Genomic DNA, 57671 nt, shown 5'->3' on the forward strand with positions numbered 1-57671 from the left:
GCACTGCGCGTTTTTACGCCCGTTTATGACGATCGGCACGACCAGATCGGCGTGGTCGTGGTGGGTATTTCGCTGAATAAAGTTGAAGATCAGATTGCCCGCGGTCGGCTCAATGCCGTGTGGACCATCTTATTCAGCGTTCTGATGAGCTCAGTGGCGATATGGGGTCTGGTCCGGGTTCTGAAACGTATTCTCTTCGGGCTGGAGCCTTACGAGATCTCCGCCCTCTTTGAGCAGCGCCAGGCCATGTTGCAGTCCCTGCGCGAAGGCGTGATGGCTGTTGATATGCACGGGCGCGTGACGATGATTAACCACACCGCCAGAGAAATTTTGCTCATGAGCTCGGGTGAGCACTCCGAGAGCAGCGGCGAACCATTGCTGGTCAGCCTGCGGGAAGTGGCGAAAACCGGCATTGCTCGCCAGGATCAAGAGATCGGCTGTAACGGACGGCTACTGCTGTGCAACATGGTCCCCGTGAAAAGCCAGAATCAGGTCATCGGGGCAATCAGCACCTTCCGCGATAAGACCGAAATCAGCCAGTTAATGCAGCGTATCGATGGTATGGTCAACTATGTTGATGCCCTGCGCTCACATACGCATGAGTTTATGAACAAGCTGCACGTGATCCTCGGCCTGCTGCACATGAAGCGCTACGATAAGCTGGAAGAGTACATCATCCAGACCGCACAGAATTATCAGACGGATATCGGCGCGATACAGCGCAAGGTTAAATCGCCGGTCATTGCGGGTTTCCTGCTGGGTAAAATCAACCGCGCCAAAGAGGCGGGAGTGACCCTGACGCTGGCCGAGGAGAGTCAGCTTCCTGACACCAGCAATGAAGAGCAGGTTGCGGTTCTGATCACCGTGCTGGGCAATTTAATCGAAAATGCCCTGGATGCGATGGAAGGTCAGCCGGAAGGCGAGATCGGCCTGCTGCTGCATTATCAGAACGGCTGGCTGAGCGGTGAGGTCAGCGATGACGGTCCCGGCATTGATCCCGAGCGGCTGGAGGCTATTTTTACAAAGGGCTACTCAACAAAAGGTGAAAACCGTGGCGTTGGGCTGTTCCTTGCACGTCAGCAGATCCAGAACCTGGGCGGAGATATTACCGTCGAGTCGGAGCCTGGCGTATTTACCCAATTTTTTGTTCAGATCCCCTGGGATAGCGAGAGGAATATCGCGTGATAAATGTATTAATTGTCGATGATGACGCCATGGTAGCCGACCTCAACCGTCTGTATGTTAACCGCGTTGAGGGTTTTAACTGCTGCGGCGTCGCTTCCACGCTCAACCAGGCCGAAGCATTGATCGCAAACCCAGGCCAGCCGATCGATCTGGTGCTGCTGGATGTCTATATGCAGCAGGATAACGGGCTGGATCTATTGCCCATCATCCGGGCATCGGGCCGCCCGATTGACGTTATCATGATTTCGTCAGCCTCCGACGCCGCAACGATCCAGACGTCGATGCACTATGGCGTGGTGGATTACCTGATTAAACCGTTCCAGTTCCCGCGTTTTGAAGAGGCGCTGAACGGCTGGAAGGCAAAGCGCAGTCTGATGGGCTCGCATCAGTATTATGAACAGGCCGACGTCGACAGGCTGATCCACGGCGGCGCGCCGGAGCTGGCCGACAGCAAAAAATTACCGAAAGGCTTAACGCCGCAGACGCTGCGCACCATTTGCCAGTGGATCGACAGCCATCCGGAGATAGAATTTTCCACCGACGATCTGGCGAATGCGGTCAACATTTCCCGCGTCTCCTGCCGCAAATACCTGATCTGGCTGGCGCAAATCAATATCCTGTTCACCAGCATTCACTACGGCGCCACCGGTCGACCGGTATATCGCTACCGTTTGCAGCCGGAACAGGTCGGCCTGCTCAAACAGTACTGCCAGTAATTCGGTAGCTGTCGTCCAGAAGGGTAAAACGGAAGTGGTGCATCGAGGAGATCACCACTTCTTTTGTTTTGGTGACAAAAATGGCTTCAATATCGGGGCGCGAACGCAGCGCGGCGCAGCCCTGCTCCACGCCCATGCCGTAGATCAGCGTGGTCCAGATATCGCCGTCGAGGGAGTCTTGCGAAATAATCGTCACGCTGTCCAGTTCGTTATCCAGCGGGTAGCCGGTACGCGGGTCAAGTATGTGATGATAACGTTTGCCGTTCTGCTCGAAGTAGCGCTCATAGGTGCCTGACGTCACAACCGACCGGTTTTCTACCGTTATGGCGCCAATCAGCGCATCACCGGCGAACGGTTTTTTCAGCCCGACGCGCCAGCCACCCTCCGGCGAGCCTAACGTCTGGACGTTGCCACCAAGGTTGATCAACCCGAGTTCGGCGCCCTCTTTATGCAGGTAATCCCGCACCCTGTCGGCGATATAACCTTTGGCGATAGCCCCCAGATCGATCTCCATTCCCTGGCGTGTAAGAAACACGCTGCTGTTGGCGTCATCCAGTACCACGTTCGCAGGATCCGTGATACTCAGCAAGGCGGCGATCTCGTCCGCGGGCGGTACAGTGTCCCCCTTAAAGCCAATTTTCCAGCGTTTGACCAGCGGACCTATCGCCAGGTTGAACGCACTGTCTGTAGGCAGGCTGGCCGCTTTCGCGCAGCGGATCAGGTCAAACACCGGGCGACTGACGACAACCGGATGCTGACCGGCAGCATGGTTGACATCCATCACCTGCGAATCCGCACGGTTGACGGTGAGGAGATCTTCGTACTGTTTGATCAGGCGAAACACGCGGGACGCGAGGGCTTCGTCATGGGAGAAGAGTTTCAGGAGGATGGGCGAGCCCATCAGAACGGCGTTGTAGCTGTAAACGCGATGGCTATCAGGCATTGCATAAGTCCTCAGATGTAGCCCCGGCAAGCACCGCGCCGCCGGGGAAACAGGAGCCTTACCGTGTTTTCGAACGCATAGCCGCCTGATGTCCGGCAAGCGTACCAAAAATAATGATATCTGCCACCGCATTACCACCGATGCGGTTACCGCCGTGGATACCCCCGACAACCTCACCCGCAGCAAACGCTCCCGGCAATACGTTGTGGTTGCTGTCCAGCACGCAGGTTTCTGTATTGATGGTCACACCGCCCATGGTGTGGTGCACGCCCGGCGCAATCTGAATGGCATAGAACGGCCCTTCGTTGATAGGCGCACGCAGCGCGGTGGTGCGGCCAAAATCATCGTCATGCTGTTTTTCCACAAAGCCGTTGTAGCGTTCCAGCGTTGCCAGGAACTGGTGGTGATCCATCCCCAGCGCTTCCGCCAGGGCTTTTGGCGAGCTGGCGCTGGTGACAAACCCTTTCGCGATGTACTCATCCGCGGCTTTGTTTTTGGCGCGAACATGCTCGTCAAAGACGATGTAAGCGTATTTCTCCGGCAGCGCGATGATTTGCGCCGAGACTTTGTCGCGGGTCGACATTTCGTTATAGAAGCGGTTGCCCTGCTGGTTTACCAGAATCGCCCCGCCGCCGCGGATGGATTCGGAAATCAGGTACGACGTTTTCTGCTCAACGGTTGGGTGGATCTGGATTTCGCCCATATCGACGGTGCCTGCGCCAATACGCTCCAGCAGCGCGATACCGCCGCCGGTTGCGCCTTTGTGGTTAGTCGTCACGAACCCTTCCAGGTCCGGACGGTATTTCACCACCATCTGGCTGTTGGCGCTGAAGCCGCCCGTCGCGACAATTACGCTTTTAGTTGCCACGGTGAGGGTTTCGTTCTCTTCGGTGGTCAGACGCACGCCGGTCACTTCGCCGTTTTCGAAGATGATGTCGCTCACGGAGGTATCCAGCATCACCTCGATGTTGCGTTTGTTGACATTGCGCACCAGGCCGCTAATCAGATATCCGCCCACCGCGGAACCGTCTTTCGGACGGTGCGTACGGTCGATGCTCATCCCGCCGGTGGTGGTGATGTCGTTCAGCATAATGCCGCGCGTTGCCAGCCATTCGATGGCCTGCGGCGCGTTCTCGACAAAGCGACGCAGCAGTTCAGGGTTGTTCTTATTGCCACCGCCTTTCAGGCTTTCCTGGTAGAACAGCTCTTTGCTGTCCTGAATGCCCTTCACGCGCTGGAAGCGGGTCTCCGCCGCGTTCATCCCGGCAGAGGCTTTAATGGTGTTCCCGCCAATAGTCGGCATTTTCTCAACGATCAGCACGCTCGCGCCTTCGTCGTGAGCCTGAATCGCCGCCGCCAGACCGGCGCCGCCGCTGCCGACCACCACCACGTCCACGCTTTTAGTCTCATTCGGGTCAGCGCCCTCTTCTGCCGCCAGCGCTTTGCTGGATTTCAGCATCGCCTTCGAGACCGCTTTTTTCACCGCCTCGCTCTGGCTGGTTGCGCCGGTGATAGCATCCACGTGCGGGGTATTGGCATCCAGAATTCGGGTACGGATCTCTTCGAAGCTGGTGACAAACTCGACGTCTTCACTCGGGCCGGAGGCCAATTCGATATCGGCAATACGATCGGTTTCGAGGCTGACGTTAATCACCAGTTCGTTAGCATCGTCCTGCACTTTTTCAATAAAGGTGCCCGGTTTGAATTTAGATTCGCCCATGCTCATGTCGCGGATCATCGCTTCCACCAGCGAGAAGCGCCACAGCGGTTCCGGGATGCTCAGTTCTTCGCGTCGGGTACTGTCCATAAACAGCTCCAGGCTTTCGCCCGCCGCGATGCGATCGGTCCAGTCCGGATAGGCGATGGTGGCGCGGCCAACGGCAATCAGGTCGTAACCGTGATCCAGCGCTTCATTCACATCCGTGGCATTCACCACGCCGCCAACGCCCATCACCGGTACCTGCGCCAGCGTGTCAGAGCGCATGGCGCAGTATTTTTCGATAAGTGGCGTCGGGTCCTGAGTATCGACGATAGAAGGACGCAGGGCGGCGCCAAGGGAGAAGTGCAGATAATCCACCCCACGAGCGGCCAGTTTTTCCAGCAGATACAGGGTGTCTTCGAAGCGAATGCCGGGGACTTCCAGCTCTTCCGGTGAGAAACGGTAGCCAATGATAAACGCGTCGTCCGCGTACTGGCGCACCATCTTATGGGTAATGTCCAGCACCGCCAGCGGGAATTTCGCACGGTTATCGCGGCTGCCACCCCACTCGTCGTCGCGCTGATTAGAGTTCGGGGAGTAGAACTGCTGGATCAGATAGGTATTCGCCCCGTGGATTTCGACGCCATCGAAGCCGGCCTGAATTGCGCGGCGTACGGCTTCGCCGAACTTGCCGATCATGCCTTCCACTTCTTCTGAAGTCAGAGCAACCGGCGTCGCGGCACCGTCACGCGGCGCGGCAACCGCGCTTGGGCCAACCGGCGTGCGGCCGCCGATCAGTTTTGGGTCGACCATACGGCCGCCGTGGTAAATTTGCAGAAGGGCTTTGGAACCTTTGGACTTAATGGCGTCAGCGATTTTTGCCAGTCCGGCGATTTTTTCGTCGTTATCAATACCAATTGCGCCCGGGAACGCAAGGCCGAGATCGTCAACAAAACAGCATTCAACGATAATGGTGCCGATGCTGCCAGCGCGGGCACGGTAGTACTCCACCAGCTCGCTGCTCACGGTGCCATCGTAATACCCCGTACAGGTTGTCATCGGGGCCATTAACAAACGGTTTTTCAGTTCAGTACCATTCGGTAATGTGAAGGGGCTTAAAATACGTTCGTTAGTGCTCATAATAGAAACTCCAAACTTTAAAAATTAAGAATTCGTTATCGGTATGGATTTTTTATTTCGTGTTTTTGCCGATGTCATGACATTAATATAAAGCTTTTTTAGTTTCTAAAGTCATTACGTTAGTTAATAAACTATTTAATCCCTGCGATAACATTAATAACACATTGGTGTTAGCTCGAATGTTTTATACGTTCACATTAATTTAAAAAAAGTTAAATCAACAATGGTAAAGCCAATACACCAATCACATCAAAAACCCTTTAAAATCAAAACTTAAAACACAGTCCAAATTAATAATGTTATAGAATTGATAAATAAAATGCTTAAAAATAGCGAATAACCACACTACTCAGAGTGGTTATTATAAAAAGTATAAAATTACGTCCTCAATTCTGTTTTTTTGATCGCGATCAATAGTAATGGCATCCAAAGGCGCAATATAAAAACATCATCATTTTTTATTTAGCGCAAACAATAATGCGTTAAATCGCTATTACTGAAAACACAAAAACGCACCTTAAATAACTAAAAAAAGCAAAACGAATAAAGCAATCGAATTTGTGTTTTCGCTGTACGACGAATTTTTGACAACTTAAGACGTGAAACTATGAAAACAAAAACTGCTGTAACGCCTCCTGCGGCGAATCTGGCATCAAATGGAACAGCAAAACGCCTGCTGATGATGGCCCTGCCCGTCATTGTCGCCGTCCTGCTGTTGTTTGTCCCCGTTCCGGAAGGTCTGCCGCCTTATGCGTGGCACTACTTCGCCATCTTTGTTGGCGTCATCGTCGGGTTGATTTTCGAACCTCTGCCGGGCGCCGTAATCGGCCTCACCGGCGTGGTGGCGATTGCGCTGTGCAGCCAGTGGGTGCTCTTTAGCCCCGAACAGCTGGCTGACCCGAAATTCAAGCTGGCGGGCGCCTCCTTTAAATGGGCGGTGAGCGGGTTTGGTAACTCCACCGTCTGGCTGATCTTCGGTGCCTTTATGTTCGCCGCAGGCTACGACAAAACCCGCTTCGGCCGCCGTCTGGCGCTGATTCTGGTGAAGTACCTGGGCCGTCGCAGCCTGACGCTCGGTTACGCCATTACCTTCGCGGACCTGCTGCTGGCCCCGTTCACCCCGTCCAATACCGCGCGCAGCGGTGGGACCATCTACCCGATTATCGCTAACCTGCCGCCGTTGTACGGTTCACAACCCAACGACCCAAGCGCGCGCAAAATCGGTTCCTATCTGATGTGGGTGGCAATCACCGCGGCTTGTATCACCAGCTCGATGTTCCTTTCCGCTCTGGCACCTAACCTGCTGGCACTGGCGCTGGTGAAAAGCACCGTTGGAATTGATATCTCCTGGGGGACCTGGTTCCTCGCCTTCCTGCCGCTGGGTATCCTGCTGATCCTGACCATGCCGCTGCTGGCCTACTGGTTCTACCCGCCAGAAGTGAAGGTAAACAATGAAGTACCACTGTGGGCGACCCGCGAACTGGAAAAACTGGGCAAACTGTCGCGCAATGAGATCCTGCTGCTGGTGTTCGTGTGCTGCGCGCTTCTGATGTGGATCTTCGCCGCGGCGTGGATTGAACCGGCCATGGCTGCCCTGCTGATCGTTGGCCTGATGCTGTGGACCGGCGTGCTGGAGTGGAACGACATCACCGGCAACAAAGCCGCGTGGAATACCTTCGTCTGGTTCGCCACCCTGGTGGCACTGGCGGATGGTCTCTCCTCCACCGGCTTTATCAGCTGGCTGGGTAAAGAAGGCGGCATGCTGATGAGCGGTATCTCTCCGGGTGTCGCCACCATCGTCCTGCTGCTGGCGTTCTACCTGCTGCACTACCTGTTCGCCAGCACCACCGCGCACACCACGGCGCTGCTGCCTGCGATGCTGACCATCGCCTCCACCATTCCGGGCATGAATATGGAAGTGTTCGTCCTGCTGATGGTGACCTCGCTGGGCGTGATGGGGATCATCACCCCGTACGGTACTGGCCCAAGCCCGATTTACTACGGTAGCGGCTACCTGCCAACCAAAGACTACTGGCGCCTCGGCACTATCTTCGGCGCCATCTTCCTGGCAGCACTGCTGCTGATTGGTTACCCGTGGATGTCCATGATGTTCTGATTTCTGACCGCCGGACATTTCCTCCGGCGGTTAAATTTTTGTGGAGCAAGCTATGTCAAACAAACCCTTTATCTACCAGAACCCCTTCCCACTCGCGCATGACGACACCGAATATTATCTGCTGACCAAAGAGCACGTTTCCGTTGCCGAGTTCGACGGTCAGGAAGTGCTGAAAGTCGAGCCAGAGGCGTTGACCCTGCTGGCCCAGCAGGCCTTCCACGACGCGGCGTTTATGCTGCGCACCTCTCACCAGAAGCAGGTTGCGGCTATTCTGAGCGACCCGGAAGCCAGCGAGAACGATAAGTACGTCGCCCTGCAATTCCTGCGCAATTCCGAGATTGCGGCGAAAGGCGTGCTGCCGACCTGCCAGGATACCGGCACCGCGATTATTATGGGTAAGAAAGGCCAGCGCGTCTGGACCGGCGGCGGTGACGAAGCAGCGCTGAGCCAGGGCGTGTATAACACCTATATTGAAGACAACCTGCGCTACTCGCAGAATGCGGCGCTGGATATGTATAAAGAGGTGAATACTGGCACCAACCTGCCCGCGCAGATCGACCTCTACAGCGTGAATGGTGACGAGTACAAATTCCTCTGCATGGCGAAAGGCGGCGGTTCCGCCAACAAAACTTATCTGTATCAGGAAACCAAAGCGCTGATCACCCCGGCGAAGCTGAAAAATTATCTGGTTGAGAAGATGCGGACCCTCGGCACCGCGGCCTGCCCGCCTTACCATATCGCCTTCGTTATCGGCGGCACCTCCGCGGAAGCTACGCTGAAAACCGTCAAGCTCGCCTCTGCGCGCTACTACGATAGCCTGCCAACCGAAGGCAATGCGCACGGCCAGGCGTTCCGCGACGTCCAGCTCGAGCAGGAACTGCTTCAGGAAGCGCAAAACCTCGGCCTTGGCGCGCAGTTTGGCGGGAAATACTTCGCCCACGATATTCGCGTGCTCCGTCTGCCGCGCCACGGTGCCTCCTGCCCGATCGGCATGGGCGTCTCCTGCTCCGCTGACCGTAATATCAAAGCGAAAATCAACCGCAACGGGATCTGGATTGAGAAGCTGGAGCACAATCCGGGCCAGTATATTCCTGAATCCCTGCGCCAGCAGGGAGAAGGCGACGTGGTAAGCATTGATCTGAACAAGCCGATGCCCGATATTCTGGCGCAGCTTTCCGCGCACCCGGTCTCCACCCGCCTGTCGTTGAATGGCACCATTATTGTGGCACGCGACATCGCCCATGCGAAGCTGAAAGAACTGCTCGATAACGGCGAAGCCCTGCCGCAGTACGTCAAAGATCACCCGATTTACTATGCAGGCCCGGCCAAAACGCCAGAAGGTTACGCGTCTGGCTCCTTAGGTCCAACCACCGCCGGGCGTATGGACTCCTACGTGGACTTATTGCAATCCCACGGTGCGAGCATGATCATGCTGGCGAAAGGTAACCGCAGCCAGCAGGTGACGGACGCCTGCCATAAGCACGGCGGCTTCTACCTCGGCAGCATTGGCGGCCCGGCGGCGGTGCTGGCGCAAAACAGCATCAAGAGTCTGGAGTGCGTGGCGTATCCGGAACTGGGAATGGAAGCGATCTGGAAAATTGAAGTGGAGAACTTCCCGGCGTTTATCCTGGTGGATGACAAAGGCAACGATTTCTTCCAGCAGATCCAGAACAAGCAGTGCAAAGGCTGTTCACAGCGCTGAGTCTTTCCACAATGACGGCAGCAGCGACAGCGTTTCATTAATTAACCCGCGCTTGTCGCTGCCCGGTTTCCAGATCGTCACCATCGTTTGACCGATCCCCTGGCTGCCCACTTCGGTGTGCAGCCTTTTTACGTTTTGCCATCGCGCCGCCTGAAGATGCGTCGGCAAAAATCCCCAGCCGCACCCTTTCTCCAGCAGGCCGCGCAGCATCTCCAGTTCGTTAGTGAAAAGCGTGTGCCCTGAAATTTGCAGGCGACGGGCAACCGGCTCGTCTGACGCGGCATGCATAATCACCTGCGGAACCAGAGAGAGATCGAGCAGCGACACCGGCGACTCAACCTCCGCAAAAAGCGCCGTTGCGGCGTAAAAATCCATTTCGATCGCCCCTAGCGCCCGCCACTCCATCTCATTGCCCACGCTGCGGTTGCGCGCCTGGCAGATCCCCAGATCGGCCTGACCGTCCGCCAGCATGGCTTCCGCCTCATCGCGCGATGCGCTGGTCAGGCTCAGGCGGATCTTTTTCGCCGCCAGTGTGGCAATCAGCGCCTGTAAAAAAGCTCTGGGGGTGAACGGATCGTAAACGAGGGCAATGTCCTGCGTGGCGCTGTCCGGCACCGATCGGGCAAACGCCTCAAATGCTTTGACCTGCCGCATCAGCAGGTGCGCCTGCCGCTGAAGCTGCTCCCCCTCCGGCGTCAGGCGCAGGCTGCGCCCCTCCCGCAGGAACAGAGCGTAGCCCAGCCCATCCTCAAGAAAATCGATCAGATCCCGCAAGGTTGTACGATCTTTGCCGAGTTTACTGGCCGCCTTCATCAGGCTGCCGTGCTCAGCGACGGCGGTGAACGCTTCAAGTTGGGCAAAGGAATAGATCAGTGATGCCACGTCATTCTCCACGCGATTTTTCCGGGGGATTTTCCCCCATAACGCGTTTTTTATTATAGGCCGCAGGTTCTTAAACTGAAGTCCTTCCTGAGCCAAACGAGATAAATATGAAAATCAAAACAAACCGCAAGCTGCTCGCGGCGCTGGTTGTCAGCAGCCTGCTCTCGCCCGCCGTCATGGCGGCCTGCAACGGTACCGACCTCACGACCTGTCCGGCGCCTTTCGATGCCAGACTCCCGGACGCACATACCATGCTCACCTGGAGCCAGGCCGATCGCGTGGTGGGCTTTCGCAATGACTACCGCAACTACGCGGGCGATGTGTTCCGCCACGGCAACGCAACGCCGCTGCTGCCCGCAGAAAAACCGCTCACCGATGCCCGCTATCAGGTGAAGGGTAAGATTTACAATCTTCAGGATTACCTGAAACGCCAGAACGTCAGCGGCATGCTGGTGCTGAAAAATGGCAAAGTGGCCTATAAATACCTGGGAGAAGGCAATACCAACTCAACGCTCTGGACGTCGCGTTCCGTGGGCAAATCGGTGGTTTCCGCGCTGGTGGGCGTTGCGATAAAAGAGGGTAAAATCCACTCACTGGACGACCTCATCACCCAGTACGAACCGGATTTAAAAGGCACCGCCTGGGAGGGCGTAACGCTGAAACAGCTCATCACCCACACCTCGGGCGTGGCGTGGAACGAAGATTACACTAACCCGCAGTCAGACTTCGCCCGGCTTACCGAATGCGAAGCGAAACCGGGCACCTACGACTGCGTGCGCACCCTGGTGAAAGGATTACACCGTGAACACCCGGCGGGTGAAAACTGGTCCTATTCCTCGGGTGGCGCCTGGCTGTTAGGCGATGTGCTTGAGCGCGCCACCGGCATGACGCTCGCGGCGTATCTGGAGAAAAGCATCTGGCAGCCGTACGGCATGGCGAGCGACGGCGTGTGGCATGCCTACAGCAAAGGCCAGCACGACGTGGGTGCGCATGGATTTAACGCCACGCTGGAAGACTGGGGGCGTTTCGGGGAGTTTATCCTGCATAACGGTACACTGCCGGACGGAAAGCAGATCCTCCCCGAGGGCTGGGTGAAGCAGTCCTCAGCCTGGACACAGGCCAAAGGATCGGTGTCCGCCGCGCATCCGAAGGGGTTGTACGGCTACCAGTGGTGGAACAACGAAGTGCCGGCCACCGCCACAAACGTGGAGCCGAAAGTCGAAAATTCGCTGAAGGATTCCCTGTGGGCGCTGGGTATTTTTGGTCAGATGATCGTGGTTAATCAGAAAGAAAAACTGGTTATCGTCCAGTGGTCCACCTGGCCGCAGGCAGAGCCGTCATTCAGCGCCCAGCCGCTGGAAGCGTCGCTGATGTTTAGCGCGATTGCCAACGCGCTGCGCTGATAATCCCAAGCCAGGCCCCGCCTGGCTTCTCACCTGCGCGGTGTCACAAAACTGATATATCAGCAACTTAGCGAAATGTGGTAAATAAAAGATCACCGAAATGTTAAGTTATTGTTGAATATGTAAATACTGGTCAACGCTTTGTCATTAATGCACCACACGCATCAGTCCATGCGCGATTTGCGCTTATCAATTTCCACTTCCTGATCCAGTTTTCAGAAACAGACGAGCATAACGTCACTATAAAACTGGAGATAATCATGGTTTCCTCAACCTCACCTGCAACGGTTCGTTCGAAAGCGGGCGCAATTTTCCGCGTCACGTCGGGCAACTTTCTTGAGCAATTCGACTTCTTTCTGTTCGGCTTTTATGCCACCTACATCGCCCACACGTTCTTCCCGGCAAGCAGTGAATTTGCGTCGCTGATGATGACCTTCGCCGTCTTTGGCGCGGGCTTTCTGATGCGTCCGATCGGGGCCATTGTGCTGGGGGCTTACATTGATAAAGTGGGCCGCCGTAAAGGGCTGATCGTCACCCTGTCGATTATGGCCGCCGGAACCTTTCTGATTGTGCTGATCCCTTCTTATCAGAGCATTGGGCTGTGGGCGCCGCTACTGGTGCTGACCGGCCGCCTGTTGCAGGGCTTTTCGGCAGGCGCCGAGCTGGGCGGGGTTTCGGTTTATCTGGCGGAGATCGCAACGCCGGGCCGCAAGGGTTTCTACACCAGCTGGCAGTCGGGTAGCCAGCAGGTCGCCATTATGATCGCGGCGGCGATGGGCTTTGCGCTGAATATGGTGCTGGAAGAGAGTGCCATTCGCGAATGGGGGTGGCGTATTCCGTTCCTGTTTGGCTGTCTGATTGTGCCGTTCATCTTTTTCCTGCGCCGCAAGCTCGAAGAGACCGAGGAATTCAGCGCCCGTCGCCACCATCTGGCGATGCGTCAGGTCTTCACAACGCTGCTCGCCAACTGGCCAGTAGTCATCGCGGGCATGCTGATGGTGGCGATGACCACCACCGCGTTTTACCTGATCACCGTTTATGCGCCGACCTTCGGTAAAAAAGTCCTGATGCTCAGCGCCTCGGACAGTCTTTTGGTCACGCTACTGGTAGCCATTTCTAACTTCATCTGGCTACCGATAGGCGGTGCGTTGTCGGACCGCTTCGGACGCAAACCGGTGCTGATCGCCATGACGCTGCTGGCGCTGGCGACCAGCTATCCGGCACTGACGATGCTGGCGGCAGCCCCGAGTTTCTCCATGATGCTGACCGTGCTGCTGTGGCTCTCTTTCCTCTACGGCCTGTATAACGGCGCGATGATCCCGGCCCTGACGGAGATCATGCCAGCAGAGGTGCGCGTGGCGGGCTTCTCGCTGGCTTATAGCCTCGCAACGGCGGTCTTTGGCGGTTTCACGCCGGTGATTTCTACCGCCTTAATTGAGTACACCGGCGATAAAGCCTCCCCGGGGTACTGGATGAGCTTTGCCGCCGTTTGCGCCCTGCTGGCAACGCTTTATCTCTATCGTCGTCGCACGTTAATTCTGCAAACCACCGTTAAGGAGTGATCCCTCATGCTTACATTCAGAACGGTGATTGCCGCCCTGACCTTCACCACCCTCAGCGCGGGCGCGCTTGCGCAGGAGGTGACGGTGATGATTTCTGGCGGCTTCAAAGCGGCGCTGGAGAAGCTGACGCCGCAGTACGAAGCGCAAAGCGGCGACAGGCTCATTGTGGTCTCCGGCCCGTCGATGGGCAAAACACCGCAGGCCATTCCGGCCCGGCTCGCCCGGGGCGAAAAAGCGGACGTGGTGATTATGGTGGGCGATGCGCTGGCGAAACTGGAACAGGATCGCAGGACGGCGGCGGGCTCCCGCGTGGAGCTGGCGGATTCGCCCGTCGGGATGGTCGTCAAAGCGGGCGCGCCGGTGCCGGATATCAGTACGGTACCCGCCCTGCGGCAAACGCTGCTGAAGGCGCATTCCATGGCTTATTCCGACAGCGCCAGCGGCCGGTATGTTGAGAGCCAGTTGTTCCGTAAGCTGGGCATCGACGGCCAGGTCCAAAATAAAGCGCACCGGGTTGAGCGCATCCCGGTGGCGTCTGAAGTGGCAAAAGGGAAATACGAACTCGGCTTTCAGCAGGTGAGCGAGCTTCTGCCGGTCCCGGGCGTGACGTTTTTGGGTAAGTTGCCTGACGACATGCAGTACATTACCCGTTTCGCCGGAGCCGTAACGCAGAAGGCCGACCATCCTGAGCAGGGAAAAGCGCTGCTGGCCTTTCTCTCCTCGCCACAGGCGGCCAGCGTCATTACGGCAACGGGCTTAACGCCCGTCAGTGCACCTCGCGATACTGCTCGGTGATCAGCGTTTCGAGTTCGGCAGCAATGTAGGACTGGATCCGCCCGCGGCGGCGAATCAACCCCACGGTTCGCCTGACCTCTGGCTCGGTTAAAGGCACCGACGTCAGCAGCGAATGCTCTGCGCGGGGCATTGACATGGCGGGAACGGCCGCAATGCCGATCCCGGCTTCAACCATCCCGAGCATAGTCGTCACGTGACGCGTTTCGCAGATGCTGGGGCGCTCAGGCCGAATATGTCCGACCCGCTGGTCGAGAAGATTGCGGTTGCCGGAGGTCTTATCCAGACCGATATAATCCTGCTGATAAAAAGCCTGCCACGTCAGGCTTTTTCTTTTTGCTAGCGGGCTGTCTCGTCGGCAGGCGGCCACGTAGACGTCCTCCACCAGCGGGACAAACTCGATGTCGGGCTGTAAACTCCGGGCAAAGCAGATACCAAAATCCGCCTGTCCGCGGGTGACGGCCTCGATAACATTTCCGGCGCTGCTGTCGATAAGTTTAATGCGCACGCGGGGGTAACGGGACTGAAAGCGGCGGATCACATCCGGCATAAAGTAACAGGCGGCAGACGGCACCGTCGCCACGGTGATTAATCCCGTGCGCTCCTCGCTGGCCTTATCGATATCCGAAAGCATGGACTCCACGTCGACAAGCAGTTGCCCGCACCGGTCGGCAAAGGTCTGTCCATACAGGGTCAGCGTGACGCGCCGGGTGGTTCTGTCGAACAGTTTTGTCCCCAGTGCCGCCTCCAGCTTTTCAATTCTGCGACTCAACGCCGACTGGGAAAGGCAAATAGATTCTGCCGCAAGACGGAAATTGCCGTATTCCAGTAAAGCGCGGAAGGCATAGAGATCGTTGAGGTCAAAATTGACGGGCATACTGACGGGATCCTTAAGCACGGTAGGGTAAGAAGAGATTTATCATAGCCGCGTACGACATACTTCACAAAATGAAGGGGATACCCCTAAAGCGCTATCAACCTTACGGCACATAGTGATAGTTTATGCGGGCTGGATTCCTCTTAAACAGACTGCCAGTCTGCATGCCGCCGAAGAGGAGTGTCATACTGCTTAACAGAGTATGTTGGCATGCTTACAGCCCCTGACCTTTCCATTTTGTTCACGTGCGAGTAACGAGCAAAGCGATGATTAAGTGGCCCTGGAAAACGAACGAAGCTGGTCGAAATATGGCGCTGCCCTGGGATGAGGCTCTGGCGATCCCCGTGCTGGCGAATCTCTTGCCTGAAGAGCAATCAAAGCTGATTCAGCTGGCCGAGCGTTTTTTACAGCAAAAACGGCTGGTGCCGCTACAGGGCTTCGAACTGGATCCGCTTAAAAATTCGCGCATCGCCCTGCTCTTCTGCTTGCCGGTACTGGAGCTGGGTATCGAATGGCTGGATGGCTTCCACGAAGTGCTGATCTACCCGGCGCCGTTTATCGTCGATGATGAGTGGGAGGATGACATCGGGCTGGTGCACAACCAGCGTATGGTGCAGTCCGGGCAGAGCTGGCAGCAAGGGCCGATCATCCTCAACTGGCTGGATATTCAGGACTCGTTCGATGCCTCGGGCTTCAACCTGATCATTCACGAAGTAGCGCATAAGCTGGATACCCGCAACGGCGATCGCGCCAGCGGCGTGCCGCTGATCCCGCTGCGTGAAGTCGCGGGATGGGAGCACGACCTGCACGCGGCGATGGAAAACATTCAGGATGAGATAGACCTGGTGGGTGAAAGCGCGGCCAGCATTGATGCCTATGCCGCGACCGATCCCGCCGAGTGCTTTGCGGTGCTGTCCGAGTATTTCTTTAGCGCACCTGAGCTTTTTGCCCCACGCTTCCCGGCGCTGTGGCAGCGTTTCTGCCAGTTTTACCAGCAGGATCCGCTCCAGCGTCTGCGGCAAAGTGAGGACGCAGCCAGCACCTCCTCTCATCCGTTCCACTAATGTTCAGCAGGGGTACGATCGGTCGATCGTACCCATACGCTCACCGCAAGAAACAGCAGCGCCATTCCCCATGCGGCAGTAATCAAAAACTGCTCACCGTAAAAGAGCGTCACCACGGGTACCAGCAGCGCACTGGCCCCGTACCCCAGCGTATGGCTGGTGGCGATCACCCCTGCCCCTTTGCCCGTCGTCAGCCGATCGTTGAGCAAAAGCTGGTATCCCGGCGTGGCCATGGCGGCACCCAGCGAGGTGATGACAATGCCCACGTAGAACAGGGCTAAACTGGCGAGACACATCAGCCCAAGCCCCGCCACCATCAAGACCGCGGCAATCAAGAGTAAAACCCTCGGGCTAAAATGCTGCGGGCGGACCACCAGAAACTGCGCCGCCAGGGTCGCCAGCGCGGCCAGGCTCAGCAGCAGGGCGACATGATGGCTGATTTGCACGGCATCGCCATTAAATAACGGATGAAGATGCGGCGATAAACCAAGCTGCATCAGGCTGACCAGCGCCGCCAGCAGCAGCGCCAGCAGCAGGAAAGGCATCATAGAGGCCTGTAACCGCGTCGTCTGGTGCGCCACCGGCGGCAGCGGGGGATCGGCGGCTTCGCGCAGCACCAGAAGCAGCGCGATAAACGGCGCCAGCGCCATCAGCCAGAGCGGTGCGACCGGGCTGACGCTGAGCATCAGCGCGGCCAGAGGCGGTCCCAGCAGACGCCCGCAGCTAAGGCCAGAGCTTATCGTTGCCAGCGCCGCCATTCTTTTATCCAGCCCCGCGCGTTGAATGGCCCACGTCTGGGCCGCAGGCACCAGCCCCGATACCGTCAGGCCGTACAGCATGCGCGACAGAACCAGGCCCGCCATTCCCCAGAGGGCATTCAGCGCGCCGTTGGCCATCGCCCAGACCACCAGCGCCATCACGACGAAGCTCGCCAGATAGCCGCCTAACGAGGCCAGCATCACGACCTTACAGCCGTGCCGCTCGCTCTGGCGTCCCCACCAGGGCGATGCGGGTAAAAAGAGCATCGAGCCGAACATCAGCAGCCCGGCCCAGACGGAGAGCGACAGTCCGGTCAGGGAGACCAGCTGCGGCAGCATGACCAGCAAACCGTTTTGTCCGATACCCAATAAACCGGCGCCCAGTGCAAGGGGCCAGTTTGCCTTCGGGGCCATATTGTCAGTGATGTTCTCAGTACGGGTGCGCATAGAATTGTGAAGATAATGTCAATAAATGTGTGGAAATTATGAAGTTTATGAAAACAAATATTGCAAAAATAGTTGCGACTGTAAACAGAATGAATATCATAACGAGAATTATTATCAGTCATGGAATGAGGTACATCTATGCGTGCTCTGCCCCGCTCCGCCGGTACAGATGTTGCGGCCCAGTGTTTTTTGAACGCGCTGCTGCGCGAAACGAAGGACTGGCACTATCTTCCCGCAACCCGTGCGGATGAGTTATCGCAGATACATATCCCGCTCTCACCAACCCAGGCCATCCGGGTTCCGGTACGCTATTTCTCCCCCACGCAGCATCACCAGTATTGTTTCCCGGCCACGCTGATTCAGGCCGACAGCGACGGCGGTGACACGGTCACATTCCATCAACTGATTGATTTCATACTTGAAAAAGAGACAGTAAAAGGCGCTCTGGACGCCGATACGCTGGCGCGCTTTAAGCAGCGCGTCCTGGAGAGCCATACGCACACCTGGCAGGCCATTGATTTACGCAACAACTGGGCAAACCTGCGCGATAAGCCGCTGACCTTTGCCGAAGCGGAACAGGCGCTGCTGGTCGGCCATGCTTTTCATCCTGCCCCAAAGTCGCACGAGCCGTTTAACGAGGCCGAGGCGCGCCGCTATCTGCCGGATTTCGCCTCGCGCTTCCCGCTGCGCTGGTTTGCGGTTGAGCATGAACTGATAGCCGGGGACAGCCTGAACGTCTCCCTGCGTGAACGTCTGCTGCGCTTCGCGGCCCAGAGTGCGCCGGATCTTCTCGGCCACTTCACCGACACCCGCTGGCTGCTGCCGATGCATCCGTGGCAGGCTGCCTATTTGCTGGAGCAGCCGTGGTGCCAGCGTCTGGTTGAAAAAGGCGCCCTGCGGGATCTTGGCGAGGCGGGCGCACAGTGGCTGCCTACCAGCTCTTCCCGCTCGCTGTACAGCGAAACCAATAGCGACATGATTAAGTTTTCCCTCAGCGTGCGGCTGACCAACTCCGTGCGCACGCTGTCGGTCAAAGAAGTTAAGCGCGGCATGCGCCTGGCGCGGCTGGCGAAAACGGCACGCTGGCAGGAACTCCAGGCGCGCTACCCGACCATGCGCGTGATGCAGGAAGACGGCTGGGCCGGGCTGCGCGATGAAAGCGGCGTCATTCAGGAAGAGAGCCTGATGGCCCTGCGCGTCAACCTGCTGTTTGATACGCCAGATACCCAAACCAACGTGCTGGTGAGCCTGACCCAGGCGGCACCGGACGGCGGCGACAGCCTGCTGGCGGCGGCGGTGCGCCGTCTGAGCCAGCGTCTGGATCTCCCGCTCGCCCAGGCCGCACGCTGCTGGCTGGACGCCTACTGCGACCGCGTATTGCTTCCGCTGTTCAGCGCCGAGGCGGACTACGGTCTGGTCCTGCTGGCGCACCAGCAAAATATCCTCGTTGAGATGCAGCAGGATTTCCCCGTTGGGCTGATCTACCGCGATTGTCAGGGCAGCGCCTGGACCGAAGGGGCCGACGCGTGGCTGAAAGAGGCAGGCGAAACCGAGGTGGAAAACCGCTTCGGTGAGAGCCAGCTGCTGCGCTACTTCCCTTATTACCTGCTGCTGAACTCTACCCTTGCCGTCACCGCCGCGCTCGCCGCTGCCGGCTTCGACAGCGAAGAGAACCTGATGCCCCGCGTGCGTGACGCGCTGGCCAAACTGCGCATGACGGCGAAGCAGACCCGCTGCCTTGATTATGTGCTCGACAGCCCGACCTGGAACTGCAAAGGCAACTTCTTCTGCTACCTGCACGATCGCAACGAAAACACCATCGTCGATCCGACGGTGATCTATTTCGACTTTAGCAACCCGTTTTATAAGGAGAAGGCGTGATGGCAAACGCGAATATCGTCCATTCCGGCTACGGCTTTCGCTGTACGGCCACGGAACAAAACCTGCCGCTGACGCTGGGTCTTGACGGCAGCGCGGTCCTTGCGCGTCTGGCCGGGCTCCCGGACGGCTGGCTGGTGGACGCCCTCGACCAGCTGTTTGTTGCCGCCCCCGCCCTGACCGGCATTACCCTGCCGTGGGCCGCCTGGCAGGATGAACCTCAGGCGCAGGCGCTGTTTAGCCTCGCAAACGGGGATTATCTGGCGCGCGAAATATTCTGGCAGCTGCCGCTGTGGCTGAAAGGCGAACGTCCGCAGGCGAGCGGCGGAATGCAGTTTGATGAAAGCCGTCAGCTGTACTTCCCGCTGCGCCCTCATCGTCCGCAGGGCGAAGTGTATCGCCGTTACGATCCGCAGATTAAGCGCACCCTGAGCTTCCGCGTAGCGGACGTGGCGCTGGACGGCGAGCGTTTTACCCGCTGGATGAACACCCCACGCGTGAACGCCTTCTGGGAGATGGCGGGCCCGCAGGCCGAGCAGGAAAACTACCTGCGCCGTCAGCTCGACTCGACCTATTGTTACCCGGTGATCGGCTGTTTTGACGACCAGCCGTTCGGCTATTTTGAACTCTACTGGGCGGCGGAAGACCGCATTGGCCGCCACTACCGCTGGCAGCCGTTTGACCGCGGGCTACATATGCTGGTGGGCGAAGAGAACTGGCGCGGGGCGCAGTATATCCGCAGCTGGCTGCGTGGCCTCAGCCACTATCTGTATCTCGATGAACCGCGTACGGCGCGCATTGTGGCGGAACCGCGCTTCGACAACCAGCGTCTGTTCCGCCATCTGGCGCCCGCCGGTTTTGACACCGTGAAAGAGTTCGACTTCCCGCACAAACGCTCCCGTCTCATCATGAGCGAGCGGCACCGCTTCTTCCATGAGGTGGAACTGTGAACGCGCTCTGGCAGAAAGTGAACCGCGAGATGGTGGCGAAGATCCTCGCTGAACTGGAATATGAACGCACCCTGCGCGCCGAGCCGGTTTCGGCGGACTACTGGCGCATCAGTATGGGCAACGCGACCTGGCAGTTTAGCGCCACGCGTGGGATCTGGGGCTGGCTGCATATTGACCCTGATACCCTGACCACCGCCAGTGGCGCGGCGGTCGAAGCGGAAAACGCGCTGCTGCAACTGGCCACCGTGCTGGAGATGAGCGACGCGCAAACGGCGGAGCACATGGAAGATCTCTACGCCACGCTGCGGGGCGACATGCAGCTGTTGCAGGCGCGCGAAACGCTGGATGCCGATGCGCTGATCCACCTTGACCCGGACGAGCTACAGTGCCTGATGCGCGGTCACCCGAAGTTTATTTTCAATAAAGGACGCCGCGGCTGGGGGCTGGATGCCCTGCGCCTGTACGCGCCGGAATATCGCGGGCGTTTTCGCCTGCACTGGGTCGCCGTGCAGCGCGATCGTCTGGTCTGGAGCAGCGACGCCGATTGCGATATTAACGCCCTGCTCTCCAGCGCCATGGACGATGCCGAGCGCGAGCGGTTCGACGCCCGCTGGCAGGAACTGGATCTGGATGATAGCTGGCTGCCGGTGCCGCTGCACCCGTGGCAGTGGCAGCAAAAAATTGCCATTCATTTCCTGGCACAGCTCGCGCGCGGTGAGATGGTGGAGCTGGGAGAGTTCGGCGATGAGTATCTGGCGCAGCAGTCCCTGCGCACGCTGACCAACGCCAGCCGTCGCGCGCCGTATGACATCAAGCTGCCGCTGACCATCTACAACACTTCCTGCTACCGCGGTATTCCGGGCAAGTATATTGCCGCCGGTCCGCTGGCCTCGCGCTGGCTACAGCAGCAGTTCGCCAGCGATGCCACGCTGATTCACTCCGGGGCGCAGGTGCTTGGCGAACCCGCAGCCGGATATCTGTCGCATCCGGGTTATGCCGCATTGCCTGAGGCGCCGTACCGCTATCAGGAGATGCTGGGGGTGATCTGGCGCGAGAACCCATCCTGCTATTTACAGGATGGCGAACAGGCGGTGCTGATGGCCGCGCTGATGGAAACCGATAACGACGGGCGCCCGCTGATTGACGCATGGATCAAACGCTCGGGGTTAACCGCAGACGCATGGCTGGAAAAGCTGTTTGAGGCGACGGTGATCCCCTTCTATCACCTGCTCTGCCGCTACGGGGTGGCGCTCATCGCCCACGGCCAGAACGTCACGCTGGTGATGAAAGATTACGTCCCACAGCGCATTCTGCTGAAGGATTTCCAGGGCGACATGCGCCTGGTGGACGAGGATTTCCCGCAGGCGCAGAGCCTGCCGGAGCAGGTAAAAGCCGTCACCGCACGCCTCAGTGCGGATTACATCATCCACGACCTGCAAACCGGCAACTTTGTCACGGTGCTGCGCTTTATTTCCCGTCTCACCCTGCAATGCGGCGTGAGCGAAACCCGCTTCTATCAGATCCTGGCGCAGGTGTTACGTCGCTATATGGCCGCCCATCCGGATCTTGCGGCGCGCTTCGCGAAGTTCGACCTGTTTAAGCCGCAGATTATTCGCGTGATCCTCAACCCGGTCAAACTGACCTTCTCTGAACACGATGGCGGCAACCGCATGCTGCCGAACTACGTCTGCGATCTTGATAACCCTCTTTTTCTGGTCTCCCAGGAGTCAGCGCAATGAAAACCTATGATTTCATCGGCATTGGTATCGGTCCGTTCAACCTCAGTATTGCCGCGCTGGCAGAGGGGCTGGACGGTTTTAGCTCGCTGTTTCTTGAACGCAAGCCGCACTTCTCCTGGCACCCGGGAATGATGGTACCGGACTGCCACATGCAGACCAGCTTCCTGAAGGATCTGGTCAGCGCCGTGGAGCCAACCAACCGCCACAGCTTCCTGAACTACCTGGTACAGCGCAAAAAGTTCTACCGTTTCCTCACTACCGAGCAGCGCACCGTCTCGCGCGAGGAGTTTGCCGACTACCTGTGCTGGGCGGCGGATAACCTGACTAATCTGGCCTTCAGCCAGCAGGTGCAGCAGGTCAGCTTTGATGAGCAAAACGGTCTGTTTGAGGTCGTGACCCAGCGGGATCGCTTCCTGGCGCGCCACGTCTGCGTGGGGATTGGGAAGCAGATCAATCTGCCAGACTGCGTCACCGCGCAGGACGACACCTGCTTCCATGCCAGCGAAATGATGCTGCGCACGCCGGATTTAGCGGGCAAGCGCGTCACCGTCGTCGGCGGCGGCCAGAGCGGTGCGGATCTGTTTTTGAATATCTTCCGTGGGGAATGGGGCCAGCCGCTGAGCCTCAACTGGATCTCGCGTCGCAACAACTACAACGCGCTGGATGAAGCCGCGTTTGCTAACGAATATTTCACGCCGGAGTATGTGGACAGCTTCTCCACCCTCGGTGACGACGCCCGTCGCCAGATGTTGCAGGAGCAGAAGATGACCTCCGACGGGATCACCACGGAGTCGCTGCTGGCCATCTATCGTGCCATGTATCACCGCTTCGAAGTGCTGCGGGAAAAACCCTGGGCGCACCTGATGCCGTCCCGCTCGGTGACGGCGCTGACGCGCCAGGAGAACGGGCAGCGCCTCAGCATCCAGCATCACCTGGACGGCGGGCGCGAACAGCTTGAAAGCGATGTGGTGATTTTCGCCACCGGCTACCGCGCCGTGCAGCCCGCGTTTCTCGCCCCGCTCTCTTCCCGACTGCGTCTGGATGAGGATGAAGCCTTCTGCATCAACAACGATTTTACCCTTGAATGGGACGGCCCGCAGAGCAACCGCCTGTTTGCCGTCAATGCCGGGATGCACCGTCTCGGTATTGCCGAACCCCAGCTCAGCCTGATGGCCTGGCGCGCGGCGCGAATTCTGAATCGCGCTCACGATGACGAGCCGTTTGAACTGGCAACCACCCCCGGCGTTATCCACTGGCGGAGCACCACCAGCCCGGAGAGCAGCCAGGTTTTTAAATCATTAATGAAGACCACCGAGTACTGACACACACATTCAGGATCAACATAACAATGAAACGTTCTCATCTTTGGGTTTTAAATCCATGCTTGCTTGCCATGCTTTCTACCTCTGCGTGGGCGGAAGAACAAAAGGAAGAAGATATTGTGGTTTCTGCCAGCCGGGCACATCGCAGCGTGGCAGAGATGGCGCAAACCACCTGGGTTATAGAGCGGGCGGAAATTGAGCAGCAGGTTCAGGGCGGGAAAGAGATTAAAGAGGTGCTGGCCCAGCTGATCCCCGGCATGGACGTCAGCAGCCAGGGACGTACCAACTACGGCATGAACCTGCGCGGTCGCTCCATGATGGTGATGGTGGACGGCGTGCGCCTGAACTCGTCCCGCAGCGACAGCCGCCAGCTCGACTCTATCGATCCGTTCAACATTGACCGTATCGAAGTCATTTCCGGCGCCACCTCGCTGTACGGCGGCGGCAGTACCGGCGGTCTGGTGAACATCGTCACCAAAAAAGGCCAGCCGGAGACCGAAGTGGAGTTCCAGACCGGGGCAAAAAGCGGGTTTAACAGCCATAACGACCATGATGAGAACGTCTCAGCAGCCGTGAGCGGCGGCAACGACAACGCCTCTGGACGTCTGTCGGTCTCCTATCAGCGCTACGGCGGCTGGTATGACGGCAACGGCGACGAGGTGATTATCGATAACACCCAGACCGGCTTGCAGTATTCCGACCGTATCGACGTGATGGGAACGGGCACCATCAACATCGACGATCATCAGCAGCTCCAGTTAACCACCCAGTACTACAAGAGCGAATCCGACGGCAAACACGGGCTGTTCCTCGGAGAGAATTTCGCTGCGGTCACGGGCGATGCCAAAGCCTATAACAAAGACAACCTGGACTCTGACCGTATCCCGGGCACAGAGCGTCACCTGATCAACCTGCAGTACTCGAACACCGACTTCTGGGGGCAGGATCTGGTTGCGCAGATTTACTACCGTGATGAGAGCCTTACCTACTACCCGTTCCCGACGCTGAGCAAAGGCGCGGTGACCAGCATTGGCGCGTCCCAGCAGAAAACCGATTTTTACGGCGGCAAGCTGACGCTGAACAGCAAGCCGATGGATGACCTGACCCTCACCTGGGGTGTGGATGCCGATCACGAAACGTTCGACGCCAACCAGCAGTTCTTCGACTTAAGCAAAGCGGCGGCGAGCGGCGGCATGGAGCTGGACAACGCCTACAACGTGGGCCGTTACCCGGGATACAGCATTACCAACCTCGCGCCGTTCCTGCAAGCCAGCTATGACATTGACGCTATCACCCTGAGCGGCGGCGTGCGCTACCAGTACACCGAAAACAAGGTGGACGATTTTGTCGGTTACGCCCAGCAGCAGGCAATCGCCACGGGCAAAGCCACCTCCGCTGACGCGGTGCCGGGCGGGAAAACCGACTACAACAACTTCCTGTTTAACGCCGGGATCCTTGGACGTCTGACCGAACAGCAACAGCTGTGGTTTAACTTCTCCCAGGGCTTCGAAATTCCGGACCTGGCGAAGTACTACGGCTCCGGCACCTATCAGCTGGTCGATGGTCACTATCGCCTGCAAAACAGCGTGAACGTGAACGACTCAACGCTGGACGGTATTAAGGTCAATGCTTACGAGCTGGGCTGGCGCTTCACCGGCGATAACCTGCGTACCCAGGTGGCGGCCTACTACTCGCTCTCGGATAAAACCATCACCATCAACAAGAGCGACATGACCATCAACCTGGAAGACGACAAACGTCGTATCTACGGGATTGAAGGCCAGGTGGATTATTTCTTCACCGACAGCGACTGGAGCACCGGGGCGAACTTTAACGCCATCAAGTCCGAAACGCGTGAAAACGGGAAATGGGAGAAGCTGACGGTCGACAGCGCCAGCCCGTCGAAAGCCAGCGCATGGGTGAACTGGGCGCCGGGCGACTGGGCCCTGCGCGTGCAGAGCACACAAACCTTCGACGTGTCTGACGCCGACGGTAAGAAGATCGATGGCTATAACACCGTTGATTTCCTGGGCAGCTACGCCCTGCCGGTGGGCAAAGTCAGCTTCAGCGTGGAGAACCTGCTGGACAAAGACTACACCACCGCCTGGGGCCAGCGCGCACCGGGGCTGTATAGTCCAACCTACGGTGCACCGGGTCTTTATACTTATAAAGGCCGTGGCCGTACGTTTGGTCTGAACTACTCCGTTCTGTTCTGATCCTGCGCGCCGCCTGTCTGCGGGCGGCGCGATTTGCTGTGCAATTTGAAAGCAAATTTGCTATTAAATCATCGGTTTGCTGAAATTGTCGGCAAACGAACAAAAACGGTGTTTTCCCCTTTGACAAGGCGCACTGAGGTCGATAATATGCGCCTCGTTCACACGATTCCTCTGTAGTTCAGTCGGTAGAACGGCGGACTGTTAATCCGTATGTCACTGGTTCGAGTCCAGTCAGAGGAGCCAAATTTGAAAAGCCTGCTTTTAAAGCAGGCTTTTTGCTTTTGTGGGTTCGGTAAATTTGCCGGGTGGCGGCTGCGCCTTACCCGACCTACTGATTAGCGACTAAATCTGATAATCAATCGCCACCTCTTCCGGCTCCATCACCTGGCGTTTGATCTCATCCACGGACAGCCCTGCATTGCACAACTCGATAAATCGCCACACGTAGTTGCGCTGAAGCTGCCCGCGCTTTAGCCCCAGCCAGACGGTATTCGCGTCGAAAAGATGACGCGTATCCAGGCGCACCAGATTTCCGGCTTCATATTCTCCGCCAGACTGCTCGGCCACCAGGCCAATCCCCAGCCCTAACTCGACGTAGGTTTTGATCACGTCGGAATCCTGCGCGCTCAGCACCACGTCCGGTGTGAGCCCTTTACGCTTGAACGCTTCATCAATGCGCGAGCGTCCGGTAATGCCCTGCCGGTAGGTAATCAGCGGCCATTTGACGATCTCTTCCAGCGTCAACGGCGAAACCTGATTCAGGGGGTGATCGGCGGGTAACAGCAGGCTGTGATGCCAGCGGAACCACGGGAACGCCACCAGCAGCGGGTCGTTGCTCAGCCGTTCACTGGCGATACCAATATCTGCCCCACCGTTATGCAGCAGCACTTCGATTTCCTGCGGCGTGCCCTGGATCAGTTCCAGACGTACGTCCGGGAAGATCTCACGAAATGCTTTGATAACGGTCGGAAGACTGTAGCGCGCCTGCGTATGGGTGGTGGCGATTGTCAGCACACCTGACGCGTCGTTGGTAAAGAGATCTGCCAGCCGACGAACGTTGCTGGCCTCATTGAGAATGCGCTCAGCGATGGTCAGCAATGCCTTGCCTGGCTCCGTCATGCCCAGCAGGCGCTTGCCGCGACGGATAAAAATCTCAATGCCTAACTCCTCCTCAAGCTCGCGGATATGTCGGCTGACACCCGACTGGGAGGTGTAAAGCATGTTAGCGACCTCGGTCAGGTTGTAATCCCGCCTGGCCGCCTCACGAATAATTTTAAGTTGCTGGAAATTCACGATTCACTCCGGCGCATCTGACATAAGGCTATTGTTAGAGTCAGCCGGGCTGGAGAACAAATAATAAAAACCAGCATCTTATGCTTATTTGGAATATCAGCTGACCAGTTGCAGCTCGCGATTTTCCAGCGACGGCTTACTGACCAGAGACATCAGGATCTCTTTCACCGCCTGCGCCTGCGGTGACAGGGAGCCGCGCGCGGACATATTCAACGACAGCGGTAAGCTCATGGATGGCGTGGTGATGCGGGCCATCCAGCCATTCGCCGCGCTGCACAGTGAACGTGCGGCAGACTCGGGCAGTACCGTTACCCCCATGCCGCTGGCAATGGCGGCAGTCAGCGTGGAGATGGAATCAATCTCCCCGATAATCTTCGCCGTCAGACGGCGCAGCGAGAACGCTTCGTCAACGCGAACGCGCACGGCGCTGTAGTCGCGCGGCAGGAACAGGTTCATCTCTGCCACGGCGGTTAAATCAATGCTCTGGCCGGGGCAATCACGGGTCCCGACCAGATAAAGATCTTCCTTCAGCAGCGGCTGGCTGGTGATCCCGGCAACCGGTGAGCGATCGTACAGCACCGCCATATCCAGCTGACCGTTGAGCAGTTTGTCATTGAGCACGGAACCACTGTTCTCATGCAGATAAACCAGCACTTCCGGTAGCTCCGCGCGCACCGCCTGAAGCAGCGGCATGGTTACCGACGATGCGGCCGTTCCCGGCGCCAGGCCGATGGAGACATTCCCGCTGAGGGTCTGACCCACGTTGTGCACGGCCAGCTGCGCCTGTTCGCACTGACGCAGGATCGTACGGGCATGGGTATATAAAATTTTTCCCGCTTCGGTAGGCGTTACGCCGCGCTTGGTGCGGATCAACAGTTGCTGGTCCATTTCGCCTTCCAGAGTCGCGACCTGCTGGCTCAGCGCAGGCTGCGCGATATGCAGCACTTCAGCCGCCTGGGTCAGGCTGCCGATATCGACGATTTTTACGAAGTATTTCAGTCGTCTTAAGTTCATGTTGCCCCCTGTTCGAAAATAGCGTGCCGGTAACGGCTGTGTTGTTAAACAGGTTTTGCAATATGGATGCCAGATTTTGGCAGCGAATCAATATCTTTGCTAAGCGGCTGAAAATAAGGAAAGCCAATCGCTGGTGCCTGTTTTCAGACAGTGACAACGGATTCCGATCTGCCCCATTCGGGGTATATCTGCACAATAATGGTGCATTCCGTTGGCAAAAACGTCAGTTTGCTGATTTTGTCAGCAAACAGTCTAAAGTCGGCGATCCATCCTTTGACAAGGCGTACGTAGGTCGATAATATGCGCCCCGTTCACACGATTCCTCTGTAGTTCAGTCGGTAGAACGGCGGACTGTTAATCCGTATGTCACTGGTTCGAGTCCAGTCAGAGGAGCCAAATTTGAAAAGCCTGCTTTTAAAGCAGGCTTTTTGCTTTTCTGCGTTTGGTAAGTTTGTCGGGTGGCGCTCTGCTTACCCGACCTACGGTCCTGTAGGCCCGGTAAGCGCAACGCCACCGGGCATTGCAAGCCTCACCGGCATCCCCGACCGCCGTTCCAGCTCAGCGCCCGCCCCTTCACTTATCAGCTGCGTCCTTTGCGCGGCCGAAATGGGCAGCGGCACTTTTCGGGTTGATTCAAATTCCGCGCGATTGCGTGAAAGCGGCTCGTGAACCTCTACCCAGCGGCTACCATCCGGCTCGGTGGTCACTTTTACGGGCTGATCGATAAGCTGTACCCGCGTCCCCACCGAAACGTTATCGAACAGGTATTTGATATCGTTATTACGCAGGCGAATGCAGCCCTGGCTGACGCGCAGGCCAATGCCGAAATTTGAGTTGGTACCGTGGATCGCGTACAGCCTGCCGATATAAAGGGCGTACAGCCCCATTGGGTTATCCGGCCCGGCGGGAACGAACGCGGGCAACGTTTTCCCCTCTTTCGCGTAAGTGCGTCGCGTGTTTGGCGTGGGTGACCAGGTTGGGCCTTCCTGCTTGCGTTCAACGGCGGTTACCCAGTTACGCGGCGTTTCGCGCCCGGCCTGACCGATGCCAATAGGCAGCACCTCAACCGTGTTGCTGCCGGGTGGATAATAGTAAAGACGCATTTCCGCGACGTTCACCACAATCCCTTCACGCACCGTTGGCGGCAGAATAAGCTGCTGCGGCACCACCAGCGCTGTACCGGCACGTGGTAAAAACGGATCTACCCCCGGGTTAGCTTCCAGCATATTGCTTAACCCTTGCCCGTGCTGCGCTGCAAACGCTTCGAGCGGCAGGGTATTGCCTTCAGGTACGGTGACAGTTATCGGCGCTCCCACCAGGCGGCTCCCCTCGGGTGGGAGTGGGTAGGTTACAGCAGATGCAGCGGGAACCAGTATACAAAGCGTAAAAACGAACGCGGCAAATCGAATCATAGTGTTCTGTACTCGGTCAAAGAGAAAGCCTGCCGGTGGGCAGGCTTAGCCTACTCATTCAGTTAACCTTTCGTCGTGCGCCATCTCCGGGTAAGGACTTTTTCCGCTTCCACAATCATGAACATTGCGAACCCGAACAGGAAGGTAATGATCCAGTAGCGGAACGGCAGCGCTTCGGTACCGAACAACATCTGCATAAATGGCGCATAGACGATCAGAAGCTGAAGGGCCAGAAGTACGCCGCTCACGATCCATATGCCCTTGTTAGCCAGCAGACCTTTACTCAGGGAGAAGCCGTCGGTGACGCGGCAGTTGAGCATGTAAAACCACTGGGCAGTGACCAGCGTTTGCAGCAACACGGTGCGGATGAACTCCGCCGAGTAACCGCGCGGTTGCAGCCAGGCCTCCAGCACAAAGGCGCTGATGGCAATCATCAGGCCGACAAACACCACGCGCCAGATGGCGTAACCGTCCATCACGTGCAGGTTAGACTTACGCGGCGGCCGGTTCATGATGTCCTTCTCACCCGCTTCAAACGCCAGACCAAACGACAGCGTTGCCGAGGTTGCCATGTTCATCCACAGGATCAGTACCGGTGTTAACGGGATAAGGTTCCCCGCCAGCAGGGCAATAATGATCAGCAGGGCCTGGGCGATGTTGCTCGGGATAACGAACAGAATGGTCTTTTTCAGGTTGTCGTAGACCCGACGCCCTTCATGGACCGCCCGGGCAATGGTGGCAAAGTTATCATCCGTTAACACCATATCGGCGGCTTCTTTGGTGACTTCAGTACCTTTGATCCCCATCGCGATGCCGACATCCGCCCGCTTCAGCGCAGGCGCATCGTTCACGCCGTCCCCGGTCATCCCGACCACTTCCTGCTTACTTTGCAGCGCCTGCACCAGACGGAATTTATCTTCCGGGCTGGTTCGGGCAAAGATATCGTATTTTTGCGCCGCCTCGCTCAGCTGGTGGTCGTCCATCGCCTCCAGTTCGCGCCCGGTAATGGCGCTCGCCGCGTTGCCAATACCCAGCATCTGACCAATGCTCATCGCTGTTTGTGGATGATCCCCGGTAATCATTTTCACGCGAATGCCCGCCTGCAAGCAGTCGGCAATGGCCGAAATGGCTTCCGGGCGCGGGGGATCCATCATGCCCGCAATGCCGAGCAGTATGACCCCCTCTTGCAGATCCGCATGCGTCAGCTCGCGCTGCCCGCTGGCGGCCGGTTTCCAGGCCGCAGCCACCATGCGCAATCCTTCGCGCGCATACTCTTCAATCTTCTCTTCCCAATAGTGCAGGTTGAACGGCTCCAGCCCGTTTTGAGTCTGCTGGTGCTGGCAAAGACGGAAAAGGACGTCCGGCGCACCGGTGATTAACATCACCTCTTCGTCGCCCAGGCGATAAAGGGTGGACATGTATTTATATTGCGAATCGAATGGGATTTTACTGCGCAATTCGGCGTCAATTGCCGGAAGCGGGATTTTTGCCGCCAGCACCTTCAGCGCGCCTTCGGTGGGCCCGCCGGTGATTTTCCATAGCCCCTGCTCATCTTTGATCAGCTGGCTGTCATTACAGAGATCGACGGTGCGCAGATAGCGCTCCAGCACAGACCCCTGGGTCACGGTTACCGGTGTTGGATCGTCAACAGGGTGAATATTGCCCACCGGCTCGTAGCTGTCTCCCTCCACGCGGTAGGTGGTGTCCGCGGTAATCACCGCTTTTACCGTCATCTCATTCATGGTCAGGGTGCCGGTTTTATCCGAGCAGATCACCGTCATCGCCCCCAGCGTTTCCACGGTAGGCAGCTTGCGAATAATCGCCTTGCGACGCGCCATCGCCTGCACGCCCAGCGAGAGGATGATAGAGATAATGGCCGGTAAACCTTCCGGCACCGCCGCCACCGCAAGGCTAATCAGCGACAGCACCAGCTCTGATACGGGCATATCGCGGAAGATAAGACTGAAAACGAACAGCGCCAGCATCATCACCAGAATGGTGATAAAAATGGTCTTGCCGAGCTTGTCCATTTGCACCATCAACGGGGTACGGTGTTTTTCAATGTCCGACATCATCTGGTTGATATGGCCGAGTTCGGTCTCCCCACCGGTCGCCACCACCAGCCCTTTTCCCCCGCCGGAGCTGACGGTGGTGCCAGAATAAAGCAGGTTGTAACGGTCGCCTAACGGCAACTCCCCGTGGAGCGCATCGCTGCTTTTCTCCACTACCGTGGATTCGCCGGTAAGAATAGCTTCTTCCACCCGCAGGTTGTGCGCCTCTATTACGCGAAGGTCGGCAGGAATGCGATCCCCGGCGCGTATCACCACGATATCTCCCGGCACCAGCGCTGTCGTCGGGATAGTTTCATGGTTGCCCTGCCGGATGACCACAGCCTCGCTGGAGAGCATATTACGAATGCTTTGCAGCGATTTCTCCGCATTGCTCTCCTGAATATGTCCAATCAGGGCGTTGATGATGGCCACCCCAAGAATGACAAACATATCCACCCAGTGTCCCATTATCAGCTTCAGCAGCGCCGCCGCCAGAAGGACGTAAATGAGAACATCGTTGAAATGGGCCAGAAAGCGCAGCCAGCCGGGTTTACCCGGTTTTTGCGGTAAGGCATTTTCACCGTATTTTTCCAGTCTGGCGGTGGCTTCTGCACTGGTAAGTCCGTCCAGGCTGGATTGGATATTTGTCAGGGTTTCATCAACGGTCTGTTGATAATACGGATGGTGAGGCTTTTCTGTTATCATCGTTCCTTCCTCGGGTTCTTTTCAGAAATCACCTTGCTTTCATGTCATTAACGAATAACGAAAACAGGAACATGTGCATAACGAACGATACTCGCCGCCTCTGACCCTAATAAATGGGTTTGAATATTGGGATTGCGCGACCCCACAATAATCGCGCCGACGTTAAGTTCATCCGCCAGTTTGATTACCTCATCACGTATATTCCCGCTGCGAACATGTAGATGGACATTTGCTTCCGACAGGCTGATTTTTTTTACCAGCGCGGCCAGTTTTTCTTTAGCATTATTAATCATATATTCATCCATCTTTCTCGCGTCTGCAATAAAACCGCGGGTCAGTTCCGCCGAGAACTTTGGCATAACGTACAGCAGATGGACATTACCCGATGCGCTTTGCGCCAGGAATTGGGCATGCTGTAGCGCTTTATCAGACAACGCTGTTTCGTATACATCCACCGGCACCAGAATCGTTTTATACATATCAAGCATCCTTTTTATAACCAACACAACAGTGAGTGAATCAGGAGAGATCGCATCAAGCCTATGGGTACAGGCGTGAATGCCTTTTACGGAAAAAAGGAATGGATGCTATTAAACGTAGCACAGGAATATCAGGATGTTATTCAAAGGGGATACGCTATCGTATCGCTTGTTTCGCCTGAGTATGTCACGCCACTAATAATGGTTATTTAACATTTATTTATTCACCGACTATGCTCATAGTCAGACATGCAACACGTTCATTCTCATTATCCCGCGCCACCTTCAACATCATGGAGGAATGCATGTACGGTTTAAGCCTGATTCGCCTTGGTTTGTTTATTGCGCTTGCCATTATCGCCAGCACAGCAATCGGTTTATTTACCTATGTGGTCGTCTCGGCCCTGGCGGAATAGTGCCACCCCAGCATTGATGACGAAATAAATAAAACAATTATTATCAGGGGAATACTGTGAAGCGCTACCTCTCTCTTCTGCCTGCTGTTTTATTGCTGCTGACGGCGTGCGACCCCAAACCCGACCGCGCCGCGCCCCTGCCAAAAATGGTAAAAGTCGCAGAGGTGGTGAAGGCCGGCAACGCACAGCAGCGCGTATTTCCCGCGCGTATCGAATCCGGCGACGCCACCGATCTCGCGTTCAAACGTGCCGGGCAGATTGAGACTCTGGACATTCGCCAGGGTGCCGTTGTCAAACAGGGACAACGGCTCGCCAGTCTTAACGATCGCGAAGCCCGGCAGCGTCTGAACGACAGGCAAACGGCGGCGACCCTGGCTCAGCGGCAATTCGACCGCTTCCAGACCCTGGCAGGACGCCAGGCCGTGTCGAAGGCCGAGATGGATGTCCAGCGCGCAAACCGCGATTCTGCAAACGCCGCGCTACAGATTGCTCGCGAGGAATTAAGCCAGATGACGCTCGTCGCCCCCTTTAGCGGGACAGCGGCCAGCGTACATGTGCGAAATCATCAGGTCGTCTCAGCCGGCCAGCCCGTCGTCACCCTGACCCGTACCGACCTGCTGGACGTGGTGTTCAGCCTTCCAGAGAACCTGTTTAACACCTTCGATATCCGCAATGCGCAGTACAGACCGGTAGTGAGGATCAACGCCCTGCCCGGTCGCGAGTTTACCGCTGTGTACAAAGAGCACTCAGGCAGTAGCGACAGCAACACATTGACCTGGCAGGTGATTTTAACCATGCCCCGCCCGGATGATTTTCCCGTCGTGGGCGGCGTCAGCGGAACGGTCACCATCAATTTAACCAACCTACCGGCGGGCGTGGGCAGTGAGGCGCTGGTGGTGCCGGTTGAAGCGGTCTTTAACCCGGATAACCGCCCGCGCAATGAGCCACACGTCTGGGTGGTGACGGGCGAAGGCGATACGTTGCACCTGGAAGATCGTAAGGTCAGCGTCGGGCAAGTCAGCGCTGAGGGGGTCGTCATCGTCGGTGGGCTTAAGGCGGGTGAACGCGTGGTGGCCGCAGGCGTTGGGGAGTTACATCCCAACCAGCCGGTACGTATCTGGACGCGTGAACGGGGACTGTAATGGATATCTCTCGTCAGTTTATCAGCAACCCGGTTCGCGTCTGGCTGACTATTCTGCTGCTGGGCGTAGGTGGCATTATTGCCCTGTTGAACATCGGCAGACTGGAAGATCCGGCGTTTACCATCAAAACGGCGGTGGTGATCACCCATTATCCGGGCGCGTCGGCGCAGCAGGTTGAGGAAGAGGTCACCCTGCCACTGGAAAACGCGCTTCAGCAGTTACCTTACCTGGATAACGTCAGCTCCATCTCCTCCAGCGGCCTGTCGCAGATCACGGTCAATATAGCCTCGCGCTACCACTCAAATGCGCTGCCGCAAATCTGGGATGAACTGCGTCGCCGGGTGGGAGATGCCGCCCGACAGTTTCCACCGGGGGTAGTGACCCCGTTTGTGAATGACGATTTTGGCGATGTGTTCGGCTTTTTCTTTGCCATTTCCGGCGATGAATTCAGCAATCCGGAACTGGTCCGGTATGCCGAGCAGCTGCGCCGGGAGTTGGTCCTCGTGCCGGGCGTGGGCAAAGTGGCCATCGGCGGAGCCCTCACCCAGCAGATTAACGTGGACATTTCTCTGAGCAAAATGGCCGCGCGCGGGATTACGCTTAACCAGCTTTCTGCCCAGCTCAGCAGGCTGAACGTGGTTTCCAGCGCGGGAGAGATCCCCTCCGGTACTGAGTCAATTCGTCTGCATCCTACCGGAGAATTCGAAAGTATTGACGAGCTGGCCGATCTCATAGTGACCCCACCCGGCGTTGGGGCGGCTACCCGCTTACGGGATATTGCCACCCTGTCACGTGGGCTGGATGCGTCCCCTGCCAGCATATACCATGCCAACGGCAGAAAAGCCGTCACCATGGGCGTCTCCTTTATACCCGGCGTTAACGTGATCGACGTGGGACATGCCCTGGAGGCGAAGCTTGAGCAGATGTCAGCCGAGAAACCGGCAGGTATCCACATCGACCTGTTTTACGATCAGGCGGCGGAGGTCGGGCATTCCGTCAACGGATTTATCATTAATTTCCTGATGGCGCTGGCGATTGTCGTCGGTGTGTTGCTGATCTTTATGGGCTTACGCAGCGGGCTCATTATCGCCTTTTCCCTCGCGCTCAACGTGCTGGGCACGCTGCTGATCATGTATCTCTGGGGCATAGAACTACAGCGTATTTCACTGGGGGCGCTGATCATCGCCCTCAGTATGCTGGTCGATAACGCCATTGTGGTTGTCGAAGGGGTACTGATAGCCCGGCAGCAGGGCTCGCCCCTGCTTAACGCCATTAACGCGATTATTCGCCGCTCTGCGCTGCCGCTGCTGGGTGCGACGGTCATCGCCATCCTGGCTTTTGCGCCCGTCGGGCTGTCGCAGGATTCCACCGGCGAATACTGTAAGTCGCTGTTTCAGGTGTTGCTGATTTCGCTGATGCTGAGCTGGTTCTCAGCCCTCACCATTACGCCGGTGCTGATTAAATGGTGGCTGTTTAAACATGACGCTGCACCGCCAGACGCCGACGAAACGGATCCCTACGACAAACGCATCTATCGGATCTACCGGGGTTTGCTCAATGCGCTGTTACGGCGTAAAGCGCCAACGCTGATGGTGATGGCCGCACTGCTGGCTGCCGCCATCTGGGGCTTTGGCTCGGTGCGGCAGAACTTCTTCCCCTCATCCAGTACGCCAATTTTCTTTGTCGACCTCTGGCTCCCTTACGGGACCGACATTAACTGGACCGAGAAGATGACCGGTGATATCGAGAAAACCATTAACGGCCAGCCTGGCGTGGAAACTACGGTCTCGACGATTGGTCAGGGAAGTATGCGATTTATTTTGACCTACAGCGGACAGCGGCAGTACAGCAACTATGCACAAATCATGGTGAGAATGGACGACCAGCGTAACATCCCCGCCCTGACCCGCCACGTTGATGAGTACATTGCACGGAACTACCAGCAGGTTAACGCCAGCACGAAACGGGTGATGTTTGGCCCCTCCGGTGACAGCGCCATTGAAATACGTATTAAGGGCCCCGAGCCGGACAGGCTGCGTCTGATCGCCAGCCAGGTAGACAGTATTCTTACGCGCGATCCGGCGACGGACAGCGTCAGGAACGACTGGCAAAACCGCAGCAAAGTGATCCGCCCGCAGTACGTCACCGCGCTGGGACGTGAGCTTGGCGTGGATAAGCAGGACGTCGATAACGCCCTGGAGATGAATTTCTCCGGCAGCCGGGCGGGACTGTACAGAGAAGGAAGCGACCTGTTACCCGTGGTGGTGCGCCCGCCGGAAAGTGAACGGCTGGACGCCAATCACCTGAATAACGTCCTGGTATGGAGCCAGACCCGTCAGCAGTATATTCCGCTGAGCAACGTCGTCAGCGGCTTCGCGCTGGAGTGGGAAGATCCGCTGATCCTGCGTCGCGACCGCTCGCGCGTGCTGACCGTGCAGACCGACCCTGACCCGCTAAGCCAGCAAACGTCCGGCGATATTCTCGCCCGCGTGAAGCCGCAAATAGATGCCCTGCCTCTGCCCCACGGCTACAGCATTGAATGGGGCGGGGACGCGGAGAACTCCAGCGAAGCGCAACAGGGGCTATTTACCACGCTGCCGCTCGGGTATCTGGTGATGTTTGTGATCACGGTGCTGATGTTCAGTTCGGTGAAAAACGCCGTCGCTATCTGGCTGACCGTGCCGCTGGCGCTGATCGGCGTTACGCCCGGTTTTTTACTTACCGGGATCCCCTTTGGCTTTATGGCACTGATTGGCCTGCTGAGCCTGAGCGGGATGCTGATCCGCAACGGCATTGTGCTGGTGGAAGAGATAGAGCAGCAGAAAGCGCAGCAGGATCAGCACAGTGCGATCGTTTACGCCGCCACGTCGCGCCTGCGTCCCATCCTGCTCACCGCCTTTACGACCGTGCTTGGCCTCGCCCCCCTGCTGCTGGATGTGTTCTTCCAGAGCATGGCCGTTGTGATTATGTTTGGGCTTGGGTTTGCTACAATCCTGACGCTGCTGGTACTCCCCGTAATTTACGCGTGTTTTCATCGTAAGGACGAAGCTGAACAACAATGAATGCGACAGGGCTGAACATCATCAAGACGCTGGGCTGTATGACGGCGGTCACCTTCTTCACCATCTACAACACCTGGGACCATTACGATTATGACTATCACTGGATCCTCGGTTTTTTAACCTTCATTTCGACCATCGCCACGCCGTTGTTTTTTGTGGTTGCAGGGTATCTGGATGGGCAATCCCGACACGGCACGCGCTGGCAGCTGGATAAGATCAAAAGCCTGGTGATCGTCTTTCTGTTCTGGGTAACCATTTACTACCTGTGGGAGCCCTATCAGCGCGGATATCTGATCCAGCCTTGGTTCGTGTTCGCGTTTGTCGTGATTTACACTTTTCATCCGGCGGTGGAGTGGCTCAGCCAGCGGCGAACGCTGTTTTGCGGGGTGATTGTCACCCTGCTGCTTTTCTCATACGGGTACGATTTGCTGTCAGCCCTCTATCCTGATGTCCACGTGCTTTCATTGTCGCCGCAGTATCGCCTGTGGACGTGGCTGCTGTTTTATCTGACGGGGCAGCTCTTTTGCGATCCGCAGATTGCGGCGTGGATCGGCCGCAAAAATGTGGTCAGGGCAGCGGTGATTGCCATACCGTTTATCTATCTCTTCACGTGGTTTTACGAACGGCATTTCTTTTTTGCGCTATTTAAAGCGGACAGAAACGCCTTTATCCTCACCGGATCGCAAATCTACATCCTGATTATTGCCCTGGTGATTGCGGCCAACGGCGTACGTTTTCGCCGCAATGCGGAGTTTAAAGAGTCCGTGCTGGCCGCCATTAGCAAAACGATGACCGGGGTCTATATCATGCACTACTCGGTGTTTCACCTGTTGACGGCGCTCATTCCGGTAACGTCCCTGAGCACCAAACTTGCTCTGATTGTGCTCACCTTTGTTACGTCGGTCCTGTTTTCGCTGCTGATTCTGTCCAACGCAGTGGCCAAAAAAGTGATCACTCTTTAAAAGCCCAGGCGCAGCCAGGCAAACAGCACGTTGCCGTTGTTGTAGGTTCCGGGAATATAGGTGAACTGGACGGTGACGCGCTTATATCCGGCAGAGAAAAGCGGGAAGATAAACGGCAGCGGGACATAGTTGGCAAAGTCGTCGCGCGCGGTGATCCCCGCGGCGGCCCCCAGCCCCAGACGGAAATCTTTTGCGTTATCCAGATACCAGCCCTTTTCCCAGCCGTAGCCCATCGCGGGCTGCCACTCGTTATGTGAATCTTTAAACATCATGGCAAAGAGTGCGCTCCAGTTGCCCTCGTCGTTGTAGCGAGAAACGCCCAGTCCGCCGCCCCACGGCATTTCGTTGTAGTTATCCGTTTTCTCTTTGTCATACATAAAGCGGGCATGCCAGCTCAGAAACGGCAGGTAGAGATCGTAACGATCCGGCTGCTCCCATGTCTGGGAAATATCGTCTGTTACCGCATCCCACCAGCGGTGGATGCGCTGTTCGCCGTAGACTTTTGGCTCCGCATGCAGCGGCGAAGCCACCAAAAACAGGACTACCCAGAGTGCAGGAAAGAGGCGTTGCATCGTAATTCCCTCAGCTTACGTCACACAGCGATCATTATTACTGTAAACCATTCAGCCCTAACCGGAACCAAACAGGCTGATTTATATTGGGACCCGATAAGATGAAATTTATTGATTCTGCGCTTTCAGGAAAGATAAAAACGTTTTCTCAGGCCGTCTGTCGCGGTAGTCTCATACGTTCCGTCAATATGACGGCTGCAACGTGAGTGACCTTTTCTTATACCAATAATTAAAAATCAGTACAGACAGGACAACTATGGACTCCACCCTCATCTCCGCTCGCCGCAACGAGGAGACACCTTCGCTTAACCGCGCCCGCCGCGCCGCTTTAGGTAGCTTCGCAGGCGCCGTCGTCGACTGGTATGACTTTCTGCTCTACGGTATTACCGCTGCGCTGGTCTTTAACCGTGAATTCTTTCCTCAGATCAGCCCCGCCATGGGCACGCTTGCTGCGTTTGCCACCTTCGGCGTCGGTTTTCTGTTTCGTCCGCTGGGCGGGATAATTTTCGGCCACTTCGGCGATCGCCTTGGCCGTAAGCGCATGCTGATGCTCACCGTCTGGATGATGGGCATTGCCACCGCGCTGATCGGTATTTTGCCCTCCTTTGCATCGATTGGCTGGTGGGCCCCGGTGTTGCTGGTGACGCTGCGCGCCATTCAGGGCTTTGCCGTCGGCGGCGAATGGGGCGGCGCGGCACTGCTGTCCGTGGAAAGCGCGCCGAAGAACAAGAAAGCGTTCTACAGCAGCGGCGTGCAGGTAGGTTATGGCGTGGGTCTGCTGCTCTCCACGGGCCTGGTGTCGCTAATAAGCCAGCTCACGACAGACGAGCAGTTCCTGAGCTGGGGCTGGCGTATTCCGTTTATCTTCAGCATTGTGCTGGTCGTGGTGGCCCTGTGGATCCGTAACGGCATGGAAGAGTCGGCTGAGTTTGAGCAGCAGCAACGCGAAAAACCGGTCGCGAAAAAACGGCTGCCGGTGATGGAAGCGCTGGTGCAGCACCCTGGCGCTTTTCTGAAAATTATCGCCCTGCGCCTGTGCGAACTGCTGACGATGTATATCGTCACCGCCTTCGCCCTCAACTACTCCACGCAAAACCTCGGCCTGCCGCGGGAATTGTTCCTGAACATTGGCCTGGTGGTGGGCGGGATCAGCTGCCTGACCATCCCCTGCTTCGCCTGGCTGGCGGATCGCTTTGGCCGTCGACGGGTGTATATCACCGGGGCGCTCATCGGCACACTCAGCGCCTGGCCGTTCTTTATGGCGCTGGAGGCCCAGTCGGTCTTCTGGATTGTCTTCTTCGCGATCATGCTCGCGAACATCGCTCACGATATGGTGGTCTGCGTGCAGCAGCCGATGTTTACCGAGCTGTTTGGCGCAAGCTACCGCTACAGCGGCGCGGGCGTGGGATATCAGGTGGCGAGCGTGGTCGGCGGCGGGTTTACGCCGTTTATCGCCGCCGCGCTGGTGACGTTCTCCGGCGGGAACTGGCATAGCGTGGCGATTTATCTGCTGGCAGGTTGCCTGCTTTCTGCTGCCACCGCCCTGTTGATGAAGGAAACCGCGCACAGCTGATCTCCTCACTTTTGTTTCACAGGCGTGTGACATACTATCGGGTATAGCCGCACACCTGTGGAACAAGGAGACAGACATGAATAATAAGGGCTCCAGCCTGACCCCGGCTCAGGCGCTGGAAAAACTCGACGCGTTGTATGAACAGTCCGTCAATGCACTACGCAGCGCCATCAGTGACTATATCGAAACAGGGAAACTTCCCGATGAAAAGGCCAGAACCCAGGGCCTTTTTGTTTATCCATCGCTCTCTGTCACCTGGGACGGCAGCGCCAGCAGCAATCCGAAAACCCGCGCCTATGCGCGTTTCACCCACTCCGGCTGTTACAGCACGACCATCACGCGTCCTGCGCTGTTCCGCCCCTATCTGGAAGAGCAGCTTACCCTGCTGTATCAGGATTACGGCGCGCATATCAGCGTTGAACCGTCCCTGCACGAGATCCCTTACCCGTACGTAATAGACGGCTCAGCGCTGACGCTGGATCGCTCCATGAGCGCGGGGCTGACCCGCCATTTTCCGACCACTGAGCTGTCGCAGATTGGCGATGAGACGGCGGACGGGATCTATCACCCGGCAGAGTTTTCACCGCTGTCGCACTTTGATGCCCGCCGTGTCGATTTTTCGCTGGCACGCCTGCGCCACTACACCGGCACCCCAGCCGAACATTTCCAGCCGTTCGTACTGTTTACCAACTACACCCGCTATGTAGACGAATTTGTCCGCTGGGGCTGTAGCCAGATCCTTGACCCGGACAGCCCTTACATCGCTCTCTCCTGCGCGGGCGGGATCTGGATCACTGCCGAAACCGAAGCACCGGAAGAGGCCATCTCCGACCTGGCGTGGAAAAAGCACCAGATGCCCGCCTGGCACCTGGTCACCGCCGACGGTCAGGGCATTACGTTGATTAACATCGGCGTTGGCCCGTCGAATGCGAAAACCATCTGCGACCATCTGGCGGTTCTGCGCCCGGACGTCTGGCTGATGATCGGCCACTGCGGCGGCCTGCGTGAAAGCCAGCTGATTGGTGATTATGTCCTCGCCCACGCTTATCTGCGTGACGACCATGTTCTTGACGCGGTTCTGCCGCCGGACATTCCTATCCCGAGTATCGCTGAAGTACAGCGCGCCCTGTACGACGCCACCAAAGAGGTGAGCGGCATGCCGGGTGAAGAGGTGAAGCAGCGCCTGCGTACCGGTACGGTCGTCACCACCGACGATCGTAACTGGGAGCTTCGCTATTCCGCCTCCGCCCTGCGTTTCAATCTCAGCCGTGCGGTCGCGATCGATATGGAAAGCGCCACCATTGCTGCGCAAGGCTACCGCTTCCGCGTCCCGTACGGCACGCTGCTGTGCGTGTCCGATAAACCGCTGCACGGCGAGATCAAACTGCCGGGTCAGGCGAACCGTTTCTACGAAGGGGCGATCTCAGAGCACCTTCAGATTGGAATTCGCGCCATCGATTTACTGCGTGCAGAGGGTGACAAACTACATTCCCGCAAGCTGCGCACCTTCAATGAGCCACCGTTTAGGTGATACTTAGGACACAATATGCACACCACATCACCGCTTACGGCCCTGCGCCAGTGGCTACAGGACAATCAGCTCGACGGGATGATTGTGCCGCGCGCCGATGCCTGGCAGAGCGAATCTTGCGCACCGTATGATGCAAAGCTGGCCTGGCTGACGGGCTTTGACGGCTCGGCGGGGCTGGCGCTGGTACTGAAAGACAGAGCGCTGCTGTTTGTTGACGGACGCTATCAGGTTCAGGCCCGCGTACAGGTCAATCTCCACGAGGTGGAGATCCACCATCTGCACAACGAGCCGCTGGCCGAGTGGCTGGCGAAAAACGTTGCGGCCGGCACGCGCATCGGCTTTGATACGCTGCTGATGACCAATGCAGAGTTTACGCGGCTCTCGGCCACGCCGTGCGAACTGGTACCGCTCGCGCGCTCTCCGTTCGATACCCTCTGGGTTGACCGCCCTGCCGCCCCCGCAGGGCTTATCCGCGAGATGCCTGTAGACATCAGCGGCGAAAGCAGCGCCGCCAAACGCCAGCGCGCCGCCGCCGTGCTGGCAGAGCACCGCGCGGATTATCTGGCCGTTACCCTGCCGGACAATATCGCCTGGCTGCTGAACGTGCGGGGCTCAGATATCCCCTTTTGCCCGGTGCCTCTGTCGTTTGCCCTGCTGAGCCGCGAGGGTGCGGTGGAATGGTTTGTGGATGACAGCAAGCTGAATGCGCTGCCGGATGCCGTGCGGAACGCCTTCACGATTGCGCCTCAGGAAGCCTTTATCCCGCGCTGTAGGCAGCTTGCGCAGGGTAAGCGGGTCATGATCGATCCCGATTCCGCACCGGTGGCGTTACGCTTTGCGGTTGAACCTCAGGGGGAAATTATCTGGCAGACCGACCCGATCACCCTGATGAAAGCTACGAAAAACCCGGTGGAGCTGGCGGGCTATCGTGAATGTCATCACCAGGACGGTGCGGCATGGGTGAATTTCCTGGCCTGGCTGAGCCGGGAAGTTCCTCAGCGGGCCGCGTCGGGAATGCCGCTGACCGAGCTTGACGTGCAGGCGAAACAGCTTGCGTTCCGCCTGCAACAGCCTGGCTTTGTCGAGCCGAGTTTCGCCACCATTTCCGCTTCCGCGAGTAACGCGGCGATGTGCCATTACCACTCAAGCGAGGCCAGCAACAAGCCCATCGGCCACGACCACTTTTACCTGAATGATTCCGGGGGGCAGTACCGCAACGGCACCACGGACGCGACGCGTACCCTGGCCTGGGGAAAGGTCGATCCACAGCAGCGTTTGCACTACACCGCAGTGCTTAAAGGCTTCCTGTCGCTGATTACCCTTCAGTTCCCGTCCGGCACTCAGGGGCACCAGCTGGATGCCTTTGCGCGCCGTCCGCTGTGGGAGTTGGGACTGGATTACGACCACGGCACCGGTCATGGCGTAGGGCATCAGCTTCTGATCCACGAGAACCCGCACCGTTTTGCGCAAAAGGTCAACCCGTGGCCGCTGGTGGCGGGCAATATTATGACCATTGAGCCGGGTTACTACCTGGGCGATAGCCACGGTATTCGCATTGAAAACCAGGTGGAGATTGTCGAAAGCCGTCCGGGATTTTGTAAGTTTGCCTCGCTGACGCTGATCCCAATCGATTTAAGCCAGGTGGAGCTGCATCAGTTGAGCGAGTCAGAAAAACAGTGGCTGGATGAGTACCACCAGCAGGTACGAGAGGCGCTTTCACCCCGGGTGGACAGCGATGCGCGGCCGTGGCTGGTGGAGGCAACGGCGCCAATTCGTGTGAACGGATAGTGCGGCTTTTGCCGGGTGGTGGCTTCGCCTTACCCGGCCTACGATTCGATGTTTTTGTAGGTCGGGTAAGCGGAGCGTCACCCGACAATTTTACTGAACGCAGAAAAGCAAAAAGCCTGCTTAAAAGCAGGCTTTTCAAATTTGGCTCCTCTGACTGGACTCGAACCAGTGACATACGGATTAACAGTCCGCCGTTCTACCGACTGAACTACAGAGGAATCGTGTGAACGGGGCGCATATTATCGATGCGCCCTGAGGATGTCAAAGGGTGAATGCAGATTTTCAATCGTTTGCCGATTTATTCTCCACTTCGCACATTTGTCAGGCACTTGCCGTTTCCGAAACCTCCTGCTCCGGTTTTTTTCGCGGATATTTCCACAGCCAGCGTCCGCTCACCATGCGCCAGTAGAACAGCGCCCCGCGCACGGCCCAGTCAAGGAACATCCCCAGCCAGACGCCGACAACGCCCATACCTAACATTACCCCCAGCGTGTAGCCCGCCACGACGCGGCAGCCCCACATGCCGAGCATGGAGACCCACATCGCAAACCGGGCATCGCGCGCCCCTTTCAGCCCGGCAGGAAGTACCCAGGACGCGGCCCAAATTGGCATAAACGCCGCGTTGAGCCAAATCAGCACCTTCACGACCTCTTTCACGTCATTTTCGTGCGTATAGAACGAGGCCATTAGCCCGGCTAAAGGCGCAGTTCCCCACGCAATCGCCGTCAGTCCAATGGTTGAAAGCCAGAAGACATGCCGAAGTTGCCGTTCCGCCTGCCCAATCTGCCCCTTTCCGAGGCGTCTGCCGGTGATGATCGTCGACGCCGATCCCAGTGCGTTTCCGGGCAGGTTAATGAGCGAGGCGATGGAGAAGGCAATAAAGTTGCCGGCGATGACGTCTGTTCCCATCCCGGCAACAAACATCTGCGTCAGCAGTTTCCCACCGTTAAACAACACGGATTCGATGCTGGCCGGAATACCGATCCCCATCACTTCCCAGATAATGGCGAAGTTAAGCGGACGGAAATAGCTTTTAAGCGTCAGGCGCAGCGATGGCGTAATTCCCGCCATCAGTACGCCGATTATCGCCGCCGCACCAATATAGCGGGAAATGGTCAGCCCTAATCCCGCGCCGACAAAGCCCAGCCCCTCCCAGGAAAAGACACCGTAAATCAAAACACTGCTGATAATGATGTTCAGGATGTTCATGCCGCCGTTTATTAGCAGTGGAATTTTGGTATTCCCTGCGCCACGAAGCGCACCGCTACCAATCAGCGCGATGGCAGCCGCCGGATAGCTCAGCACCGTCATTTCCAGATAGGTGAGCGCCAGATCCTTCACTTCACCTGTCGCTTCACCCGCGACGATGTCGATAATTTCTTTGCCGTAATAATGGATAACCGCCGCCAGGATGATCGAAAAGAGGGTCATGATCATCAGCGACTGTCTGGCCGCCTCCCGGGCGCGTTTTGGATCAAGTTTCCCAAGACTAAACGCCACCACTACCGTTGTACCGAGATCGATAGCGGCAAAGAAGGACATCACAACCATGTTGAAACTGTCCGCCAGCCCTACCCCGGCCATGGCTTCTTTACCGAGCCAGCTCACCAGGAAGGTGCTTAACACCCCCATCAACAGGACGCAGGTATTCTCCAGGAAAATAGGCACAGCAAGGGGGGTGATTTCACGCCAGAACAGAACTCGATAACTCTTACGTTTTGCATACCAGGGCGTGCGCATAATCGCCTGGCGCAGGGGTGCGGTGACGTTCAAAATGGGCCTTAACGAGAAAGTTGAAACTCCATTTCAAATGATGGGGCAGAAATGCGTATCCTGCAAAGTATTTTCCATAAAATTATGTTTGGATTTACAACAAAATGACGACAGAATCATCAAACAATCACTTTTGCCTGAGATCAGGTTTGACAAAAGTTTTTTCGCCGCTAAGATAAGCCTCCACAACGATTCCTCTGTAGTTCAGTCGGTAGAACGGCGGACTGTTAATCCGTATGTCACTGGTTCGAGTCCAGTCAGAGGAGCCAAATTTAAAAAGCCTGCTTTTAGAGCAGGCTTTTTGCTTTTCTGCGCCACGTAAATTGTCGGGTGGCGCTACACTTACCCGACCTACGGTCCTGTAGGCCCGGTAAGCGCAGCGCCACCGGGCAACAGAGTGTGCGATTACTCGCCTTTAGCGTCGACGTTTTTGATTTCGCCCATCACTTTCAGCTTTTTGGAAATGTCGCGACGCTCTTTGGACAGCTCAGCGTTTTTGATGATGTAGTCATCAACGCGATCTTCATAATCGCTCTTCATGCTGGCGATGATGCCCTGAATGGCTTCAACGCTCATACCTGGCTTGATGTAGTCGCTCAGGTTGTCCAGCAGCAGGACACGTTTCTGGTTGTCACGGATCTTCTTCTCTACGTCCTGGATTTCGCGCTGTAGCTTGTTTTTGCGGCGGAACAGGCGGACGAACTCCAGAACATCCTGGAACGAAGGCTTGGTAGTTTCCATTTTTACACCCCTGATAATGTGAGATTCGGATTCGTTAAAGCAACCGTTTTAACAGACAGCGGCTGCGAATGACAATGAGTATATCGTTTAAAACCATCATAACCCTAATTGTTGCTGAATCGAAGCAGCAGGCATCACATACGCTTTTTATTTGCGCAGTGCCCGGCAAATCAGCTGCGATAACAACTCCAGCTGTCGCGCCAGCTCCATACTCAGCCAGACATAGCCGTGGATGGGCGTTTCCGACACATTGTCGCCCTGACGCTCATTCATCAGCTGTTTGAGCTCGATGACGATGTCATTCAGCCGCTCGCTGTTCGCCCGTATCGGCTGTGGGTTACCTTCGTAAAGTGCATGAGCGATGGTCAGCAGGGTTTGTTGCGTCATCTGCTGCGTCTCTTTCAGCGTATGCGCGTTGAGCATCAGAAGATGGCTGGGGCGTGAGGCCCAGTGGGCATTGATTTGCAGTTCAAGCATACAGACCAGATTACGGCTGACCGTTTGAATGGCTTCAAAAATGGCTTTCTGGATATGCGTCTCTTTGCTTGCCGGGGTAATTAACCCGCGCATTTTGACCACATCATTTAGGATTTTTTGCAGGTGCTTTTCCAGCCGCGGACGCTCAATCAGATTCGGCGAAAACCCGGCCTGGTAGACCCGGTTAAATGCCGTGACGTAGTTTGCCATCTGAATGCGCCAGTGCAGGAAGGCGCGCTGCGGCCAGATGCCGGTAAACAGCATGGCGAGCAACGAGCCGAGGATCACGTCCCCGCTTCGCCACAATGCGGTGGTCATATCGCCCGCCGGTGCGCCGACCACAACGGCGAGCGTAATGCCAATCAGCAGCGCCTGATACGGTTTTTTTCCGAGGGCCAGCCATCCGCAAAGAAACATCGCCACCGCGCACCACAGCAACATGAACGGAAATGAAATTAGCTCCAGCTTCAGGGCGATAAGCCCAAGCGCCGAGCCTAAAACGGTACCGCCTATGCGTTCGAAAGCGCGAGGGACCACGTTCCCCCAGAATGAGATCGGCCCCATCACCACCACCAGCGTGATCAGCGGCCACGTCCCTTCCGGGATATCCAGCAAACGAACCAGTACGAAGGTCAGCACAAACGCCAGCGCAATGCGGCAACCGTGCACTACGCGATAATGTTTGTATAACCGAATTTCAAAAGGGGTTAATGACTTGTCGGGGCGCACACCCGTCTCCAGCTCTACGGCAAACCACAATTGTACTGTGTTTTCAGCCGGGTGGATCGCGCCCGGCTGAAAAACCCTGCGTTTCGCAGGATTATCCCACTTTGTGCTCTACCGGTACAAACATCTCAATATCCCAGTAGCCGTCAGCATTGCCATCGTTCAGATAGCGTTCGAAGCAGGGTTTTGGCGCAATCTGGAATTTGCTGTCTTCCAGCAGGGAGTTGAAGAACTGATACCACGGGGTGGCGAAATCATGATTTTCGACGTGCGCGGCAGCAATAGCATACTCTCCGGCAGCAATTTCGGTCAGCATTACCCCTTCGCTGTTATCAGGGATAGTGAAATCGTCCACTACCGTTACGGCGGTAACGCAGCGAAGCTTTTCTGCCGGCACGTCATCCGGATTGTCATAATAAACGGCCACCCACTCCTGCGGCTGAATATGACGTCCATCTACCCACATAACCAGCTGTTCAAATCCCTGCTTGACCGTCTTTTCCCACGGCCCCACGAGATGAAAGCCAGCGATCGTACGTTTCTGTTGCTGCCTGATGCTGTAGTCCATGCTGCCTCCGTTTATTACTGTATATATATACACTATAAAGCAGAATCGAGATTATCGGCAAACCAGGAGTGTTTATTATGTGAGCAGACTCGCAACACTGCCAGTCTGCCCGAAAAGGTTAGAGTTTATGATGCAGATAATCGCCGAGGCGGGAGAAAAGGCCGCCCTTTTCAACGCGCTCCAGCGTAACCAATGGCCAGTGCGCTACCACCTTGTCACGATCGTACAGCTGGATCTCCCCTACCCGCTGATGCGCGGCGATCGGCGCTTCCAGCTCTTTTTTATCCATTACATATTTCGCCTTGATGTTCGGCACTTCCGTTTTGGGTAATGCCAGCCAGAAATCCTGATCCGTGCCCAGCGCGATCTGCTCTTTATCGCCATACCAGATGCGTTCGGTTCCCACTTTTTTGCCGTTATGCAGGATCTGCACCGTATCGAAATTTTGCTGTCCCCAGTGGAGCAGCTTGCGCGCCTGATCTTCACGTCCTTTCGGGCTGTCTGCCCCCATCACCACCGCAATCAGTCGACGCTGACCATCCACTGCGGAGGCGATCAGGTTAAAGCCCGCGCCCGAGGTGTGTCCCGTTTTCAGACCATCCACGTTCATGGTCTTATCCCACAGCAGGCCGTTGCGGTTCTGCTGAGTGATGCCGTTCCAGGTCAGACTCTTCTCGCTGTACATGTGGTAGAACTCAGGCTCGCCGTGGATGATGGCCCGGGAAAGCACGGCGAGATCGTAAGCGGAGCTGTGCTGACCCGGTGCATCCAGCCCGTGTACGGTTTCGAAGTGGGTATCGCGCAGGTTCAGCTTTTCAACGTAGTCATTCATCATCCTGACGAACTGCGGCTGACCGCCCGCCACGTGATCCGCCAGCGCCACGCAGGCGTCATTGCCGGAATCAACAATCAGGCCGCGGCTGAGATCGCGCACAGAAACCCGATCGCCCTGCTTCAGAAACATCAGAGACGAACCGTCAAAGACCGGATTGCCTTTTGCCCAGGCGTCACGTCCGACCGTCACAATGTCATCGGGGCTGATGCGGTGGCTATCAATGGCACGATCGACAACGTACCCCGTCATCAGTTTGGTCAGGCTCGCCGGATTACGCTGCTGATGTTCGTTGCCCGCCGTTAAGATTTGACCCGTGGTGTAATCCATCAATACCCAGGATCCTGCCTGGATGGCAGGCGGCTGAGGTGAAAAATCCAGCGGCTCGGCAGCCAGCGCGGATGAAATACTCGAAGCGAGTAAAGAAACAGCAATAAACAGACGGCGTTTCAACGGTATATCCTCAGGTCAGTAAAAATCGATGACCTTTTTACGGGAGTTCTGATGTCGTTACCTGCCTTAATTGCAAAAAAATGTGACAGCACGCAGATTTTTTCGGAACAAATCTCGCAAATTTCTTGCCTGAAGGTGCTTTTTATTCGGACTGCTCACCCCAATCGTTTACCATAGAGACGTCAATTTTTAACAGGATGAGATTACTGGTGTCTGACTCTGCCGCGCGCCCGACTTTTTTGTTCCACGATTACGAAACCTTTGGTACCCATCCGGCGCTGGACCGACCGGCGCAGTTTGCGGCTATCCGAACCGATGACGAATTTAACGTCATCGGCGAACCCGAGGTGTTTTACTGTAAACCCGCCGATGACTATCTGCCGCAGCCGGGCGCGGTGATGGTGACGGGCATCACGCCTCAGGAAGCGCGGGATAAAGGCGTTAGCGAAGCAGAATTTGCCCGTCGCATCCACGACCTGTTCACGGTGCCTGATACCTGCGTGGTGGGTTACAACAACATCCGTTTTGACGATGAAGTGACGCGCAATATCTTCTACCGCAACTTCTACGATCCCTATGCCTGGAGCTGGCAGAACCGCAATTCGCGCTGGGATTTGCTGGATATCATGCGCGCCTGCTATGCGCTGCGCCCGGAGGGAATTAACTGGCCGGAGAACGACGACGGCTTGCCGAGCTTCAGGCTCGAGCACCTGTCGCGGGCCAACGGCATCGAGCACAGCAACGCCCACGACGCGATGGCAGACGTCTACGCGACCATCGCTATGGCGAAGCTCGTAAAAACCGCGCAGCCGCGCCTGTTTGAGTATCTGCTGAGCCATCGCAGCAAGCAAAAGCTGATGACGCTGATTGACGTGCCGCAGATGAAACCGCTGGTGCATATTTCAGGGATGTTCGGCGCGTGGCGCGGGAACACAAGCTGGGTGGCGCCGCTTGCCTGGCATCCGGACAACCGTAACGCCGTCATCATGGTGGATCTTGCCGGGGATATCTCGCCGCTGCTTGAGCTCGACAGCGACACCTTACGTGAACGGCTTTATACGCCGAAAGAGGCGCTGGGTGACCTGCCAGCCGTACCGGTAAAACTGGTGCACATCAATAAATGCCCGGTGCTTGCGCAGGCCAACACGCTGCGTCCGGAAGACGCCGACCGGCTGGGGATTAACCGTCAGCACTGCCTCGATAACCTGAAAGTGCTGCGCGACAACCCGCAGGTGCGCGAGAAAGTCGTCGCCATTTTTGCCGAAGCAGAGCCGTTCATGCCGTCTGAGAATGTGGATGCGCAGCTTTATAACGGCTTCTTCAGCGATGCCGATCGCGCTGCGATGAACATCGTGCTGCAAACCGACCCGCGTAATCTGCCCGCGCTGGATATCACCTTCGCAGATAAGCGCATTGAGAAGCTGATGTTCAATTATCGCGCGCGTAACTATCCCGGCTCGCTGGATGAAGCAGAGCAAGAGCGCTGGTTACAGCATCGGCGCAACGTGTTTACGCCTGAGTTTCTTAATAGCTATGCCCAGGAGCTGGAGATGCTTTACGGCCAGTATGAAGGGGATGCTGAGAAACAGGCGCTGCTGAAAGCGCTGTTCCAGTACGCGCAAGAGATTGTCTGAGTAGCGGGTACAAAAAAGCCGGAGGCGATGTCTCCGGCTTTTTTTTTGCCCGGTGGCGCTTCGCTTACGCGGGCCTACGGTGTAGAAGAACGTAGAGTACTATTTAACACACTGTAATGTCATTAGTTTTTCCGCGCTCGCACGTGGTTTGTGTCATTACGTGTCGTTACATGCTTCTGCGTTTCGTTATGATTCATCAATGAATGACACATTCGTGACACAGAGAGTGCACAGCCATGCCGCCGGGCATAGCTATGCCTTTTCCCCATCACATCACCGGGCAGTCGTCGAACTCACCCGAGCGCGCATCGTTGATGATGTAGGTTATCACCCCGAACACTGGCCGATCAGAATCAGCCATCTCATCCTTTATCCGCAAAAACTCCTTCCTGCCATTTTCCAGATTCTCCAGATGAGGCTCCGGGTGTGTGCGATACCGCTTAATCCTAAACTCACCGCTATCTGTGCAAACCAGCAATGAACCATCACATGGAGACAGTGACGCGTCGACAACCAGCAAAGCACCGTTGAGGATACCTTCCCGGTAATGCGTTGCACCGGCCCGCATAAAGTACGTAGCCGCTGGCCTGGTGATGATGCGCTCGTCAAGCGATATACGCTGTTCAACGTAATCCGTAGCCGGCGAAGGAAAGCCCATTAGTAAACCCTCCCCATGTTACGTAGGATCCAATAACGGTTGTCGCTGCCATCCGTCGTCTTATCCGCGAAGCCTGGCTGGTATCTCTCAATCCATGCGTTAGCGTCTGCCTGGCTGAAATGCCAGTTCTTCTCGCGCAAATTATTGATGAATTTGTTCGTTTTGAGACAAAGGTAACCCTTTGGATTTTGCTCTATAGAGGCTAAAAAAGCTGCGTGAATATCATATTGACGAGGCATAGCAGCACCCACACTTGCTTATTGACTGTATGCATATACAGTAGTATTTTTGTATCAACAGATCAAGTCAGCAAGGATGGAGAGTGATGTTCGTTGAGCTGGTTTATGACAAGCGAAATGTTGAAGGGCTCGAAGGGGCCAGAGAAATCATTCTGGACGATCTGACGAAGCGGGTGCACCAGATTTTCCCTGATGCCGAAGTGAAGGTGAAGCCGATGCAGGCGAACGGCTTAAATAGTGATGCCAGCAAAAGTGATCGGGAAAAGCTGAACCGTATGCTGGAGGAAATGTTTGATGAATCCGACATGTGGCTTGTTTCTGAGTTTCCTACAGTCCGTCAGGTTGGAATGTGAGAGTTGCAGGCGACGTGTGATTACCTCATCGCCTGCAGTAAATTTTAAGACTGAACAACCATCAGTTTAAGCTGCTCCTCAAGCTCACTTACCCTACGCAAAAGCTGTTTAACTGCAGGAACTAAATACGCAGCACCGACCTCTCCTGGATCGATGATTTTCCCGTCTTCATATGTTGTGCTTTCACCGCTCTCAGGATCAATAACGGTCAGTGCTGATACTGAGATTAACTCAGAATCAAGAGCCTCAACATTTTGCGCGCTATAGCCAACCTTTACCTTTTCAGGAGCCCATTTGAGGGTGTACCTGATTGGTTTTAGTCCTGATATGAATTCAACCGCCTCCTCTTCGGTAATCTCTCTTATTATATTTTTCACGCGCTCGTCACAAACTGATGGGGTTATGTCCCCATTAGCCGTGCTAATAACGCCAGACGAGTTTCTGAAAAGCCATCTATTTTGTTGTGAACCTGTACTTGCCAGCGCTGGCCCACTGCTACCAATGCTGTTCGCATCAATCCAGTAACCAAAGGATGCACTGGCCGCATAAGTATATGTTGCCACAATGGCAGTAGTGGCTCGCACCATGGCACCTACAGTAGTCCCGGTGTAACTTACCAGCGTACCTGTGGAATAATCGGTGTCAGCCCACAATTGGGCGCGCCCCTTCAATCCACGTATCAAAGTAATATCTTCGTTCTCTCCAGATTTTGCCGCACCAAGATTAGCACGAGCGTCAGAAGCATTCTTTGCACCTGTTCCGCCCTGACTGATACTGAGGGCGGTAGTCAGGCCGCTTAGGCTGGTGATATCGCTGTTCGCCCCTTTTTTCGCGAGGGACTTCTGCCCTGGTACCGTTACTGCTGTACCGTTAATGGTGATCGTGACATCAGTAGTGCCATTCATTACATCAGCGAACCCGCTCATGTAGCGCTGGTACATCGTGAAGGTTTCAGCGATATCCTGCGCCAGCCCATCCACGCTCAGACTGTCACTCAGAAGAATGGCAAACCGGGTTCCAGCGGGAACAGTTGGGTTAGCTGCTGGCGTTACGGTGAGACTTGTTGCGCTGCCGATGGTGGTAATCTGAAATACCTGCACAGGGCTGGTCATTGCAATAACGGTACAGCCGTTACGAATAAGAGAACCAGCAGCAGTGAAGTTTGTGCCGGTACCTGTAAGGGTGTTTCCGCTGATGGCGATAGTGCCAGTAGTATAAATCATGTTTTCTCCAGGCAATAAAAAACCCCGCCGGAGCGGGGTTTGTTCAAAATTGAATGGGTTAGTGGCAGGTGGTGCTGGTGAATGTGTTGGCGCTCACCCATGACCAGTTAAAGGGATAACCGGCGCGGTACTGCGTCTGATTGTTTTGTTTACGGACTCCGTAGATCTGGACGCTGCTTTCCTGTCCGCCGACCAGGGCTGTTCCGGTGCATACGGGTTGCTGTTTCTCAATAACGCCAGCGCAACCGGAGAGCAATACCGCTACCGCCAGGCAAAGAATCATATTTTTCATAGTGGTTATATCCCAGGGCATTCATGAAGCTACACAATAACAATATGAATCAACGGGATATAATTGATTTGGTAGATCAATTATTCGAAATTGATCGCTAAAAACGATCAATCATAATTGGCGCAGTTAATGGCCATAATCACGTTTCTCAGATTCGAATACGTAACGTTCTGAAGGTTGCCACCGGGGGTTGTCTGCGGCCTGGCGAATATCCGCGTATTGCTTCCCTCAAGTTTTGCCAAGCTCTTGTATATAGCCGAGTATGGCTGCGGTTGACCGCCAGCCGATACAACCCCGGTAATTAGTCCCAGCATGGCAGGCATGCAGGCCCACTTCCCCGCCAGAGTTGTATTGATGTTGTATCCTGAGCTGGCATCCACCCCGGCGGTACCGAGGGTGACAACATCGCTCAGCGTGCGCGTTTCGTTTGTTAAAATCAGCGTCCCTGATGCATCCCACACAGCCAGCCCGTAGTCTGGCTTTGTCTGCGGGAAAATAGAGAAAAAATAAACGTACGCTGTGCCGGTTGCATTCGGTCTGAGAAAATCAATCGTGATGGTGTTCCCGCTTATCGTCTGAGTGATTTCGACCTCAACCGTGCAATGAACGAAGGCGACAACAGGCTGGCCTGCGGGGAATGTGTGCGTCACTTTGGTATTGAACCCCGATGTTCCCTGAAGTGCCGCTGTCTTTCGCGCCTGAAGAGCGATTGGCGAGCTGTTCGCGGTCACCCATACTTCCCCGCTCGTGGTCGTCAGTAAAACGCCATACTCCGCCATTTATGCCCTCTCGATCTGGAAAATGAGATAAGCCGCTGCCGCAGGCTCAGTCCCTGCTGAGTAGTCGGTATCGCCTACTGCTGACACTGTTGCTGTTCCCCCTGAAATGGTGATCTTCCTCCGACTCGTACCAAACTGATCGCCGTTCATGCTCTGAAAATAGGTCAGCCTGCAACCCGGTGGAAGCGCTACGGTGTAAGAGCCTGTTTTCTGGTTCTGGGCCAGCTGGAGATAGCCACAAACGCTGACAGGCTTAACGCCATAGTTATTTACATTGCCTGAGGCGTCCCATGTCTGAACACCATATTCCGCCATCCAGTCCTCCTGAAAAAAAAGAGGCCCCGTAAGAGACCTCCCGTTACCATGTTCCCGTGATTCTCCCGATCTGCACCCTCAACACATTGTTGGCATCCTTGACACTGATCGTTTGATTAGTCTGCTTCATGGCTCCCTCACCAGCTGTCGAACCGTAGTTCTCAAACGTACCTCCCTTATCCAGCCTCCATCCGACTGAGCCAGCGACATAGTTATTGGACTGGATGTAGTTGCCAATCTTGGCGTTGCCGATGGTGCCGTCCTGAATGAAGGTTTCCCGGATAAACACCTGCCCGTTCTGGATAACGAACGGCAGTGTAACCGCTCCCCCCGCCTGCGCCATGACGGCGAAGCGATCCGCCAGGAACAGCACCTGCGACTGCATGCCCGATGGAGTGTTTTCTACACCGATCCCCATTCCGGCGGCATACTGCTTTCCATTCGCGTCCACGGCAACCTTGATGCTGTACATCGCCTTCAGGTCACCACTAACGTTTGCTATCGCCTGCGCGTTGGTGGTGATCGCTGAAGTGTGCCCGTTGATGGTCGCCGTAATGCCGTTTATCTGCGTGGCCGTGGCCTGCTGATAATTGGAAAACGTCTGATTCAGGCTGTTGATTGCTGCCTTGTTGCCGTTCACGTCAGTCTGCAAACTCAGTAGCGAACGCGCTGTTGCCTCCCTGTCGCTTGCCATAACATTATCAATACGATCGATGCTGGCCTTACTGTCACCGTACTGCGCGCTGAGTCTCACCTGCTGATCAACCTGCGCCAGCGTACTCGTTATTAGCGCGATGGAGTTACTCTGAATGCCGCCGCTGGCAGTATCTGTCCTTGCTCCCAGTTCCTCCAGACGGGATGCCATTGAGGAATCGAGGTCCGTGACAACCTGGCTAAGGTCAGTGATTGATGCTGTATTCTGAGCACCTACAGCAGCTGCTGAATCAGCTTTGTCAGATGCGACCTGAGTGGCAGCCGTCAATTGACTTACCGCAGAAGCGCGAGCTTCAGTTTCCGTTGCTAACGCCTGGCGAACATCAGTAATACCCGCTTCATTCTGGGCAGTTTTCGCCTCAAGACGAGTAACATCCGTGACGCGTGCCTCCGTCTCAGTGGCGATCACCTCCCGGAGCTGTTCGAAGGTCGCAGAGTTAGCGCCTTGCTGGGCTGTCTGCCGCACGACAACATCAGCAATAGCAAGCGCGTTGCCGATGATTGCTTCTGCTGTCTGCTTATTCGATCCAACCGCCGCTGCAAGACCGTTTGCATTCTCTTTGATTGCATCAGCCAGTTCTGCGAACTTTTCACTGCTCTCCACCGCGCTCTCGATCAGGTCTTTGAACGTATCAGTCTCTTTAATCTCCTCCAGGATTGCATTGGTGATATCACTGAAGTCGTCTGTTGGTTTTCCGGAAGCCTCTACAAATCCTGAAACGCCAAATGCATTACGAGTTCGAACATAAACGTAATAAACATGGTCAAACTTAAGTTTTTGGATGGTCCACTGATTGCCACGGCCAAGGAATTGAGCTTTATTCTCAATGTCGTCGGACAATGGAATCGGAGTCTCGCCAGCGTACCAGAACTCAAAAGAGGTATCTGATGTTGCCGTTACAGACATAACTGGCACCAGAGTGGCCTGTAATGGTCCGGGTATCCACTGAACGGAGTTAGGAGCCTTTGGCGCGCCTATAATAAGACTCACCTGAGTTTCGGCGCCTTTCATCCCGTTTTCATTGCGCCCACGAACGCCGAGCGTGTAGCTGCCAGCACTCAGACCGTAAAACTCATACCGGAACTGGTCAGTTTCGTACTGAGATACCAGCTTCCCATCAGCACTGTAGATGTACAGCTCAAACACCAGTTTTTTAGTAGTGGTTGCCGTCTCCCAAGTTGCTGTAACCTGGACGGTCTCGGTGTTTGTGTTCAGGATTCGCAGGTTTTCCACGTTAGGCACGCGGTAGCCGTTCAGCGTATCGCTGGGAACTTCAAACACTGCACCCTCGTCAACGATGGCCTGTTTGTTGGGGTCGTGCAATGAGGCCGTTATGCTGTATACGGAGTTGTTTTCCGTTTCGGCAACGCTCAGTATCCGGAAAAGGCGAATCGCAACGCTTGCGGTTGAAATGGCAAATACAGTTCCCGCCCTCACCCATTCAGGTTCGTTTTTGAGTGTGACGTTGTTTCCGTTAACGCCATCAATCTCATAGCGAGAGAACTTTCCGTCCCTCCCCATAATCGACATAGTGGAGCCGTCCGTTACTACCGAGGAATCAACCGCGTCAACCGTTATCACCCTCCCGGAATGAGAAACAATTCTCCCCCCGAGGCGAGTTCCTGCGTAGTCATTATCCATGACCTCAACGATATCACCCGGCGTGAAGTGGATAGCATCGCGTGCCATCTGGAAAGACAGTCTGCTGCTTTCACGCTTTGCTGTTTCCAGCAGCCATTTACCTGCCCGCCATGCCTGTCCGCGAGAGGTGCAGCCAAACGCCTCCAGAGTGGTTTCGTTGTAGTTCCCTTTGGCTATCATCTCATCGTCGGAAACGTACTCTTTCACCTGCTCCCATCCGTTGTCGGGGTCAGTCCAGGACACTACAACCGCATTGTATTTCTCTGAACGCTTTACAGAGCTTCGTTTGAACTCGCCATTCACAACGTTGGCGTTCGTGATTGTCGCAATCGGATCCTGTGGAGCGTCCAGCATTACGGACAGGCGCAGGCCGTCCCACAGCGCAATGCCACGGAACATGCTCGCTATCTTGTCGAGAATGTCTCGCGCACTCGCCTGCTCTGTGATGTAGGCGTTGAGCGTCATGCGTGGCTCTTTGCCGCCATACCCATCATCTACAAGCTGATCGCAATATTGCGACAGAATGTAGAGTGCGCCATCGTCAACATCGATGTATCCGGCGCGTTTCGCCAGGCCAAATCGGGTGTTTTTCGCCAGCTCACGGAACAGCCACGCCGGGTTGTTAGTCCATGCCTTTTTGAAGCCCCCCGTCCACAGCCCGGAGTAAGTTCTAGCAATTGGCTCGTAGTTATCCGGTACGTCAACGATCAGCCCGCGAAGATGATATGTGCGGCTCGGCGTGTCGGTGTACTGGTCACGGTCGATGACTGAGCCGGCAACAGCAGAGAACGGATAGCTAAGGTTGTCGTCGGTGATCTCGCTGTAGCTGTTCCAAACAGTCCCGTTTGACAGCAAATCGCT

At 56.2% G+C, this 57671-nt stretch carries 43 protein-coding genes, 4 tRNA genes and 1 pseudogene (2 of these 48 cut by a window edge); 24 read left to right on the forward strand and 24 right to left on the reverse strand.

Annotated elements, in window-relative coordinates:
* Both HWQ15_RS22405 and dcuR read left to right on the forward strand, forming a co-directional pair.
* Nucleotides 1-1185, forward strand: the 3' portion of a protein-coding gene (locus tag HWQ15_RS22405) for a sensor histidine kinase (RefSeq protein WP_063148552.1). Its footprint begins 432 nt before the window's first position; 1185 of the gene's 1617 nt are visible here — the last part of the coding sequence; its start codon lies off the left edge, out of view; it ends in the stop codon at nucleotides 1183-1185.
* Nucleotides 1182-1901, forward strand: coding sequence for a two-component system response regulator DcuR (gene dcuR / locus HWQ15_RS22410; protein ID WP_023300497.1), 720 nt, complete (start codon nucleotides 1182-1184; stop codon nucleotides 1899-1901). Before HWQ15_RS22405 ends, dcuR begins: the two co-directional genes overlap by 4 nt.
* Here the strand turns inward: dcuR and HWQ15_RS22415 are convergent.
* Together HWQ15_RS22415 and HWQ15_RS22420 are read right to left on the reverse strand one after the other, a co-directional pair.
* Nucleotides 1882-2844, reverse strand: coding sequence for an FAD:protein FMN transferase (locus HWQ15_RS22415; RefSeq protein ID WP_046619334.1), 963 nt, complete (start codon nucleotides 2842-2844; stop codon nucleotides 1882-1884). The two genes, dcuR and HWQ15_RS22415, sit on opposite strands and share 20 nt — an antisense overlap.
* 58 nt (nucleotides 2845-2902) lie before the next feature.
* Nucleotides 2903-5683, reverse strand: coding sequence for a flavocytochrome c (locus tag HWQ15_RS22420; protein ID WP_063148551.1), 2781 nt, complete (start codon nucleotides 5681-5683; stop codon nucleotides 2903-2905).
* A gap of 607 nt (nucleotides 5684-6290) precedes the next feature.
* Here HWQ15_RS22420 and HWQ15_RS22425 point away from each other — a divergent pair.
* Nucleotides 6291-7799: an anion permease gene (locus HWQ15_RS22425; RefSeq protein WP_074143520.1), complete on the forward strand. Its 1509-nt coding sequence runs from the start codon at nucleotides 6291-6293 to the stop codon at nucleotides 7797-7799.
* Between the two features lie 52 nt (nucleotides 7800-7851).
* Complete coding sequence (gene fumA / locus HWQ15_RS22430) at nucleotides 7852-9501, forward strand: class I fumarate hydratase FumA (protein ID WP_063148550.1); 1650 nt, start codon at nucleotides 7852-7854, stop codon at nucleotides 9499-9501.
* Here the strand turns inward: fumA and HWQ15_RS22435 are convergent.
* The gene (locus tag HWQ15_RS22435; RefSeq protein WP_063148549.1) at nucleotides 9490-10395 is read right to left on the reverse strand and encodes a LysR family transcriptional regulator; all 906 of its coding nucleotides are present in this window, start codon (nucleotides 10393-10395) and stop codon (nucleotides 9490-9492) included. The two genes, fumA and HWQ15_RS22435, sit on opposite strands and share 12 nt — an antisense overlap.
* A gap of 95 nt (nucleotides 10396-10490) precedes the next feature.
* Between HWQ15_RS22435 and HWQ15_RS22440 the strand changes: the two genes are divergently transcribed.
* From HWQ15_RS22440 to HWQ15_RS22450, 3 genes are all read left to right on the forward strand, one after another.
* Nucleotides 10491-11786 carry a serine hydrolase gene (locus HWQ15_RS22440; protein WP_063148548.1) on the forward strand — a complete coding sequence of 432 codons (1296 nt, stop codon included), beginning with the start codon at nucleotides 10491-10493 and terminating at the stop codon, nucleotides 11784-11786.
* Between the two features lie 260 nt (nucleotides 11787-12046).
* On the forward strand, nucleotides 12047-13348 hold the full coding sequence (locus tag HWQ15_RS22445) for an MFS transporter (protein ID WP_022648575.1): 1302 nt from the start codon (nucleotides 12047-12049) through the stop codon (nucleotides 13346-13348).
* Between the two features lie 6 nt (nucleotides 13349-13354).
* Nucleotides 13355-14143, forward strand: coding sequence for a substrate-binding domain-containing protein (locus tag HWQ15_RS22450; protein WP_063148547.1), 789 nt, complete (start codon nucleotides 13355-13357; stop codon nucleotides 14141-14143).
* Here the strand turns inward: HWQ15_RS22450 and HWQ15_RS22455 are convergent.
* Nucleotides 14115-15017, reverse strand: a complete 903-nt coding sequence (locus HWQ15_RS22455) for a LysR family transcriptional regulator (protein ID WP_023300505.1) — start codon at nucleotides 15015-15017, stop codon at nucleotides 14115-14117. The two genes, HWQ15_RS22450 and HWQ15_RS22455, sit on opposite strands and share 29 nt — an antisense overlap.
* A gap of 266 nt (nucleotides 15018-15283) precedes the next feature.
* Between HWQ15_RS22455 and mtfA the strand changes: the two genes are divergently transcribed.
* On the forward strand, nucleotides 15284-16081 hold the full coding sequence (gene mtfA, locus HWQ15_RS22460; RefSeq protein WP_022648578.1) for a DgsA anti-repressor MtfA: 798 nt from the start codon (nucleotides 15284-15286) through the stop codon (nucleotides 16079-16081).
* Here mtfA and HWQ15_RS22465 read toward each other — a convergent pair.
* A complete protein-coding gene (locus tag HWQ15_RS22465) occupies nucleotides 16078-17286 on the reverse strand; it encodes an MFS transporter (protein ID WP_063148546.1) in 1209 nt (402 codons plus the stop codon). The genes mtfA and HWQ15_RS22465 overlap by 4 nt on opposite strands.
* 138 nt (nucleotides 17287-17424) lie before the next feature.
* Between HWQ15_RS22465 and HWQ15_RS22470 the strand changes: the two genes are divergently transcribed.
* From HWQ15_RS22470 to HWQ15_RS22495, 6 genes are all read left to right on the forward strand, one after another.
* Nucleotides 17425-19167: an IucA/IucC family siderophore biosynthesis protein gene (locus tag HWQ15_RS22470; RefSeq protein ID WP_063148545.1), complete on the forward strand. Its 1743-nt coding sequence runs from the start codon at nucleotides 17425-17427 to the stop codon at nucleotides 19165-19167.
* Nucleotides 19167-20114, forward strand: coding sequence for a GNAT family N-acetyltransferase (locus HWQ15_RS22475; RefSeq protein WP_063137659.1), 948 nt, complete (start codon nucleotides 19167-19169; stop codon nucleotides 20112-20114). The genes HWQ15_RS22470 and HWQ15_RS22475 overlap by 1 nt, the downstream gene beginning before the upstream one ends.
* Nucleotides 20111-21853: an IucA/IucC family siderophore biosynthesis protein gene (gene iucC, locus HWQ15_RS22480; RefSeq protein WP_063148544.1), complete on the forward strand. Its 1743-nt coding sequence runs from the start codon at nucleotides 20111-20113 to the stop codon at nucleotides 21851-21853. The genes HWQ15_RS22475 and iucC overlap by 4 nt, the downstream gene beginning before the upstream one ends.
* On the forward strand, nucleotides 21850-23175 hold the full coding sequence (locus HWQ15_RS22485; protein ID WP_023306541.1) for a lysine N(6)-hydroxylase/L-ornithine N(5)-oxygenase family protein: 1326 nt from the start codon (nucleotides 21850-21852) through the stop codon (nucleotides 23173-23175). Before iucC ends, HWQ15_RS22485 begins: the two co-directional genes overlap by 4 nt.
* Before the next feature lie 26 nt (nucleotides 23176-23201).
* Nucleotides 23202-25391 (forward strand): TonB-dependent siderophore receptor, encoded by a 2190-nt coding sequence (locus HWQ15_RS22490; RefSeq protein ID WP_048966154.1) that lies wholly within the window; start codon nucleotides 23202-23204, stop codon nucleotides 25389-25391.
* A gap of 167 nt (nucleotides 25392-25558) precedes the next feature.
* Nucleotides 25559-25634: transfer RNA gene (locus HWQ15_RS22495), tRNA-Asn, on the forward strand.
* Between the two features lie 99 nt (nucleotides 25635-25733).
* On the opposite strand, the gene cbl is transcribed toward HWQ15_RS22495, so the two are convergent.
* Both cbl and nac read right to left on the reverse strand, forming a co-directional pair.
* A complete protein-coding gene (gene cbl, locus HWQ15_RS22500) occupies nucleotides 25734-26684 on the reverse strand; it encodes an HTH-type transcriptional regulator Cbl (RefSeq protein ID WP_003859532.1) in 951 nt (316 codons plus the stop codon).
* A gap of 96 nt (nucleotides 26685-26780) precedes the next feature.
* Nucleotides 26781-27698 carry a nitrogen assimilation transcriptional regulator NAC gene (gene nac / locus HWQ15_RS22505; RefSeq protein ID WP_022648585.1) on the reverse strand — a complete coding sequence of 306 codons (918 nt, stop codon included), beginning with the start codon at nucleotides 27696-27698 and terminating at the stop codon, nucleotides 26781-26783.
* Nucleotides 27699-28018: 320 nt separating this feature from the next.
* Between nac and HWQ15_RS22510 the strand changes: the two genes are divergently transcribed.
* Nucleotides 28019-28094 (forward strand) — tRNA-Asn (locus tag HWQ15_RS22510).
* Between the two features lie 83 nt (nucleotides 28095-28177).
* On the opposite strand, the gene ldtA is transcribed toward HWQ15_RS22510, so the two are convergent.
* From ldtA to HWQ15_RS22525, 3 genes are all read right to left on the reverse strand, one after another.
* Nucleotides 28178-29110 carry a L,D-transpeptidase gene (gene ldtA / locus HWQ15_RS22515; RefSeq protein ID WP_063148540.1) on the reverse strand — a complete coding sequence of 311 codons (933 nt, stop codon included), beginning with the start codon at nucleotides 29108-29110 and terminating at the stop codon, nucleotides 28178-28180.
* A 62-nt stretch (nucleotides 29111-29172) separates the two neighbouring features.
* Entirely contained in the window at nucleotides 29173-31866 is a 2694-nt protein-coding gene (locus HWQ15_RS22520) for a cation-transporting P-type ATPase (RefSeq protein ID WP_176587415.1), read from the reverse strand.
* Nucleotides 31867-31913: 47 nt separating this feature from the next.
* Nucleotides 31914-32345, reverse strand: a complete 432-nt coding sequence (locus HWQ15_RS22525; RefSeq protein WP_058646946.1) for a universal stress protein — start codon at nucleotides 32343-32345, stop codon at nucleotides 31914-31916.
* Between the two features lie 472 nt (nucleotides 32346-32817).
* Here HWQ15_RS22525 and HWQ15_RS22530 point away from each other — a divergent pair, with 472 nt between their 5' ends.
* From HWQ15_RS22530 to HWQ15_RS22540, 3 genes are read left to right on the forward strand one after another with little or no spacing between them, the layout of a single operon-like run.
* Nucleotides 32818-33903 (forward strand): efflux RND transporter periplasmic adaptor subunit, encoded by a 1086-nt coding sequence (locus tag HWQ15_RS22530; RefSeq protein WP_046619217.1) that lies wholly within the window; start codon nucleotides 32818-32820, stop codon nucleotides 33901-33903.
* Nucleotides 33903-36965 (forward strand): efflux RND transporter permease subunit, encoded by a 3063-nt coding sequence (locus tag HWQ15_RS22535; protein WP_063148539.1) that lies wholly within the window; start codon nucleotides 33903-33905, stop codon nucleotides 36963-36965. The genes HWQ15_RS22530 and HWQ15_RS22535 overlap by 1 nt, the downstream gene beginning before the upstream one ends.
* Before the next feature lie 38 nt (nucleotides 36966-37003).
* Entirely contained in the window at nucleotides 37004-37927 is a 924-nt protein-coding gene (locus HWQ15_RS22540) for an acyltransferase (RefSeq protein ID WP_160863192.1), read from the forward strand.
* Here HWQ15_RS22540 and pagP read toward each other — a convergent pair.
* Entirely contained in the window at nucleotides 37924-38499 is a 576-nt protein-coding gene (gene pagP / locus HWQ15_RS22545; protein WP_023300518.1) for a lipid IV(A) palmitoyltransferase PagP, read from the reverse strand. The two genes, HWQ15_RS22540 and pagP, sit on opposite strands and share 4 nt — an antisense overlap.
* A 256-nt stretch (nucleotides 38500-38755) precedes the next feature.
* Between pagP and shiA the strand changes: the two genes are divergently transcribed.
* The 3 genes from shiA to HWQ15_RS22560 all read left to right on the forward strand — a co-directional run bounded on the left by shiA (nucleotide 38756) and on the right by HWQ15_RS22560 (nucleotide 43391).
* Nucleotides 38756-40072, forward strand: a complete 1317-nt coding sequence (shiA, locus tag HWQ15_RS22550; protein WP_022648594.1) for a shikimate transporter — start codon at nucleotides 38756-38758, stop codon at nucleotides 40070-40072.
* Nucleotides 40073-40148: 76 nt separating this feature from the next.
* Nucleotides 40149-41603, forward strand: coding sequence for an AMP nucleosidase (locus HWQ15_RS22555; RefSeq protein ID WP_022648595.1), 1455 nt, complete (start codon nucleotides 40149-40151; stop codon nucleotides 41601-41603).
* Between the two features lie 15 nt (nucleotides 41604-41618).
* Complete coding sequence (locus tag HWQ15_RS22560) at nucleotides 41619-43391, forward strand: aminopeptidase P family protein (RefSeq protein WP_063215898.1); 1773 nt, start codon at nucleotides 41619-41621, stop codon at nucleotides 43389-43391.
* A gap of 142 nt (nucleotides 43392-43533) precedes the next feature.
* Here HWQ15_RS22560 and HWQ15_RS22565 read toward each other — a convergent pair.
* Nucleotides 43534-43609 (reverse strand) — tRNA-Asn (locus HWQ15_RS22565).
* Between the two features lie 103 nt (nucleotides 43610-43712).
* Nucleotides 43713-45196, reverse strand: a pseudogene (gene emmdR, locus HWQ15_RS22570) (multidrug efflux MATE transporter EmmdR).
* A gap of 161 nt (nucleotides 45197-45357) precedes the next feature.
* Between emmdR and HWQ15_RS22575 the strand changes: the two are divergent.
* Nucleotides 45358-45433, forward strand: a tRNA-Asn gene (locus HWQ15_RS22575).
* Between the two features lie 136 nt (nucleotides 45434-45569).
* Here the strand turns inward: HWQ15_RS22575 and HWQ15_RS22580 are convergent.
* From HWQ15_RS22580 to dacD, 4 genes are all read right to left on the reverse strand, one after another.
* A complete protein-coding gene (locus HWQ15_RS22580; RefSeq protein ID WP_000450410.1) occupies nucleotides 45570-45905 on the reverse strand; it encodes a DUF496 family protein in 336 nt (111 codons plus the stop codon).
* Nucleotides 45906-46052: 147 nt separating this feature from the next.
* On the reverse strand, nucleotides 46053-47111 hold the full coding sequence (locus HWQ15_RS22585; RefSeq protein ID WP_022648598.1) for an FUSC family protein: 1059 nt from the start codon (nucleotides 47109-47111) through the stop codon (nucleotides 46053-46055).
* Between the two features lie 91 nt (nucleotides 47112-47202).
* Entirely contained in the window at nucleotides 47203-47676 is a 474-nt protein-coding gene (gene sbmC / locus HWQ15_RS22590; protein WP_063148537.1) for a DNA gyrase inhibitor SbmC, read from the reverse strand.
* Nucleotides 47677-47794: 118 nt separating this feature from the next.
* On the reverse strand, nucleotides 47795-48967 hold the full coding sequence (dacD, locus tag HWQ15_RS22595) for a serine-type D-Ala-D-Ala carboxypeptidase DacD (RefSeq protein WP_139153368.1): 1173 nt from the start codon (nucleotides 48965-48967) through the stop codon (nucleotides 47795-47797).
* A 191-nt stretch (nucleotides 48968-49158) separates the two neighbouring features.
* Between dacD and sbcB the strand changes: the two genes are divergently transcribed.
* Nucleotides 49159-50595: an exodeoxyribonuclease I gene (sbcB, locus tag HWQ15_RS22600; RefSeq protein ID WP_369806293.1), complete on the forward strand. Its 1437-nt coding sequence runs from the start codon at nucleotides 49159-49161 to the stop codon at nucleotides 50593-50595.
* A 268-nt stretch (nucleotides 50596-50863) separates the two neighbouring features.
* Here sbcB and HWQ15_RS22605 read toward each other — a convergent pair whose 3' ends face one another.
* Together HWQ15_RS22605 and HWQ15_RS23390 are read right to left on the reverse strand one after the other, a co-directional pair.
* Entirely contained in the window at nucleotides 50864-51253 is a 390-nt protein-coding gene (locus HWQ15_RS22605) for a S24 family peptidase (RefSeq protein WP_063927946.1), read from the reverse strand.
* Nucleotides 51253-51492: a hypothetical protein gene (locus HWQ15_RS23390; protein ID WP_255319047.1), complete on the reverse strand. Its 240-nt coding sequence runs from the start codon at nucleotides 51490-51492 to the stop codon at nucleotides 51253-51255. Before HWQ15_RS23390 ends, HWQ15_RS22605 begins: the two co-directional genes overlap by 1 nt.
* A gap of 86 nt (nucleotides 51493-51578) precedes the next feature.
* Between HWQ15_RS23390 and HWQ15_RS22610 the strand changes: the two genes are divergently transcribed.
* Entirely contained in the window at nucleotides 51579-51845 is a 267-nt protein-coding gene (locus tag HWQ15_RS22610; RefSeq protein WP_176587440.1) for a DinI family protein, read from the forward strand.
* 44 nt (nucleotides 51846-51889) lie between these two features.
* On the opposite strand, the gene HWQ15_RS22615 is transcribed toward HWQ15_RS22610, so the two are convergent.
* From HWQ15_RS22615 to HWQ15_RS22635, 5 genes are all read right to left on the reverse strand, one after another.
* Entirely contained in the window at nucleotides 51890-53068 is a 1179-nt protein-coding gene (locus HWQ15_RS22615) for a tail fiber domain-containing protein (protein ID WP_176587416.1), read from the reverse strand.
* A gap of 58 nt (nucleotides 53069-53126) precedes the next feature.
* The gene (locus HWQ15_RS22620; RefSeq protein WP_017382566.1) at nucleotides 53127-53360 is read right to left on the reverse strand and encodes a hypothetical protein; all 234 of its coding nucleotides are present in this window, start codon (nucleotides 53358-53360) and stop codon (nucleotides 53127-53129) included.
* A gap of 107 nt (nucleotides 53361-53467) precedes the next feature.
* Nucleotides 53468-54091 (reverse strand): hypothetical protein, encoded by a 624-nt coding sequence (locus HWQ15_RS22625; RefSeq protein ID WP_246559849.1) that lies wholly within the window; start codon nucleotides 54089-54091, stop codon nucleotides 53468-53470.
* Nucleotides 54092-54139: 48 nt separating this feature from the next.
* Nucleotides 54140-54454 (reverse strand): hypothetical protein, encoded by a 315-nt coding sequence (locus tag HWQ15_RS22630; protein WP_022651029.1) that lies wholly within the window; start codon nucleotides 54452-54454, stop codon nucleotides 54140-54142.
* Nucleotides 54455-54497: 43 nt separating this feature from the next.
* A protein-coding gene (locus tag HWQ15_RS22635; RefSeq protein ID WP_080399876.1) for a phage tail protein crosses the window boundary here: on the reverse strand, nucleotides 54498-57671 show its 3' portion. Its footprint extends 576 nt past the window's final position; the window shows 3174 of its 3750 coding nt (coding positions 577-3750); the start codon falls outside the window, past its right edge; it ends in the stop codon at nucleotides 54498-54500.

The organism is Enterobacter sp. DSM 30060, from assembly GCF_013375955.1.
GTDB lineage: Bacteria > Pseudomonadota > Gammaproteobacteria > Enterobacterales > Enterobacteriaceae > Enterobacter > Enterobacter intestinihominis.

Coding starts and splice junctions, on each gene's coding strand:
- HWQ15_RS22620 (WP_017382566.1), bottom strand. CDS start 53,360: ATGAAAAATATGATTCTTTGCCTGGCGGTAGCGGTATTGCTCTCCGGT.
- nac (WP_022648585.1), bottom strand. CDS start 27,698: ATGAACTTAAGACGACTGAAATACTTCGTAAAAATCGTCGATATCGGC.
- HWQ15_RS22525 (WP_058646946.1), bottom strand. CDS start 32,345: ATGTATAAAACGATTCTGGTGCCGGTGGATGTATACGAAACAGCGTTG.
- HWQ15_RS22540 (WP_160863192.1), top strand. CDS start 37,004: ATGACGGCGGTCACCTTCTTCACCATCTACAACACCTGGGACCATTAC.
- HWQ15_RS22440 (WP_063148548.1), top strand. CDS start 10,491: ATGAAAATCAAAACAAACCGCAAGCTGCTCGCGGCGCTGGTTGTCAGC.
- shiA (WP_022648594.1), top strand. CDS start 38,756: ATGGACTCCACCCTCATCTCCGCTCGCCGCAACGAGGAGACACCTTCG.
- pagP (WP_023300518.1), bottom strand. CDS start 38,499: ATGCAACGCCTCTTTCCTGCACTCTGGGTAGTCCTGTTTTTGGTGGCT.
- HWQ15_RS22630 (WP_022651029.1), bottom strand. CDS start 54,454: ATGGCGGAATATGGTGTTCAGACATGGGACGCCTCAGGCAATGTAAAT.
- HWQ15_RS22470 (WP_063148545.1), top strand. CDS start 17,425: ATGCGTGCTCTGCCCCGCTCCGCCGGTACAGATGTTGCGGCCCAGTGT.
- HWQ15_RS22475 (WP_063137659.1), top strand. CDS start 19,167: ATGGCAAACGCGAATATCGTCCATTCCGGCTACGGCTTTCGCTGTACG.
- mtfA (WP_022648578.1), top strand. CDS start 15,284: ATGATTAAGTGGCCCTGGAAAACGAACGAAGCTGGTCGAAATATGGCG.
- sbcB (WP_369806293.1), top strand. CDS start 49,159: ATGAGATTACTGGTGTCTGACTCTGCCGCGCGCCCGACTTTTTTGTTC.
- fumA (WP_063148550.1), top strand. CDS start 7,852: ATGTCAAACAAACCCTTTATCTACCAGAACCCCTTCCCACTCGCGCAT.
- HWQ15_RS22490 (WP_048966154.1), top strand. CDS start 23,202: ATGAAACGTTCTCATCTTTGGGTTTTAAATCCATGCTTGCTTGCCATG.
- HWQ15_RS22485 (WP_023306541.1), top strand. CDS start 21,850: ATGAAAACCTATGATTTCATCGGCATTGGTATCGGTCCGTTCAACCTC.
- HWQ15_RS23390 (WP_255319047.1), bottom strand. CDS start 51,492: ATGCCTCGTCAATATGATATTCACGCAGCTTTTTTAGCCTCTATAGAG.
- HWQ15_RS22535 (WP_063148539.1), top strand. CDS start 33,903: ATGGATATCTCTCGTCAGTTTATCAGCAACCCGGTTCGCGTCTGGCTG.
- HWQ15_RS22445 (WP_022648575.1), top strand. CDS start 12,047: ATGGTTTCCTCAACCTCACCTGCAACGGTTCGTTCGAAAGCGGGCGCA.
- HWQ15_RS22605 (WP_063927946.1), bottom strand. CDS start 51,253: ATGGGCTTTCCTTCGCCGGCTACGGATTACGTTGAACAGCGTATATCG.
- HWQ15_RS22560 (WP_063215898.1), top strand. CDS start 41,619: ATGCACACCACATCACCGCTTACGGCCCTGCGCCAGTGGCTACAGGAC.
- sbmC (WP_063148537.1), bottom strand. CDS start 47,676: ATGGACTACAGCATCAGGCAGCAACAGAAACGTACGATCGCTGGCTTT.
- HWQ15_RS22455 (WP_023300505.1), bottom strand. CDS start 15,017: ATGCCCGTCAATTTTGACCTCAACGATCTCTATGCCTTCCGCGCTTTA.
- HWQ15_RS22615 (WP_176587416.1), bottom strand. CDS start 53,068: ATGATTTATACTACTGGCACTATCGCCATCAGCGGAAACACCCTTACA.
- HWQ15_RS22450 (WP_063148547.1), top strand. CDS start 13,355: ATGCTTACATTCAGAACGGTGATTGCCGCCCTGACCTTCACCACCCTC.
- HWQ15_RS22425 (WP_074143520.1), top strand. CDS start 6,291: ATGAAAACAAAAACTGCTGTAACGCCTCCTGCGGCGAATCTGGCATCA.
- HWQ15_RS22420 (WP_063148551.1), bottom strand. CDS start 5,683: ATGAGCACTAACGAACGTATTTTAAGCCCCTTCACATTACCGAATGGT.
- HWQ15_RS22465 (WP_063148546.1), bottom strand. CDS start 17,286: ATGCGCACCCGTACTGAGAACATCACTGACAATATGGCCCCGAAGGCA.
- HWQ15_RS22520 (WP_176587415.1), bottom strand. CDS start 31,866: ATGATAACAGAAAAGCCTCACCATCCGTATTATCAACAGACCGTTGAT.
- HWQ15_RS22415 (WP_046619334.1), bottom strand. CDS start 2,844: ATGCCTGATAGCCATCGCGTTTACAGCTACAACGCCGTTCTGATGGGC.
- HWQ15_RS22555 (WP_022648595.1), top strand. CDS start 40,149: ATGAATAATAAGGGCTCCAGCCTGACCCCGGCTCAGGCGCTGGAAAAA.
- HWQ15_RS22610 (WP_176587440.1), top strand. CDS start 51,579: ATGTTCGTTGAGCTGGTTTATGACAAGCGAAATGTTGAAGGGCTCGAA.
- HWQ15_RS22580 (WP_000450410.1), bottom strand. CDS start 45,905: ATGGAAACTACCAAGCCTTCGTTCCAGGATGTTCTGGAGTTCGTCCGC.
- ldtA (WP_063148540.1), bottom strand. CDS start 29,110: ATGATTCGATTTGCCGCGTTCGTTTTTACGCTTTGTATACTGGTTCCC.